This is a genomic window from Proteus sp. CD3 (assembly GCF_008808075.1).
Taxonomy (GTDB): domain Bacteria; phylum Pseudomonadota; class Gammaproteobacteria; order Enterobacterales; family Enterobacteriaceae; genus Proteus; species Proteus appendicitidis.
In genome coordinates, this window is record NZ_CP019686.1 from 3,344,947 (window position 1) to 3,395,000 (window position 50,054).

The 50,054-nt window shown below is 39.7% G+C and carries 37 protein-coding genes, 2 rRNA genes and 1 pseudogene (2 of these 40 only partly in view); 15 read left to right on the forward strand and 25 right to left on the reverse strand.

Features of this window, described 5'->3' with window-relative positions:
* From potD to BTA34_RS18550, 6 genes and pseudogenes are all read right to left on the reverse strand, one after another.
* Nucleotides 1-439 carry the beginning of a spermidine/putrescine ABC transporter substrate-binding protein PotD gene (potD, locus tag BTA34_RS14920; RefSeq protein ID WP_151436241.1) on the reverse strand. The gene continues 605 nt to the left of window position 1, outside the view, so the window shows 439 of its 1,044 coding nt (coding positions 1-439); its start codon is at nucleotides 437-439; the stop codon falls past the left edge of the window.
* Between the two features lie 113 nt (nucleotides 440-552).
* The gene (gene potC, locus BTA34_RS14925; RefSeq protein ID WP_036934543.1) at nucleotides 553-1,332 is read right to left on the reverse strand and encodes a spermidine/putrescine ABC transporter permease PotC; all 780 of its coding nucleotides are present in this window, start codon (nucleotides 1,330-1,332) and stop codon (nucleotides 553-555) included.
* Nucleotides 1,329-2,189 carry a spermidine/putrescine ABC transporter permease PotB gene (gene potB / locus BTA34_RS14930; RefSeq protein WP_151436242.1) on the reverse strand — a complete coding sequence of 287 codons (861 nt, stop codon included), beginning with the start codon at nucleotides 2,187-2,189 and terminating at the stop codon, nucleotides 1,329-1,331. The genes potC and potB overlap by 4 nt, the downstream gene beginning before the upstream one ends.
* Complete coding sequence (potA, locus tag BTA34_RS14935) at nucleotides 2,173-3,288, reverse strand: spermidine/putrescine ABC transporter ATP-binding protein PotA (RefSeq protein WP_075673056.1); 1,116 nt, start codon at nucleotides 3,286-3,288, stop codon at nucleotides 2,173-2,175. Before potA ends, potB begins: the two co-directional genes overlap by 17 nt.
* Before the next feature lie 545 nt (nucleotides 3,289-3,833).
* Nucleotides 3,834-5,120, reverse strand: a complete 1,287-nt coding sequence (locus BTA34_RS14940; RefSeq protein WP_151436243.1) for a S8 family peptidase — start codon at nucleotides 5,118-5,120, stop codon at nucleotides 3,834-3,836.
* A gap of 161 nt (nucleotides 5,121-5,281) precedes the next feature.
* A pseudogene (locus BTA34_RS18550) lies at nucleotides 5,282-5,377 on the reverse strand (hypothetical protein); the annotation flags it as partial.
* 129 nt (nucleotides 5,378-5,506) lie between these two features.
* Here BTA34_RS18550 and dusA point away from each other — a divergent pair.
* Nucleotides 5,507-6,541, forward strand: coding sequence for a tRNA dihydrouridine(20/20a) synthase DusA (dusA, locus tag BTA34_RS14950; RefSeq protein WP_151436244.1), 1,035 nt, complete (start codon nucleotides 5,507-5,509; stop codon nucleotides 6,539-6,541).
* A gap of 67 nt (nucleotides 6,542-6,608) precedes the next feature.
* Here dusA and BTA34_RS14955 read toward each other — a convergent pair whose 3' ends face one another.
* Nucleotides 6,609-7,592, reverse strand: a complete 984-nt coding sequence (locus tag BTA34_RS14955; RefSeq protein ID WP_151436245.1) for a quinone oxidoreductase — start codon at nucleotides 7,590-7,592, stop codon at nucleotides 6,609-6,611.
* Nucleotides 7,593-7,748: 156 nt separating this feature from the next.
* Here BTA34_RS14955 and dnaB point away from each other — a divergent pair, with 156 nt between their 5' ends.
* The 3 genes from dnaB to BTA34_RS14970 are packed head-to-tail and all read left to right on the forward strand — an operon-like array spanning nucleotide 7,749 to nucleotide 11,540.
* Complete coding sequence (gene dnaB, locus BTA34_RS14960; protein ID WP_023583065.1) at nucleotides 7,749-9,158, forward strand: replicative DNA helicase; 1,410 nt, start codon at nucleotides 7,749-7,751, stop codon at nucleotides 9,156-9,158.
* Between the two features lie 40 nt (nucleotides 9,159-9,198).
* Nucleotides 9,199-10,290, forward strand: coding sequence for an alanine racemase (gene alr, locus BTA34_RS14965; RefSeq protein WP_151436246.1), 1,092 nt, complete (start codon nucleotides 9,199-9,201; stop codon nucleotides 10,288-10,290).
* A 53-nt stretch (nucleotides 10,291-10,343) separates the two neighbouring features.
* A complete protein-coding gene (locus tag BTA34_RS14970) occupies nucleotides 10,344-11,540 on the forward strand; it encodes an aromatic amino acid transaminase (RefSeq protein ID WP_151436247.1) in 1,197 nt (398 codons plus the stop codon).
* Nucleotides 11,541-11,653: 113 nt separating this feature from the next.
* Here the strand turns inward: BTA34_RS14970 and BTA34_RS14975 are convergent, their stop codons facing one another.
* The 3 genes from BTA34_RS14975 to uvrA all read right to left on the reverse strand — a co-directional run bounded on the left by BTA34_RS14975 (nucleotide 11,654) and on the right by uvrA (nucleotide 17,898).
* The gene (locus BTA34_RS14975) at nucleotides 11,654-13,000 is read right to left on the reverse strand and encodes a serine dehydratase subunit alpha family protein (RefSeq protein WP_151436248.1); all 1,347 of its coding nucleotides are present in this window, start codon (nucleotides 12,998-13,000) and stop codon (nucleotides 11,654-11,656) included.
* Nucleotides 13,001-13,064: 64 nt separating this feature from the next.
* On the reverse strand, nucleotides 13,065-14,396 hold the full coding sequence (locus tag BTA34_RS14980; RefSeq protein WP_151436249.1) for an amino acid permease: 1,332 nt from the start codon (nucleotides 14,394-14,396) through the stop codon (nucleotides 13,065-13,067).
* 667 nt (nucleotides 14,397-15,063) lie between these two features.
* A complete protein-coding gene (gene uvrA / locus BTA34_RS14985; protein WP_151436250.1) occupies nucleotides 15,064-17,898 on the reverse strand; it encodes an excinuclease ABC subunit UvrA in 2,835 nt (944 codons plus the stop codon).
* A 251-nt stretch (nucleotides 17,899-18,149) separates the two neighbouring features.
* Between uvrA and ssb1 the strand changes: the two genes are divergently transcribed.
* Both ssb1 and zur read left to right on the forward strand, forming a co-directional pair.
* On the forward strand, nucleotides 18,150-18,677 hold the full coding sequence (ssb1, locus tag BTA34_RS14990; RefSeq protein WP_099076296.1) for a single-stranded DNA-binding protein SSB1: 528 nt from the start codon (nucleotides 18,150-18,152) through the stop codon (nucleotides 18,675-18,677).
* Between the two features lie 204 nt (nucleotides 18,678-18,881).
* Nucleotides 18,882-19,412, forward strand: coding sequence for a zinc uptake transcriptional repressor Zur (gene zur, locus BTA34_RS14995; protein ID WP_151436251.1), 531 nt, complete (start codon nucleotides 18,882-18,884; stop codon nucleotides 19,410-19,412).
* Nucleotides 19,413-19,458: 46 nt separating this feature from the next.
* Here the strand turns inward: zur and BTA34_RS15000 are convergent, their stop codons facing one another.
* From BTA34_RS15000 to BTA34_RS15015, 4 genes are all read right to left on the reverse strand, one after another.
* Nucleotides 19,459-19,752, reverse strand: coding sequence for a type II toxin-antitoxin system RelE family toxin (locus BTA34_RS15000; protein WP_151436252.1), 294 nt, complete (start codon nucleotides 19,750-19,752; stop codon nucleotides 19,459-19,461).
* Entirely contained in the window at nucleotides 19,742-19,996 is a 255-nt protein-coding gene (locus BTA34_RS15005; RefSeq protein ID WP_023583073.1) for a type II toxin-antitoxin system RelB/DinJ family antitoxin, read from the reverse strand. The genes BTA34_RS15000 and BTA34_RS15005 overlap by 11 nt, the downstream gene beginning before the upstream one ends.
* Before the next feature lie 154 nt (nucleotides 19,997-20,150).
* Nucleotides 20,151-20,762 carry a transcriptional repressor LexA gene (gene lexA / locus BTA34_RS15010; RefSeq protein WP_151436253.1) on the reverse strand — a complete coding sequence of 204 codons (612 nt, stop codon included), beginning with the start codon at nucleotides 20,760-20,762 and terminating at the stop codon, nucleotides 20,151-20,153.
* A 127-nt stretch (nucleotides 20,763-20,889) separates the two neighbouring features.
* Entirely contained in the window at nucleotides 20,890-21,261 is a 372-nt protein-coding gene (locus tag BTA34_RS15015) for a diacylglycerol kinase (protein ID WP_151436254.1), read from the reverse strand.
* Between the two features lie 130 nt (nucleotides 21,262-21,391).
* Here BTA34_RS15015 and plsB point away from each other — a divergent pair, with 130 nt between their 5' ends.
* Nucleotides 21,392-23,875, forward strand: a complete 2,484-nt coding sequence (gene plsB, locus BTA34_RS15020) for a glycerol-3-phosphate 1-O-acyltransferase PlsB (protein WP_151436255.1) — start codon at nucleotides 21,392-21,394, stop codon at nucleotides 23,873-23,875.
* Nucleotides 23,876-23,978: 103 nt separating this feature from the next.
* Here the strand turns inward: plsB and ubiA are convergent, their stop codons facing one another.
* From ubiA to pgi, 3 genes are all read right to left on the reverse strand, one after another.
* Nucleotides 23,979-24,833, reverse strand: coding sequence for a 4-hydroxybenzoate octaprenyltransferase (gene ubiA / locus BTA34_RS15025; protein WP_151436256.1), 855 nt, complete (start codon nucleotides 24,831-24,833; stop codon nucleotides 23,979-23,981).
* 28 nt (nucleotides 24,834-24,861) lie between these two features.
* Nucleotides 24,862-25,371: a chorismate lyase gene (ubiC, locus tag BTA34_RS15030; RefSeq protein ID WP_023583078.1), complete on the reverse strand. Its 510-nt coding sequence runs from the start codon at nucleotides 25,369-25,371 to the stop codon at nucleotides 24,862-24,864.
* A 221-nt stretch (nucleotides 25,372-25,592) separates the two neighbouring features.
* The gene (pgi, locus tag BTA34_RS15035; protein ID WP_151436257.1) at nucleotides 25,593-27,239 is read right to left on the reverse strand and encodes a glucose-6-phosphate isomerase; all 1,647 of its coding nucleotides are present in this window, start codon (nucleotides 27,237-27,239) and stop codon (nucleotides 25,593-25,595) included.
* A 265-nt stretch (nucleotides 27,240-27,504) separates the two neighbouring features.
* Between pgi and lysC the strand changes: the two genes are divergently transcribed.
* Both lysC and BTA34_RS15045 read left to right on the forward strand, forming a co-directional pair.
* Complete coding sequence (lysC, locus tag BTA34_RS15040) at nucleotides 27,505-28,884, forward strand: lysine-sensitive aspartokinase 3 (RefSeq protein ID WP_151436258.1); 1,380 nt, start codon at nucleotides 27,505-27,507, stop codon at nucleotides 28,882-28,884.
* 134 nt (nucleotides 28,885-29,018) lie between these two features.
* Nucleotides 29,019-29,834 carry a hypothetical protein gene (locus BTA34_RS15045; RefSeq protein WP_151436259.1) on the forward strand — a complete coding sequence of 272 codons (816 nt, stop codon included), beginning with the start codon at nucleotides 29,019-29,021 and terminating at the stop codon, nucleotides 29,832-29,834.
* Nucleotides 29,835-29,908: 74 nt separating this feature from the next.
* Here BTA34_RS15045 and BTA34_RS15050 read toward each other — a convergent pair whose 3' ends face one another.
* Entirely contained in the window at nucleotides 29,909-30,487 is a 579-nt protein-coding gene (locus tag BTA34_RS15050; protein WP_265576111.1) for a hypothetical protein, read from the reverse strand.
* A 133-nt stretch (nucleotides 30,488-30,620) separates the two neighbouring features.
* Nucleotides 30,621-34,298, reverse strand: a complete 3,678-nt coding sequence (gene metH / locus BTA34_RS15055; protein WP_151436261.1) for a methionine synthase — start codon at nucleotides 34,296-34,298, stop codon at nucleotides 30,621-30,623.
* A 255-nt stretch (nucleotides 34,299-34,553) separates the two neighbouring features.
* Here metH and iclR point away from each other — a divergent pair, with 255 nt between their 5' ends.
* The 3 genes from iclR to BTA34_RS15070 all read left to right on the forward strand — a co-directional run bounded on the left by iclR (nucleotide 34,554) and on the right by BTA34_RS15070 (nucleotide 38,275).
* The gene (gene iclR, locus BTA34_RS15060) at nucleotides 34,554-35,390 is read left to right on the forward strand and encodes a glyoxylate bypass operon transcriptional repressor IclR (protein WP_151436262.1); all 837 of its coding nucleotides are present in this window, start codon (nucleotides 34,554-34,556) and stop codon (nucleotides 35,388-35,390) included.
* Between the two features lie 309 nt (nucleotides 35,391-35,699).
* Nucleotides 35,700-37,556 (forward strand): phosphogluconate dehydratase, encoded by a 1,857-nt coding sequence (edd, locus tag BTA34_RS15065; RefSeq protein WP_151436263.1) that lies wholly within the window; start codon nucleotides 35,700-35,702, stop codon nucleotides 37,554-37,556.
* Nucleotides 37,557-37,633: 77 nt separating this feature from the next.
* On the forward strand, nucleotides 37,634-38,275 hold the full coding sequence (locus tag BTA34_RS15070; RefSeq protein ID WP_151436264.1) for a bifunctional 4-hydroxy-2-oxoglutarate aldolase/2-dehydro-3-deoxy-phosphogluconate aldolase: 642 nt from the start codon (nucleotides 37,634-37,636) through the stop codon (nucleotides 38,273-38,275).
* 89 nt (nucleotides 38,276-38,364) lie between these two features.
* Here the strand turns inward: BTA34_RS15070 and aceK are convergent, their stop codons facing one another.
* The 3 genes from aceK to aceB all read right to left on the reverse strand — a co-directional run bounded on the left by aceK (nucleotide 38,365) and on the right by aceB (nucleotide 43,130).
* On the reverse strand, nucleotides 38,365-40,074 hold the full coding sequence (aceK, locus tag BTA34_RS15075) for a bifunctional isocitrate dehydrogenase kinase/phosphatase (protein ID WP_416202683.1): 1,710 nt from the start codon (nucleotides 40,072-40,074) through the stop codon (nucleotides 38,365-38,367).
* Nucleotides 40,075-40,160: 86 nt separating this feature from the next.
* The gene (gene aceA / locus BTA34_RS15080; protein WP_072065199.1) at nucleotides 40,161-41,468 is read right to left on the reverse strand and encodes an isocitrate lyase; all 1,308 of its coding nucleotides are present in this window, start codon (nucleotides 41,466-41,468) and stop codon (nucleotides 40,161-40,163) included.
* A 69-nt stretch (nucleotides 41,469-41,537) separates the two neighbouring features.
* Nucleotides 41,538-43,130 carry a malate synthase A gene (aceB, locus tag BTA34_RS15085; RefSeq protein ID WP_151436266.1) on the reverse strand — a complete coding sequence of 531 codons (1,593 nt, stop codon included), beginning with the start codon at nucleotides 43,128-43,130 and terminating at the stop codon, nucleotides 41,538-41,540.
* Nucleotides 43,131-43,470: 340 nt separating this feature from the next.
* Between aceB and metA the strand changes: the two genes are divergently transcribed.
* Nucleotides 43,471-44,400 (forward strand): homoserine O-acetyltransferase MetA, encoded by a 930-nt coding sequence (gene metA / locus BTA34_RS15090; RefSeq protein WP_151436787.1) that lies wholly within the window; start codon nucleotides 43,471-43,473, stop codon nucleotides 44,398-44,400.
* Between the two features lie 56 nt (nucleotides 44,401-44,456).
* Here metA and BTA34_RS15095 read toward each other — a convergent pair whose 3' ends face one another.
* The gene (locus BTA34_RS15095; RefSeq protein WP_151436267.1) at nucleotides 44,457-45,560 is read right to left on the reverse strand and encodes a glycerol dehydrogenase; all 1,104 of its coding nucleotides are present in this window, start codon (nucleotides 45,558-45,560) and stop codon (nucleotides 44,457-44,459) included.
* A gap of 253 nt (nucleotides 45,561-45,813) precedes the next feature.
* On the opposite strand from BTA34_RS15095, the gene BTA34_RS15100 reads away from it, so the two are divergent.
* Nucleotides 45,814-46,458, forward strand: coding sequence for an epoxyqueuosine reductase QueH (locus BTA34_RS15100; RefSeq protein ID WP_151436268.1), 645 nt, complete (start codon nucleotides 45,814-45,816; stop codon nucleotides 46,456-46,458).
* A gap of 134 nt (nucleotides 46,459-46,592) precedes the next feature.
* Nucleotides 46,593-47,129 (forward strand): isopentenyl-diphosphate Delta-isomerase, encoded by a 537-nt coding sequence (idi, locus tag BTA34_RS15105; RefSeq protein ID WP_151436269.1) that lies wholly within the window; start codon nucleotides 46,593-46,595, stop codon nucleotides 47,127-47,129.
* A 116-nt stretch (nucleotides 47,130-47,245) separates the two neighbouring features.
* On the opposite strand, the gene rrf is transcribed toward idi, so the two are convergent.
* Nucleotides 47,246-47,361: ribosomal RNA gene (gene rrf, locus BTA34_RS15110) — 5S ribosomal RNA — on the reverse strand.
* A 119-nt stretch (nucleotides 47,362-47,480) separates the two neighbouring features.
* Nucleotides 47,481-50,054: ribosomal RNA gene (locus BTA34_RS15115) — 23S ribosomal RNA — on the reverse strand; it runs 329 nt beyond the window's last position.

The following is a 50,054-nucleotide window of genomic DNA, read 5'->3' on the forward strand; positions in this document are numbered from 1 at the left end:
TGCTACTCACATCAACTTCATCGCTATTAATACCAATAGCCGTCGCTCCCCAAATATAAGGGATAGAATAATCGTTTTCTGGGTCGAATGATTTATGTAATAAGCTAGGATCGAGATTACCAAAATTGGTTAATTTTGATTTATCGATTTTTTGTAGCATGCCTTCATGGCTCATTTTAGAAATAAAATAAGTAGAAGGAACCACCAAGTCATAAGCACCATCTTTGTAGGTCTTTAACTTGGTATACATGCTTTCATTGGATTCATAGGTGGAATAGATCACCTTAATCCCAGTTTCTTTCGTAAACTGTTCAAGCAGACCAGGCGGCACATACTCCGTCCAGTTGTAGAAATATAATGTCTTACCATCATCAGCCGAGGCTGTGCCGATACTTAATGCCATTACGCTGGCAGCAAGTACTGAGGACCACTTTTTCATTTATGTTTCCTTCAGTGGTTGATGCGTTAATATCAAATAGGCAGCGAGCCTACCTCCAACAGATTGGTCTTCAAGACCCCAAAAAAGTGCGAGAAACTCGCACTAATGCATGTTTACGCTTTGCCCGTTCTGTCTCTTAAGATCAACTGGCTAATTAATACTAATACTAAAGATAGACCTAAAAGGATAGTTGCAAGCGCATTCACTTCTGGCGAAACCCCGACTTTTACCATTGAGTAAATTTTCAGTGGTAAAATTTCATAGCTTGGTCCCGTTACAAAAGAGGAAACAACAACGTCATCCATGGATAACGTAAAACTTAATAACCAACCTGAAGCTACTGCTGGCATTGCCAGAGGCATAATGATTTTACGTAAAATAGTAAATTCGCCAGCTCCTAAATCTTTAGCAGCTTCCAACATTTTTACATCAAATCCACTTAATCGTGAATACACAGTCACCACAACAAAAGGCAGACAAAATGTAATATGTGAAAATAGCAGCGACCAAAATCCTAATGAAACACCGAGGATCATAAACAGGACAAGTAACGAAATCGCCATCACAATATCCGGCGACATCATCACAACAAACAGCATTCCACCCACAAATTTTTTGCCACGAAAGCGGTAGCGATAAAGCGCAACTGCCGCTAAGGAGCCAATTAATGTCGCAAATGTCGCAGAAGTGACCGCCATTGTTAATGAATGCCCAGCCGCTTGAAGCAGGCTGTCATTATTAAATAAAATAGCGTACCAATCTGTGGTAAAACCTTTCCAATTAATCCCGAAACGCGATGAGTTAAAAGAGTTAACTATCAGAATGATGATCGGGATATAAAGATACGCGTAAATAATGGACATAAATCCACCACGCAATAACCGTCCTATCATTCTATTTCTACCTTCTTATGCAGTAGCTTCACGGCTCGGTAATACACAAACAGCATGAGTCCCATCACCAATGTTAAACAAATACTAGTGGCTGCACCAAAAGGCCAGTCACGAATATTTAAGAATTGGCTCTTAATTACGTTACCAATTAATAAGTTTTTCGCGCCACCCATTAAATCAGCAACAAAGAATAAGCCCATCGCAGGTAACATCACGAGTAAACAACCCGCAATAATGCCCGGCATTGTTAATGGAATAATAATACGAATAAAGGTTTGAAATTTATTAGCACCTAAATCGCGCGCTGCTTCTAAACAAGGTTTATCTAACTTTTCAATGCTGGAATATAATGGTAATACCATGAAAGGTAATAAAATATAAACCAGCCCCAGCACTACAGCTTCGGGGGTATAAATAATTCTGAGTGGCTTATCTATAAGTCCAATCCACAACAGGAATTCGTTAAAATAACCTTTCGTACTTAGGAATATTTTTAATCCATAAATACGAATAAGCGAGTTTGTCCAAAAAGGCACAATCAATAAAAACAACATTAATGGCTGTATTTTCTTAGGCATTTTTGCAAGGAAATAAGCAAAGGGATAACCTAATAATAAACAAGCTAATGTTGCAACCACCGCCATATGAATAGAATGCAGTAACACTTCTGCATACATAGGATCAAATAAGCGATAGTAGTTATCGAGTGTAAAGACCATCTCGACAAGGTTGGCATCATCACGCGTTAAAAAACTGGTCGCAATGATCATGATATTCGGCAAGAAGACGAACACCATCAACCAACCCACAACACCGGTAATAACGATGTTTTGAAATAGTTTACGTGTTTTCTTCATCTGCCAGCACGACCTCCCAGCTTTCAACCCAAGTTACTGCAATTTTTTGGTCTAACGAGTGATCAACATCCGGATCATCTTCATTAAAGAATTCGCTGACCATGACCACCTTGCCATTTTCCATTTCAACAACAGAATCTAGCGTCATGCCTTTATAGTTACGTTCACGAACATAACCAATTAGCCCAGGAAGGTTTTCAAGATCGTGAATTTCTTCAACACGGAGATCTTCTGGTCGAAGTAATACTTTGAGTTGCTGGTTTTGTGTCACAGGTAATGTGGTATAAATATCACATTCATGACCTTCAACATCGGCACGAATACGCGTTTCATCAATACGATGGAGCACCCGCGCATCAAAGATATTAATTTCACCTATAAATTGCGCAACAAATAGATTTGTTGGCTCCTCATAAATTTCACGCGGAGTACCATCTTGCTCAATACGCCCTTCACGCATCACCACGATCCGGTCTGACATGGTCAGCGCCTCTTCTTGGTCATGAGTCACGAAAATAAAGGTGATCCCTAATTTACGTTGTAAGGCTTTTAATTCATTTTGCATCTGTTTACGTAGTTTGTAATCCAGTGCAGATAATGATTCATCAAGCAATAAGACCTTTGGTTTATTCACAACAGCACGCGCAATCGCGACACGTTGTTGTTGTCCACCAGAAAGGTGTGCAGGACGCCGTTGTGCGAAATCTTCAAGTTGCACCATACGCAAGGCTTCTTCAACGCGAATATTAATCTCATCAGCAGGCGTTTTTTGCATGCGAAGACCAAATGCGACGTTTTCAAAAACAGTCATATGTGGGAAAAGCGCGTAACTTTGAAAAACCGTATTTACAAAACGTTGTTCCGCTGGGATATCCGTAATATCTTGCCCATCAAGGATAATTTGCCCATCGTCAACGTCTTCTAAACCCGCGATTAAACGCAAAACCGTCGTCTTACCACAGCCCGAAGGACCGAGGATGGTTAAAAACTCGCCATGGTTGATAGTGAGATCGAGGCGGGAAATAATTTGTTTTCCGTCGAAACCTTTACTTAAGGATTTTAATTCGACAACTGGTATCAGAGATGTTTTCTCAGTCATTTAAGGTAATACTCTATCCCGAAGAATAATGCAGATAGAACCGCCACTGGAAAAGACTGTGTGAGCTGCCGGAGCATTATGCTCCACAGAAGCCCAAAACCAGCGACGCCGTATGTATAGTACAAGCGGAAAATGATAAACGCAGTGGCGTGAAATTGAAAGCAAAAAGGTGCATAAACAATGAAAAACTATTCATATTTAAGTTTTTCATCATAAACCATGCTCTTTAGGGTTTAAGCTAAAAACACAATAAAATCAAAATGCTATTAATTTATATAAATCGTAAAAATCGATTAAGTTTATAATTAAATAAATTTTCTCTTAGAAGTTGTCTAATCGCCTTATTTTCCTATAAAAACTTATTAGCTCGTTTATTTGCAACGCAATTTTATGGTCGTTGTTTATACAAAAAAAGTGAGCCAAATACGCTTCTTTTTATACTTTTATCTTATTATGATGATAAAAACTTTATATTTCATATAGATGAAATTTGGATAACACCTCCTAGCATTTAGAAGGTGTTAAAGGAATTAATACTATTGTGCTTAATGACGTTTTATTAATTTTTTTAAATATAAAATTGCGTTATTCACATTCGGTAAAGGACCAATTTTGTCATTTAACAGTGGGAAAGTGCCTGTTCTAATTAATAAGTCACGCATTTGTATCGGCGTCAACACACTGTTTGTACGGTCTTTATACCAAGATTGGATCACTGCAGCAGCCCCCGCAACTAAAGCACTGGCTGACGATGTTCCACTAAAATTAGCAGTATAAGTATGGTTATCATCACTTCGAAACAGGTCACCATAACCTGCGGTTGCAACATCCTCTCCCCACGCTTGTACATGAATAGGTGAACCATGCGTTGAGAAAGGTAATCGATTTAATGTATAAGGCGAACCGGCACCAACACGTATTGAGTTATTATCATGGCGCTGTCGATAACTTTCATAAGCAGGTAAATCTAGATCTACCCCTCCATTACCTGCAGCCATAATCACAATGATCCCAGCATCTGTTAATGCACGAGTCGCTTCCCAAATGTGCATTTCATAATCCGCAGGTACATAAGCTTGATGTTCACAAATTGTCTGCATTTCATATAAAACAATATCACCAGCATGTAATATGCGTTTACTCGCAATAATCGCATCAATACGCCCACAAGTTAATTCGGAGATGGCGTAAAACATATCTAATTTATAAGCGAGTCCAGTGATCCCTTTACCATCATTTTTTCCCATAATTAACCCAGCAACCGCTGTACCATGATCTGCCTGACTGGTTTTTTCATTAAATGGTAATAATGGCGTAATATTATCCGTTGATAAATCATGATGAGAAAGATTGAAATCCCATTCAATATCAGCAACTTGTATTCCTTGCCCGTATGCTTCTTGCTTCCATGCTTCACAGATCCCTAGCCCTTTAATTTTATTAATATTCACCATTTTTTCTGGCGTATTTAAGTATTGCTGATATTGAGTAAAATCAGGCGTAATGTTAGGAGGTTCAATAGGCTGTATCGGCACTGTTTGTACATATTCAATATCAGGGTGTTGTTCTAATATTTTAATTACTTCTTCTAAAGAATAATGTTTATTCTCTGGTAAATTAAGATAATAATATTTATTTAGATCATTAAAGTTTATTGAAATAGAATCAATATAACTTCTGGGCGGTAATGGATGAACAGATGATATTACCGGAACTAAAGGTATATTAGTTAAAAAGGAATGGTGCATTTCATCGGAAGTAGAAAATGACAGTTTTTTATTATCATAATTAAGATTATTTAATTTTATAAGGATCTTTCTTTTAATGTTCATATTCAATGCTCCTCTTTTTATTTTTTCGCTTTATAGCGCGAAATCTTGAGCAGTGACTATTTCCATTTTTAATAGAGATAATACAAATAGGCTATTTTATAAAAACAAATATCAAGCCTATATTCTAAAAAATAGACTTAATATTATTTGAATGATGTTTATTAACTAAACTCAATATGTAGGTGTAGTTTTCCACAACAATCGCATATAACGATATCATCAGTGATAACAACCTCTGTTTTTATCGGTTCAGGATGATATTTAAAATAATTCTAACATCAGATCCACCATGCGTTAGTCATTCTCTATGCTATAATGCGTCCTCATTTTCTACCCTCATAAAAAAACAAGGGTAGCAACGCCTAAATAGACGAAAGAATTACAGCATGTCAGAAAATACAGAACTTAATAAACCAACAGAAAATCATCATGTTATTAGCCATTCAAATATATATAATTTGAACCGTTTCTCTGTTGCGCCGATGCTCGATTGGACTGATCGCCATTGTCGTTATTTCTTTCGTCAGCTCAGTAAAAATACTCTGCTTTATACCGAAATGGTCACAACAGGTGCCATCATTCATGGTAAAGGTGACTATCTAAAATACAGTGAAGAAGAACATCCCGTCTCTTTACAGTTAGGTGGAAGTGATCCCCAAGCTTTAGCGCAATGTGCAAAATTGGCACAAGAGCGTGGCTATGATGAAATTAATTTAAATGTGGGATGCCCTTCAGATCGCGTACAAAATGGGCGCTTTGGTGCTTGTTTAATGGGAGATGCACAACTCGTTGCCGATTGTGTAAAAGCCATGCGTGATGTCGTTGATATTCCTGTTACGGTAAAAACGCGTATTGGTATTGACGAGCTGGATAGCTACGAATTTCTATGTGATTTTATTGATACCGTCAGCCGTGATAATAACTGTGATACCTTTATTATTCATGCCCGTAAAGCATGGTTATCAGGCTTAAGCCCGAAAGAAAACCGTGAAGTGCCTCCTTTAGATTATCCTCGTGTTTATCAATTAAAGCGTGATTTTTCACATCTCACGATGGCAATTAATGGGGGGATTAAATCGCTAGAAGAAGCCAAAGAGCACTTAAAATATATGGATGGTGTGATGGTGGGTCGTGAGGCTTATCAAAATCCGTCAATTTTAACGCATGTTGATCATGAACTTTTTGACAATCAGCTACCCATTACTGATGCAGTCAGTGCAGTAAAAGCAATGTATCCTTATATCGAAAAAGAACTCTCTCAGGGTACTTATTTAGGTCATGTTACGCGTCATATGTTGGGGATTTTCCAAGGTATTCCAGGTGCTAGACAATGGCGACGTCATTTAAGTGAAAACGCCCATAAACAGGGCGCTGATTTATCTGTTTTAGAAAATGCACTTAAATTTGTGACTGAAAAATAATTAAGTAATAAATATTCAAAACCTATTTAATTTATTTTAAATAGGTTTTAGGTTTTAAAAATAACAATTAAGGAATAAGTAAGCTTGATCCTTGAGATTGTCTACTTTCAAGGTAACGATGTGCCTCTTTCGCATCTGCTAAAGCAAATTTCTGATTATCTGGCACACTTACATCAATTTTACCGCTACCAATTAACGTAAATAGCGCTTCACTTGCGGCATCTAGCTCTTCACGCGTTGTGATATAACCCGAAATGGATGGGCGCGTCACATACAGAGAACCTTTTTTATTGAGAATACCTAAATCGACACCCGTTACGGCACCTGATGCATTGCCAAAACTCACCATTAAGCCACGGCGTTGCAAGCAGTCTAACGAATCTAACCACGTTGCTTTACCAACAGAATCGTAAACAACAGGCACTTTTTGATTATTAGTTAGCGCCAACACACGTTCCACAATCGACTCAGTCTGGTAATTAATCACTTCCCATGCACCTGCGGCTTTTGCTTTGGCAACTTTTTCATCGCTGCCTGCTGTACCAATCATTTTCGCACCAATGGCTTTCGCCCATTGGCTTGCAATTAAACCAACGCCGCCAGCAGCCGCGTGGAATAAAAAGGTTTCACCCGCTTGTAATTTATAGGTTTCATTGAAGAGATAATAAACCGTTAATCCTTTTAAGAAAGAGGCGGCAGCTTGTTCAAAAGAGATATTATCAGGCAGACGTGCCACTTTATTTTCTGGTACATTATGCGTATCGCTATAAGCCCCTAATGGAGATTGTGCATAAACAACTCTGTCCCCTTCTTTTAGTGAAGTCACTTTAGCGCCTGTTTTGATAATAATGCCCGCAGCTTCAGTGCCTAATCCACTTGGGAATTGGCTTACAGGATATAACCCGCTACGTACATAAGTATCAATATAGTTAATACCAATTGCCTTATTGGCAACTTGAACTTCATGATCGCCAAGAGGAGCGGGTGTAAATGTTGCAAACTCAAGAACATCTACATCGCCATGAGTTGCAAATTGAATACGATTAGCCATTACTATCTCCTTTGTAGGATGAGAGATTAAATAAACGAGCGCAAAAAAGACCTTCAGAGATAATGACAAAGGATAGCTATTTCTACAAGGCACAGATAATTGGGTTAGCGTATACTAATACGCTGACTGACACTTTTTCGATTTTATGCAGGATTTATGGCCAGAAACAAGACCACTGACAAGCTGATGTCTGATATTAAAGACCGACAAATGGAGGGATTAAAGCTACCTCCCCATTCGCTGGAAGCAGAGCAGTCCGTGTTAGGCGGTCTGATGATAGATAATGAACGTTGGGATAATGTTTCTGAACGCGTCACCGCTGAAGATTTTTATAGCCGACCTCATCGTACTATTTTCTCGCAAATGCAACGTTTGTTGGAATTAGGCAAACCTATCGATCTTATTACGCTATCCGAAGCATTAGAACAAAATGCGGAGTTAGACAGCGTAGGAGGTTTTGCTTATTTAGCTGAACTTTCAAAAAATACGCCAAGTGCGGCGAACATCAACGCTTATGCGGATATCGTCCGAGAGCGTGCGGTTGTTCGCGATATGATAAAAGTTGCCAACGAAATTGCAGATGCAGGTTTTGATCCTCAAGGACGCACCAGTGAAGATCTACTCGACTTTGCTGAATCAAGAGTGTTCCAAATTGCTGAAACAAGAGCCAATAAAGATGAAGGCCCTAAAGCAATAGACGCTATTTTAGAAGAGACGGTTGAAAAGATAGAACAGCTCTATCAAAAACCTCATGATGGTGTCACAGGGGTTTCCAGTGGTTATCAAGATCTGGATAAAAAAACCGCAGGATTACAAAAGTCAGATTTAATTATTGTTGCTGCACGTCCTTCTATGGGTAAAACCACATTTGCCATGAACTTATGTGAAAATGCGGCAATGACGGAAGAAAAACCCGTACTTATCTTCAGTTTAGAGATGCCCGGCAACCAAATTATGATGCGTATGTTGGCATCATTATCTCGTGTCGATCAGACAAGAATTCGTACAGGGCAGCTTGATGATGAGGATTGGGCGCGTATTTCAAGCACCATGGGTATTTTGCTTGAAAAACGCAATATGTATATCGATGACTCATCGGGTTTAACACCAACAGAAGTTCGCTCTCGCGCTCGTCGTATTTATCGTGAACATGGCGGTTTAAGCCTTATCATGATTGACTACTTGCAGCTAATGAGAGTACCTTCATTATCTGAAAATAGAACATTAGAAATTGCTGAAATTTCTCGTTCTTTAAAAGCGTTAGCTAAAGAATTACAAGTTCCTGTGGTTGCTTTATCACAGTTAAACCGTAGTTTGGAACAACGTGCTGATAAACGCCCTGTTAACTCCGACTTACGTGAATCAGGCTCTATTGAGCAAGATGCTGACCTTATCATGTTTATTTATCGTGATGAGGTTTACCACGAAAGTAGTGATTTAAAAGGGGTTGCAGAAATCATCATCGGTAAACAACGTAACGGCCCAATTGGTACAGTCAGGCTGACCTTTAATGGTCAATGGTCACGTTTTGATAACTATGCTGGCCCTGCTTACGATGATGAATAATCACTAACCTTGACTTAATGAAAGGAAGTATTGGAATAATATGAAAGCGGCAACCGCAGTGATAGATCGCCGCGCTCTGCGTCACAATTTTCAGCATGTGAGAGACTATGCCCCACATAGCCACCTGATAGCTGTCGTGAAAGCAAACGCTTATGGTCATGGGTTATTAGAAACAGCATATACCTTAATGGACAATGCTGATTGTTTTGGTGTTGCGCGTATTGGTGAAGCATTAACCTTACGAAGTGGGGGAATTGTAAAACCCATTCTTCTGTTAGAGGGCTTTTTTGATGTCGCTGACCTACCTATTTTAGTCGTCAATCACATTGAAACGGTTGTTCATAGCCAAGAGCAATTAGAAGCATTAGAACAGGCAAACTTAGATGAACCGGTCAAAGTATGGATGAAAATTGATACGGGGATGCACCGTTTAGGAGTGCGGCCTGAAGATGCACAAGCCTTCTATTTACGACTTTCTGCCTGCAAAAATGTACAACAACCTGTCAATATTGTAAGCCATTTTAGTCGCGCTGATGAGCCAGATGTTCCTGAAGTAACACAAAAACAAATCTCACTATTTCAAGATTTTATTCAAGATAAAGCCGGTGATAAATCTATCGCCGCTTCTGCTGGTATTTTATTTTGGCCTCAAGTCCATTATCAGTGGGTCCGCCCCGGTATTATTACTTATGGTATCTCTCCCACTGGTGATGAAAGAACAGGTAAAGATTTTGGCTTAACTCCTGCAATGACACTGAAAACAAGCCTGATTGCCGTTCGTAAACATAAAGCGGGTGAGCCTGTTGGTTATGGTGGTACATGGGTAAGTGAAAAAGACACTTATCTTGGTGTGATCGCGATTGGTTATGGCGATGGTTATCCTCGTAGCGCACCTTCAGGTACGCCTGTGTGGATCAATGGTCGAAAAGTGCCTATTGTTGGTCGAGTTTCAATGGATATGATCAGCGTCGATTTGGGGACAGAACTGGTTGATAGTGTTGGTGATGAAGCAATTTTATGGGGAGATGTATTGCCCGTAGAAGAAATTGCCAAATATAGTGGTATTAGCGCCTATGAGTTGATTACGAAATTAACCTCGCGCGTCATCATGGAATACCTAGACGAACAATAATACAGACGATATTGTATCCCTATGACACACTAAAAGTGATTGGAGAAGAAGCCGTGTTTCAACAGGTTGAAGCGTTTCCGGGAGATCCGATTCTCTCATTGATGGATGTTTATAACAAAGACCCACGTCAGGATAAAATTAATTTAAGCATTGGTCTTTATTATGACGAAGAAGGCAAGACCCCTATTTTAGGAACAGTTTCCGTTGCGCGTCAGCAACTTAATGCCATGACTCCTACCGCAACACTTTATTTACCAATGGAAGGGCTGGCACCTTATCGCAGCGAAATTCAAGATCTCCTTTTCGGTGCAGATAATCCTCTCATTGCAGAAAAGAAAATTGCCACAATCCAAACATTAGGTGGATCAGGCGCATTAAAAGTGGGTGCTGATTTTCTGCATCGTTATTTCCCAGGATCAGAAGTGTGGATAAGTGATCCAACTTGGGATAACCATGCCTCTATTTTTGCTGGCTCTGGTTTCAAGGTGAATTACTACCCTTACTTTGATCCTGAAACCAAAGGCGTAAAATTTGAAGCGCTACTCGATTGCTTTAAAAATCTGCCTGAAAAAAGCATCGTATTGATGCACCCATGTTGCCACAATCCAACAGGCTCTGATCTGACTAAAGATCAATGGGATCAAGTCACTGAAGTATTAAAAGCTCGCCAAGCAATTCCATTCTTAGATATTGCTTATCAAGGCTTTGCTGAAAATTTAGATGAAGATGCTTACGCTATTCGTACTATGGCAAAAGCAGGATTACCGATACTTATCAGTAACTCTTTTTCAAAAATATTTGGGATCTACGGTGAACGTGCTGGTGGTCTATCGATTGTTTGTGATAATGCCACTGAATGCGAAAATGTATTAGGCCAGTTAAAAGCGGGTGTACGTCGTATCTATTCAAGCCCTGCAAATTATGGTGCGCAAATTGTCAATAGAGTGCTATCAGACCAAGTTTTAACGGCACAATGGCAAAAAGAAGTCGCGCATATGCGTGATCGCATTAAAGAAATGCGCGTTACTTTAGTCGAAGCTTTAAAAATTGCCCTGCCTGAAAAGAATTTTGATCATCTATTAACTCAACGCGGTATGTTCAGCTATACCGGTTTTACACAAGCACAAGTTGATAGATTACGTGACGAATTTGGTATTTACCTTGTCGGTACTGGCCGTGTTTGTATGGCGGGTGTTAATACAGGTAATGTTCAGCGTATTGCACAAGCTTTTGCGGCTGTAAGTATTTAAGCCAATCAACACAATTTCACGATAAAAAAATACCTGCCTATTTTCATAAGCAGGTATTTCTTTTTACTGCAATACTGCATCACAACATCACTGTCGCTTTAGGTTTTCGCCTTTTATATATTGACAGCTTGCTTCTTTTCCCCAGCATTACGACGCGCTTTTTCTTCCATAATCTCAATGATTTGAATATCGGTATGTTGCATTGCACGACTCGCTAATGCACAGAGATTCGCTATTGAGCTATCGACATCGTCACTGACAATACCATCAGTACCCGTAACACTTTGATTTTGCATCGCCATTAATACGGCTTTATAAGCACTCGCTGCACTACTTGATACTTTCATTGCACAGCTATTCGATGCGCCATCACAGATAATGCCACTGATATCACCAATCATACTGTTGATAGACATACTGACTGTGTTGAAATCTTTTGTGAGTAACCATGCCATTCCTGCGGCAGCTCCCATTGAAGCGGTTGTTGCAGCACAAAGGGCAGAAAGTGGTGGGAAATGGCTATGAACATAAATTGCCATTAAGTGAGATAAAACCAATGCACGCAGTAAGGTTTCATCATCTGCTTTAATAAATTCAGCAACCACCATTACAGGTAATGTTGCGGCAATGCCCTGATTACCCGAGCCTGAATTACTCATTGCAGGCAATACCGCCCCACCCATACGAGCATCAGAGGCTGCTGATGCTCTGATCATGATTTCATTAAGTAAGTCTTTACCTAACAAACCTTTCTCTTGTTGCAGAATTAAGGTACGACCAATGGCTAATCCATAGGTGTTTTGTAACCCTTCTTCTGATAAAGCACCATTTAAACGAGCAGCATTGAGCATAAACTCAATTTCACTCACTGGCACATTAAGTGCGAAGTGATAAATATCTTCAGCACAAACATCAGTAAAAGGTTTTTCATCAGTAGATTCACAATGGTTAAGCGCTGATTTATCTTCTTCAAAAACAACGTTACCGTTACATTCACAGCGAACAACGTGTGTATGCTCTCTTGCAATACTGACGATGGCATAACCAGATTGGCTATATACTTTCGCTTCAGAGTAAAGAACATCTTCACAAGGTGCTTTTACGCCCACTGTGATTTTACCTTGAGCAACCAGTGTCTTAGCTTGAGCAACTGCATCAGTAGATGCTTTTAACAAGACCTCCAACCCAGCATCAGGATCTCCTCCTGTCGCACCTAATGCGGCTGCAATAGGTAGCCCAGCCATTCCCGTTCCCGGCACTGTTACGCCCATTCCGTTTTTCATCAAGTTTGGTGAAACCCAAGCTTCGACACGAACAACAGGTTCACCTAAAAGCGCAGTTGCTTTCGCGGCTGCCAATGCTAATGAAATTGGCTCAGTACACCCTACTGCTGGCTTAACACCTTCACGTAACTGACGAACAAACTGTGACCATAAATGAGAATTTTTGTTCTGGCTCATAATCTAACACCTTGGATTAATTTAGTTTTTAAAAACAACGCCTAACTAGAACCGAAGTTGGCGACTATGAAAATGCCAAGAACGGAGAGATAACGAGCAGTAAACCGGTAAAAATAATCAGGTAGAGCGATGCACCTTTGTATTTGTGTAACATTGGTACTTTGTACACTAAGTATGCAGGAATAAGACAACCCACCATACCGAAGATAGGGCTACAAATTGAGGTAAAACTCAGCACCGGCGCATTCAGAATGATTGCACCCCATGCTAAAAGCACAGCGAAAATCATGATGCCGTTTTGTACCCATTTTTGGTTGATTTTGTCTGCTGGGAGATAGCGTTGCAGAATATTCATAACGATCCCTTGTGTCGCTTCACGGAAACCTAAGTAGACACCAAAGAATGCAGTCATTACGGCAAAGATATTCAACATAACGCTTACAACAGTTACCCAACCACCAGGGAAGAATTTCGCCGCAATCGCTAATGCAGAGATATTTTGTTCATACGCTTTAACGGCTTCATCATGACCCATTGCTAATGTGAATGAGATTGCATAGAAGAAAACCGTACAGAACAACACACCGAACGCGATGTTCATTGCGCGTAACGCTTTGTGGCGAGCAACTTCACGGTTTTTATTACGACCACGGTAAGAGATAACCATAGGGCTTAATGTTTGGATAAACAGAATTGAAGTCAGGGTAAAAGGTAATGTAATGATTGCTTCTTTGATTAAGCGTCCAGCTGGTGGTAATGCACCCACATTATAAAGATGCCACATACCAATCATGGAGATCCCTAACGCTGCGACCACAAGCAGTTTAGTCAGTACCATAAAGCTTGATACTTTAAACAGTAATTGTTCACCACGAGAAGAGATAGCGACTAAAGCGCAAATCAAGATCAAACCATAGAATGGATTTTCTGACAGTAAACCGTCAGTAACACCAAATGTTTGTAAGTAAGAAGCACTGTCATTGGTGATTGCTGTTGAGTAAACAAACATCCAAATGACTAACATCACAAAGTAGAGTGCGCCTAATAAAATACCCCAGTTTTTACCGAGATAACCGGTGATAACGCTTGGGTAGTCTTTACACTCAGGAGATTCAGCCAACGTATTAATAAATAGACGTTGGAAAAGGTACATAGCAGGATAACCAATGATCGAGGATAGTAGGAAAACCCATAATCCCATCAGACCTACCTGCACAGGTAAAAATACAATACCTGCACCGATAGCCATACCGATACTCATGATAACCCAGCCCGCATCATTGCCGTCAAATTTAATTGCTGCACGCCATTCTTGTTCTGTCATACCTGCGCGGCGAGCGCCAGCACTAGTTGCGGGATAGCTTGTGGTCTCTGTTTTTGAGGAAGCCGTTTCCATATTAGTACTCACTTTTTATATTGTAATTGTTAATAGCAAAACGAATTTTGGGGGTAAAAAAGTCTATCTAACATTGCGATGTCGAAATAGCCTTACTTTTTGCAGGTATTATTTATTATGGGTAAATGATAGGAAATATTACGGAGAAAAAAGTTGTTATAAATCGTGATAGCCCGAAATGATTTAGAAAAAAATTCTATCGTAAGGAGAAAAGTAGGATTATCTGTTCAAAGAGCACAGTAAATAATAACCCTCCCTCTACTGTAACCTTTAGAAACAAATAAGCAATTGATTAATAATCAAAAATATCTATTGTTATACAATAATAGTCAAGTATAACAATTGAAACAAATCACCAAATAAACTGTGCTGTCCATCACGATAGTCTATGATAATCCTTTCTATTTAGCTTTGTTATCTCGTATTTGGTTAAAATACCGTTACAAAACAGCATAATTAACCATTTAATCTATTTTTTATAAAAATAGGCGACTAATAAGATTAAAAATAGATAAGGAAGTATATAGCCTCAAAAGAATACTATTTGCGATAGAATTAAATTCTATCGCACCTGATGGATTTACTTTTCTTGAAGAAAGCGCGCTACAAACAGTAAAGTGTTTATTGTTCGTAGCGCTTAGATCATAAGGGAATAAGTAGTGTTATCTTAATAACCCCGCTCTAAGATTGGTTTTAAGAATCTTGCAGTATGCGAGCCTTCAAACTCTGCAACTTGCTCTGGTGTGCCTGACACTAAAATTTGACCACCACCACTTCCGCCTTCAGGGCCAAGATCCACAATCCAGTCTGCTGTTTTGATCACATCAAGATTATGCTCAATAACAACAATGGTATTACCTTGGTCACGTAACTGATGAAGCACTTCAAGTAGCAACTCAATATCAGCAAAATGAAGCCCTGTTGTAGGCTCATCGAGAATATAAAGAGTCTGTCCCGTACCACGTTTTGATAACTCTTTTGCTAACTTAACTCGCTGTGCTTCACCACCCGATAAAGTCGTTGCTGATTGCCCCAAGCGAATATAAGAAAGACCAACATCAATCAATGTTTGTAGTTTACGAGCTAACGCAGGCACGGCATCAAAAAACTCTCTCGCCTCTTCAATGGTCATATCCAACGCTTCGTGAATATTTTTTCCTTTGTATTTTACTTCAAGGGTTTCACGGTTATAACGTTGACCTTTACATTGATCACAAGGCACATATACATCCGGTAAAAAGTGCATTTCTACTTTAATAACACCATCACCTTGGCAAGCTTCACAGCGCCCGCCTTTCACGTTAAAACTAAAGCGACCTGGTGTATAACCACGAGTACGAGATTCAGGTACACCCGCAAATAACTCACGAATAGGTGTAAAGACACCTGTATAAGTTGCAGGATTTGAACGAGGGGTACGACCAATAGGGCTTTGGTTTATATCAATGACTTTATCGAAATATTCTAGCCCTTCAACATCTAAATAAGGCGCAGGTACACTGTTTGTAGCCCCATTTAATTGGCGTTGTGCAATAGGGAATAACGTATCGTTGATCAGCGTGGATTTACCTGATCCCGAAACACCTGTAATACAAGTAAATAAACCTACGGGTAATTTTAGATTTACATTTTTTAAGTTATTGCCTTTTGCTCCAAGAATGGTCAGCATTTTTTCGCGATCAACAGGCACACGTTGCTCTGGAATTGCAATACGGCGTTCACCACTTAAGAATTTCCCCGTCAAGGAATTCGGGTTATTAATAATATCTTCAAGCGTCCCTTGGGCAACAATCTCACCACCATGAACACCCGCACCTGGGCCAATATCAATAATATGATCAGCGGCACGAATAGCGTCTTCGTCATGCTCTACAACGATCACCGTGTTACCCAAATTACGCAAGTGGATCAGCGTTTCAAGTAGGCGATCGTTGTCTCGTTGATGTAACCCAATTGAAGGTTCATCCAACACATACATAACGCCAACTAATCCCGCACCAATCTGACTCGCTAAGCGAATACGTTGTGCTTCTCCCCCTGATAAAGTTTCCGCAGAACGAGAAAGTGTGAGGTAGTTTAATCCCACATTGACCAAAAATTTTAATCGGTCACTAATCTCTTTTAAGACTTTTTCTGCGATCTTCGCTCGCTGACCACTCAATTTTAGATTTTGGAAAAAGGTCATTGCATGACCAATGCTGTAATCTGCTATTTCAGGTAATGTGGTATTTTCAACATACACATTGCGCGCTTCTCGACGTAAACGTGTACCACCACAAGAAGCACAAGAGCGGTTACTAATATATTTAGAAAGCTCTTCACGTACCGCACTAGATTCTGTCTCACGGTAACGGCGTTCCATATTATTTAATACACCTTCAAAAGGATGATGACGCACAACAACATCACCACGATCATTGGTGTATTTAAATTCGATATTTTCTTTGCCTGAACCCGTTAAAATGACTTTTTGAATGTTATCTGGTAACGAATCAAAAGGCGCTTCAACATCAAAATGATAATGCTCACCCAATGAGCGAAGCATTTGGAAATAGTAAAAGTTACGGCGATCCCATCCTTTAATTGCCCCACCAGCAAGAGAGATTTCTCTATTTTGGATCACTAATTCAGGATCAAAAAATTGCTGAACACCTAAACCATCACAAGTTGGACAAGCACCCGCCGGATTATTAAAGGAGAATAAACGAGGTTCTAGCTCGCTCATACTGTAACCACAAACAGGACAGGCAAAGTTTGCAGAAAAAACAATATCATCAGCATTGTTATCATCCATATCAGAGATAACAGCAGTACCACCAGAAAGCTCTAATGCGGTTTCAAAAGATTCTGCTAAACGTTGGGCAAGATCGTCACGCACTTTAAAACGGTCAATCACCACTTCAATGGTATGTTTTTTCTGTAATTCTAGTGTTGGTGGATCAGAGAGATCGCACACTTCGCCATCAATACGCGCACGAATATAGCCTTGGGCAGCAAGATTGTTGAGCAACTTAATATGCTCGCCTTTACGCTCTTTCACCACAGGTGCTAACAGCATTAAGCGCTTGCCCTCTGGTTGTGCCAGTACATTATCAACCATTTGGCTAACGGTTTGAGCGGCTAATGGAATATCGTGATCAGGACAACGAGGCTCCCCCACACGAGCAAATAAAAGACGCAAGTAGTCGTGAATTTCTGTAATCGTTCCCACAGTCGAACGCGGGTTATGCGACGTAGATTTCTGCTCAATCGAAATAGCGGGAGACAAGCCTTCAATATGATCAACGTCAGGTTTTTCCATTAAAGAAAGAAACTGACGAGCATAGGCAGAAAGCGATTCGACATAGCGTCGCTGCCCTTCTGCATAAAGCGTATCAAAGGCTAAAGAAGATTTACCTGAACCAGAAAGCCCCGTAATAACAATCAGTTTATCGCGAGGAATGATCAAATTGATATTTTTTAGATTATGGGTGCGAGCGCCCCGTACTTCGATTTTATCCATGAATATATCCCGGATTGAGAGAGTCGCCGAAAAAGAAAGAATCGGATAATTATGACACAAAGTTAACTGAATGGATATACAGTATATATAGTGAAATTGATTGATGATGTAACTCTGTCATTTTGAGACAAAAAATATCGACAATCTTCGCAAATGAGAAATTCATCACACGTCATATTCAAATTTTAGCGTACGTGATAAACTTATTCGCTTATGATTTCAAAAAATTTACTTTCGCAGGAGTACCGCACATGGCGAGCAGAGGCGTAAACAAAGTTATTCTTATCGGTAATTTAGGGCAGGATCCAGAAATCCGTTATATGCCAAGTGGTGGTGCAGTTGCAAACCTGACACTGGCAACATCAGAAAGCTGGCGCGATAAACAAACCGGTGAAATGAAAGAAAAAACCGAGTGGCACCGTGTGGTAATTTTCGGCAAATTAGCGGAAATTGCAGGCGAATATCTGCGTAAAGGTTCACAAGTGTATATCGAAGGTCAATTACAAACACGTAAATGGCAAGACCAAAGCGGTCAAGACAGATATAGCACTGAAGTTGTGGTCAATATCGGTGGCTCCATGCAGATGTTAGGTGGCCGTGGTGGTCAAGATGGCGCACCTTCACAAGGCGGTCAAGGCGGTTGGGGTCAACCACAACAACCACAAGCATCACAACAATTTAGCGGTGGCGCACAATCTCGCCCTGCACAACAACCCGCAGCGGCTCCAGCACCAAGCAATGAACCACCAATGGACTTTGATGACGATATTCCGTTTTAACGGTCACCTGAAACCTAGTTTCAGAAAAAATCATCTAAAACCATCTAAAAAATTAACCCAGCTTAGGCTGGGTTTTTTGTTGATGATCATGATAGATCACCATGAAAAGTTATTTTCATAAAACCCCACTTTACACAAAGGTTTACTCTTGAAAAATATGATAGGATCTGTGCCATTAATAACGTCTGAGAGCATCTGATCCCCATGAATGAAGATAAATTGCTCGCTCAGGCAGAAAAGATCTGCCAGAAACGAGGTGTTCGCCTGACTTCACAACGTCTGGCAGTATTACGTCTGATAATGCAGCAACCTTCTGCTATCAGCGCATACGACTTATTGGATTTATTACGCCAAATAGAGCCACAAGCAAAACCACCAACCGTCTATCGTGGGTTAGAGTTTTTACTTGAGCAAGGATTTATCCATAAAATTGAATCCACTAACAGTTATGTACTTTGTCATCATTTTGATGATGTCGAACATACGTCAGTAATGCTAATTTGTGACCGTTGTTTATCTGTCACGGAAAAGAACAGTCATAAAATCGAAAATTCAATTTCATTACTGGCAAAAGAGAGTGGATTTCATTTACGACATAGCGTCATCGAAATTCATGGATTGTGTTCACAGTGCCACGAAGCACAAGAGTGTACACATCCTGAAGGTTGTCATCATGATCACAGTATGGATGATAATCTTAAGCAGAAAAAAACCGGTGACTATAAGCCTCGTTAAGCTTATAAAATACAAAAAGCCAGCTAAATGCTGGCTAATACGTGTTCTACTTTTGAATTCTCATTTCAGCTAATGAATACGCTTTACTTTCTTCACTCTTACCAATAGCAATAACTAAAATAACGACTTCTGAATCAATGATTTGGTAAACCAATCGAAAACCAGATGCTCGTAATTTAATCTTATAGCAACCCGAGAGATCACCTTTTAAGCGAGCAGACTCTATATAAGGGTTTTCCTGTAATTTTTTTAATTTCTTTTTAAATTGTTCTTTAATGCTTTGATCAAGTTTCTGCCATTCTTTTAATGCACGCTTATCAAACTCAATATTAAAGATCATCAATATTTACTCTTATACGTTTACATGGTTTCTTCAAACGCTCACGTACAACAGCTAAAATATCCTCATCTTCATCTTGTTCACCAACAACGACAGAAACTTCAGAGAAAGGTAACTTTTCATTTTCAGAAACATAACGTAGAAACAATCTTATAGCATCTGAAGGAGATAGATTCATTTTTTCAAATACTTGATAAGCTTCTTTTTTTAGCTCATCGTCTACTCTAACTTGTATTGTTGTCATAAACACCTCCATAATTAAAACTCATCATATTGTAATTACATTTGTAGTGCAATGATGTTTTTTTATACAAAATAAAAAATGCAGATGATTTTGTGGTTTTACACATCATCTGCATCTTTTTAAAATAAGTTGTGTTGACTTACATTGGTACAAATTACAGCCATTCGCCGTTACGAATAACCCCAACGGCTAAACCTTCCACAGTAAAGCTTTGTTCGCGTAAATCGACGATAATAGGCGAAAACTCAGGGTTTTCTGCATGAAGCTCTATTTTATTACCGCTTTTCTTAAGGCGTTTTACTGTTACTTCATCTTCAATACGAGCCACAATGACTTGCCCGTTGTGAACATCTTGCGTTTTATGCACAGCGAGTAAATCACCATCCATAATACCGATATCTTTCATTGACATACCATTAACGCGCAATAAGAAATCTGCACTTGGTTTAAATAATGTTGGGTCAACTTGATAATGGCTTTCAATATGCTCTTGCGCTAAAAGTGGTTCGCCAGCTGCGACTCGCCCAATTAATGGCAATCCTTCTGGCTCTTCTTCCATTAGCAAACGGATACCTCTGGATGCACCAGAGACAATTTCTATCACACCTTTACGAGCAAGAGCTTTTAAGTGCTCTTCTGCCGCATTTGGTGAGCGAAACCCAAGTTGGGAAGCTATTTCAGCCCGTGTTGGTGGCATACCCGTTTGCGAAATGTGATCACGAACCAAATCGTAAACCTGCTGCTGCCTTGCAGTTAATGCTTTCATTCCGCCCCCTGTTTGTTTATACAGTCAGACTGTGAGTATATACAGGTATATGACGATTTGAAACCTTAAATGAATATAAAACACGCATCTTTGGATTATTTTTCGACAAAAATCGAATTTTTTAACTTTATGCGAAGAAATGCCCCCAAAGAATGGTTACCCAAGTAAATAATCCCAATATAATAGCGAGCAGAACGGCGGCAGAACCCATATCTTTTGCACGTCCGGATAATTCGTGGTATTCAGATCCAATTCGATCGACAACGGCTTCTATCGCACTATTTACCAGTTCCAAGATCACAACCAACACAACGGAACCAATGAGTAAAATGCGCTCTAGACCACTGACATCGATGAAAAATGAAAGGATAATTGCAACCAAGGTCACAATAGCTTCTTGTCTAAAAGCGGCTTCATTAATCCAAGCGGCACGAATGCCTTTGTATGAATAGCCACCAGCTTTAATGATTCGGGTAAGACCTTTATTTTGATTAGCCATAATAAACTCTATCGAAAACAAACGATTATTTTGCCACTTTTCTCTATTAATATTGTCACAGCACCACAGATCTACGAAAGACTTTCTGTTATGCTTTCGAAGTATTGCTAATAAGAGGCTACAACTATTTATGTCAGCTTGGCGTAAACTATATTATAACACATTGAATTTACCACTAAAATTACTGGTAAAAAGCAAACGAGTTCCGACTAACCCTATCACAGAATTAGGATTAGATACGTCGCGATCTTTTCTTTATGTTCTGCCTTATCATTCCAAGGCGGACTTACTGACTTTAAGGCAGCAATGTCTATCATTAGGATTGCCAGATCCACTGCAACCTATTGAAATAGGCGGAACAAAACTTCCTGCATACGTCTTTATTGATGACGGTCCAAGAGTATTCCGTTACTACTCGCCCGATCCTCGAAAAGATTCCGTGAAGACATTCCACGCTTATCTTGATGCACATCGTAATAACCCACATCTTGATATCGAGATGTTGCCAGTTTCTGTGATGTTTGGACGCTCTCCAGGTCGTGAAGGCCATAATGGTGTTCCACATTTACGTGTGCTTAATGGTATCCAAAAATTTATCGCTATCCTCTGGTTAGGTCGTGATAGTTTTGTTCGTTTTTCACCCACTGTATCAATGCGTGAAATGGCGAACGAACACGGCACTGACACCAGTATAGCTCGAAAACTCGCTCGCGTTGCGCGTATCCACTTTTCACGTCAGCGTTTAGCGGCAGTTGGCCCTAAATTGCCAGCACGCCAAGATCTCTTCAATAAATTGCTTTCATCGAAAGCCATTGAAAAAGCAATTGAAGATGAATCAAAAGCGAAGAAAATCTCACTGGATAAAGCGCGTAAAAATGCCACTGATATCATGGAAGAAATTGCAGCTAATTTCTCATATGAAGCGGTGCGTATGAGTGATCGCGTATTAAGTTGGACATGGAATAAGCTCTACCAAGGTATCAACGTTTATAATGCCGAACGCGTGCGCAAACTCGCGCAAGATGGGCATGAAATAGTTTATGTTCCTTGCCACCGTAGCCACATGGACTACTTGCTGCTTTCTTATGTGCTTTATCACCAAGGTTTAGTACCACCACATATTGCGGCAGGGATTAACCTTAATTTCTGGCCAGCAGGTCCGATTTTCCGCCGTTTAGGGGCTTTCTTTATCCGAAGAACCTTTAAGGGTAACAAGCTTTACTCCACTATTTTCCGCGAATATTTAGGTGAGCTATTTACACGAGGCTATTCCATTGAATATTTCGTTGAAGGTGGACGCTCTCGTACAGGTCGATTGTTAGATCCTAAAACAGGAACGCTTTCAATGACGGTACAAGCCATGTTACGCGGTGAAACACGCCCTATTTCTGTTGTTCCAATTTATATTGGGTATGAGCACGTAATGGAAGTGGCAACCTATGCCAAAGAATTACGCGGAGCAACAAAAGAGAAAGAAGGCCTTATGCAGATGGTCAGAGGATTACGTAAATTACGTAACCTTGGTCAAGGCTATGTGAACTTTGGTGAGCCGATTTCTGTTGTACAATATTTAAATCAGGCTGTGCCACAATGGCGTGATGATATTGATCCCATTGAGCCACAACGCCCAAGTTGGTTAAACCCAGCAGTAAGCACCCTCGCTGATAACATTATGGTTCATATCAATAATGCAGCATCAATTAATGCGATCAACCTTGTTTCAACAGCCTTGTTGGCATCACGCCAGCGCGCACTCACAAGAGAGCAACTGTTAGAGCAAGTAGATTGTTATCTGCAATTATTACGCAATGTGCCTTATTCGGCAGATATGATTGTGTCTGATAAAAATGCTGAAGCCTTATTAGAACACGCTTTACAATCAGATAAATTCCAAGTCGAAAAAGACAGTCTGGGTGATATTGTGGTGCTTCCTCGTGAAAGCGCGGTATTAATGACTTATTACCGTAATAACACAATCCACTTAATGGTCACTCCATCATTAATTGCCAGCATCATCTTACATCATGAAAAAATTCATCGTGATGATTTAATGAAACAAGTTGAGCTAATCTTCCCTCTTATTAAAGCAGAACTATTTATTCGTTATGAGAAAGAAGAACTCCCTGAAGTCATTAATACGTTGATTGCAGAATTGTGCCGCCAGCGCCTGATTTGTTGTGATAGTGATGGCTTACTGCGTATCAACCCAGCACGTATTCGCCCATTACAGCTTTTAGCTGCCAGTGTCAGAGAAACATTACAGCGCTATGGTATTACACTCTCTTTACTCAATTTTGCCCCTGAAATTAGCCGTGCATTATTGGAAAAAGAGAGCCGTATCTTGGCACAACGTCTTTCAGTCCTGCATGGTATCAACGCGCCTGAGTTCTTTGATAAAGCGGTGTTCTCTACTTTAGTTTCAACGCTACGTGAAGAAGGGTATCTCAATGATAATGAAGATATTCTAAAAGCAGATGCTTCTGCCCTTTACCAAGTGATTGCAAAATTAATGTCACCAGAAATTCGCTTAACCATTGAAAGCGTGGGGATCACTGAAGATAACAATTCAGCACAAACGATTGACGAAAAAAGTGAGCCAAAAGCTGATGAATAATCAGTAAATAGAGCCATGGCTGAAATAGAAAAGGGATAAGCGTATTGCTTATCCCTTTTTGTTTCTACTCAATCGTAGAGAACTATTTAGCACTTATGATCTGTTAAAAATAACTAAATAAAATGCCCGCAAATAAAACAAAACCAACATAGTTATTATTCATAAAAGCTTGGAAACACGGCGCTCTTTCACGCTCTGCAATAAGTTTCTGCTGATAAATAAACAGCGCTGTGACTAACAATAGCGACCAGTAGTAGATACCTTTCAGACTCAGCAAAATACCGATACCCACTAATAATGCCAACATCACCAGTTGTAAAATACCGATAATAATTTTGTCATAACGGCCGAATAAAATGGCGGTAGATTTAACCCCAATTTTTATATCATCATTACGATCAACCATGGCATATTGTGTATCGTAAACCACAGACCAGACAATATTAACAAGGAATAATAGCCAACACACTAATGGCAAACTTTCAGAAACGGCAGCAAATCCCATCGGGATTGACCAGCCAAAAGCCATACCTAAAATAAGCTGGGGTAAATTACTAAACCGTTTAACGAAAGGATAAAACCACGCCAGTGCAAGCCCTGCCACAGAGAGCCAAATAGTCATAGTATTAAGTGTTAAAACTAATGCAAAGGACAAGAGTACCAAAACGATAAATAGAATTTTGCTCTCTTTTTCTGTCACAGCCCCACTAGGTAATGGTCGATTTTTAGTTCGTTCAACACTGCCATCAATTTTCCGGTCAGCAAAGTCGTTTATTACACACCCAGCGGCACGCATAGAGAACACGCCAATAGTAAAGACAATCAGAATATGCCAATCAGGAAAACCTTTAGCGGCAATCCATAAAGCCCAATAAGTTGGCCAAAGTAATAATAGCGCTCCGATAGGTTTATCTATACGCATTAAACGGCTATATGCTTGCCATTTACTTTGCGTCATACTTCCCTCCAATTTTAGCTCCCCCTAATTACTTCTCATACACTGGTGATGCCGGTAGAAACATCTCGGTTAATAATAAAGGTTTATCTGAAAGCTGGAAACGAGAACGGCGTAGCCAATACCCATTTTGTTGCCCGATATGAATAAAATCACGGCTTAAAGTTGTTTCCTGAAACAGATAACGCCCAAGTGGAACGGTTCTTAGATTGACCAGTTTTCTGTCTTCGCCTGTCAATGTCTCTTCTGGTACTAACGTCCGCCCTAATAACCAAGGAATATCGTCACCACACAATACCACTTCTCTTAACCAATAACGCTGACTTTTGGGTAAACACGCTCTTTCGTCAGCGGGTTCAATAATGTCAATAAATCCTTCTTGATAAGGCATTACAGTGACTTTTTGGCAATATTGTTCAAATCGCCTTGTCATGGAGCCTAATTCCATTAACCAACTTAATGTACTTTCTTGAATACTTGCATGTTCCTCACTGGGTAGCCAATGGATAGGTGCAGGGGTAATTATTGATTTTTTGAACATTTATTCATCATCACGCTTTGATGATCCTAACTAGTGTGAGTCATGATGCATAAGGATATCATGATGTGACTAAGGGAAGTTAAAAGCTGATAACATTTCGCATAAATAATCTAAAAAAGCGTTAAAAGAAAATCAGATGGAGCACTAAACAATCAAAAAACAAAGGAGGTCATAAAAACCTCCTTTCTATCTAACCAACTACTTATATTCAGTTTATTCGATTAACGCCATGCTTTATAACGATTAATCAGATTATTTGTTGAGCTATCATGGCTGTTAACACTTTCCTTACCTTTTAATTCAGGAAGAATACGATTAGCCAGTTGTTTGCCTAATTCAACACCCCATTGGTCAAAGGTGAAGATATTGAAAATAACACCTTGTACAAAGATTTTATGTTCATACATTGCGATCAATGCACCTAATGAATAAGGCGTAATTTCTTTTAACAAAATAGAGTTAGTTGGGCGGTTACCTTCGAATACTTTGAAAGGTGCAACATATCCCATGGTTTTAGGATCTTTCCCTGCTGCGGCAAATTCCGCATCAACTTGCTCACGGGTTTTACCAAAAGCGAGGGCTTCGGTTTGTGCAAAGAAGTTAGACATCAATTTTGCATGATGATCAGATAGTGGATTATGGCTAATTGCAGGTGCAATGAAATCACAAGGGATAATTTTTGTACCTTGGTGGATCAGTTGGTAAAACGCATGTTGGCCGTTTGTACCCGGCTCGCCCCAAATGATAGGACCCGTTTGATAACTCACTTTGTTTCCATCACGATCAATATACTTACCATTCGATTCCATATTGCCTTGTTGGAAGTAAGCCGCAAAACGATGCATGTATTGATCGTATGGCAGAATCGCTTCAGTTTCTGTACCAAAAAAATTGTTATACCAAATGCCAATCAGAGCGAGGATCATTGGGATGTTATTTTCAGCATCGGTTGTTCTAAAGTGATTATCCATTGCATGAGCGCCTTCCAGCAATTGCTCAAAATTGTCATAACCAACAGATAATGCGATAGATAAACCAATTGCTGACCATAATGAATAACGACCACCAACCCAATCCCAGAATTCAAACATATTGGCAGTATCAATACCAAATTTAGCTACTTCTGTACTGTTTGTGGATAACGCCACAAAGTGTTTAGCGACAAATGCACTTTCTTTAGCAGAGGCTAAGAACCAATCTCTTGCTGAGTGTGCATTTGTCATGGTTTCTTGTGTGGTAAAGGTTTTTGATGCAATAAGGAATAGCGTCGTTTCAGGATCACATTTTTTCAGTGTTTCTGCGATATGCGTACCATCAACATTAGAAACAAAATGCATAGTAAGATGGTTTTTATATGGACGTAATGCTTCTGTCACCATATAAGGACCAAGATCAGAACCACCGATACCAATATTTACAACATCAGTAATTGCTTTGCCTGTATAACCTTTCCATTCACCACTAATAATGCGCTCACTGAATGTTTTCATTTTATTCAGTACAGCATTAACTTCAGGCATAACATCTTTGCCATCAACGATGACAGGAGTATTGCTACGATTACGTAATGCAGTATGCAATACAGCACGATCTTCAGTGCGGTTGATTTTCTCACCCGCAAACATGCTATTTATCGCACCTTTAACGTCACATTCCTTAGCCAAAGCCTGCAATTTCTCTAATGTTTCTTTCGTAATACGGTTTTTTGAAAAATCCACTAGAATTTGGTCTGAAAACGTTTTTGAAAATTGCTCAAAGCGTGATGGTTCCTGAGCAAACAGTGTTTTCATCTCGGTATTTTTGATAACCGAGAAATGGTTTTCTAATGCCTTCCAGGCTAGGGTTTGGGTTGGGTTTACATTTTTCATTCACAATACTCTCTTAAGATTACAATCCAATATTCTCAGATTGTAGCCTGACATTTAATAGTTACAGTCAATTCTTTCTCATTTGATGATATTGGTCAAAACCATTCAACAAATCTAGTACTAATTACTTACATAGGTAAAACCGATAATGTGGAGCTGATTATTAATTAAATTGATTATTCTTCACTCTGCATTGACTCTCTACTTAATAACCGATATTCCTAAGTGTGTCCAACATCTCATTTTTGCCTAAAGGAATACGACAATGACTGATAATACTGCTACGCCTTCATCTGCATCATCGCCATACACTATCGCTAAATTTGGTGGCACCAGTGTTGCTAACTTTTCAGCAATGGAAAAATGCGCAGATATTATCCTGAAACAAAAGTCAGTTCGTGTCGTGGTTCTTTCAGCATCTGCTGGCATTACTAATTTATTAATTGAGCTTGCAGCAGGTACAGAGCCTTCACAACGGGAAGCTTTACTCTCACAAGTTCGTGATATTGAGTATGCAATTATCAACCAGCTTTCTCAGCCAGAAATTATTTCTCAAGAAATAAATCGCCTGCTTGAGAATATTGAGATGCTCTCTGAAGCAGCTTCACTTGCCACATCTGATGCATTGACAGACGAATTAGTCAGTCACGGTGAATTAATGTCAACCTTGCTATTTGTTGAATTATTACGTGAAAAAGGCATACAGGCAGATTGGTTTGATGTCAGAAAAGTGATGAAAACCAATGATCTATTTTGTCATGCTGAACCCGATATGGCGCAGCTTACCGAGCTTACAAAAAGCCTGATCCAACCTCGTCTAGAAGAAACCGTTATTGTCACTCAAGGTTTTATTGGTCAAGAGCCTAAAGGGAGAACCACAACTCTCGGTCGTGGTGGTAGTGACTATACGGCTGCACTTATTGGTGAAGCACTCGAAATGTCTCGTGTGGATATTTGGACGGATGTACCTGGCATTTACAGTACCGATCCAAGAATAGTGCCAGAGGCACATCGTATTGATCAAATCGCCTTTAATGAAGCGGCTGAAATGGCCACTTTTGGCGCTAAAATATTACACCCAGCCACATTATTACCCGCTGTACGTAGTGGTATTCCTGTGTTTGTTGGCTCCAGCAAAGCACCCGAAGAAGGGGGCACTTTAGTTTGCGCTCAAACAGAAAATCCGCCGGTATTCCGTGCGATTGCATTACGTAGAAAGCAAACGTTGCTCACATTACATAGCCTAAAAATGCTTCATGCGCGTGGCTTCTTAGCTGAAATTTTCACTATTTTATCACGCCATCATATTTCCGTTGATGTGATAACAACCTCTGAAGTCAGTATTGCTTTAACCCTTGATACAACAGGTACAACAAATTCATCAGGCAGTCTCTTAACAAATGCCTTATTAACCGAGCTTTCTGCATTATGTCGTGTTGAAGTAGAAGAAGATCTGGCATTAGTTGCCGTGATTGGTAATTCACTTTCACAAATTAATGGTTTAGGCAGTAAAATTTTTGGCGCATTAGAAAATTACAATATTCGTATGATAAGCCATGGAGCAAGTACGCATAATTTATGTTTATTAGTTAATGGCAAAGATGCAGATAATATTGTGCGTAAATTGCATGATACGTTGTTTTAAATAACCATATTGAGAGAGATAACGTTTATCTCTCTCAAAATTCAACCTTTATTATTGAAATGGTGTAAGCTTTAAAGAACTTCATTGAATAACAATTAGAATTAAAATCTAACTTTATTAATGGAGTAATAAAAATGATAATTTATGGTAATATTTGTAATTTTATTAAAAATAGTGCAAAAGAAATAACATCCGCCAACGCAGATAATACTTTAAAAGAAATAAAATATCAGCTTTCCTTGGTTAAAAACTCAAATGAAATTTATACAACAGTAGAGAAAAATACAATTTCTATTGTAAAAAAATTTGAGCTAGAAAAGAACCCTGCTCATAAGGTAAAAAACAATAAGTCATTAGATCAACAATGTATTGAATCAATAATGAAAATAAATAATCTTTGCAAAAATAAAGATATTAATGTAATAAAAAAATACAATACTCTATTAAATACGCTTGAAAAAGAACAGATAAAAAAAACAAGTCAAGAAAGTGAAATAAGTAAAAAAGAAATTATTTTTAAAAACAAAGAATCTCTATTTAATAAAATAAAAGGATCCAATGAGAAATTAAAAGAAATCATTGATGCACATTACCAATGCTTTCAGGCAATAACAAAAGAAATTGAAAACATTGATGATAAAAACATCACTGAAAAAATAAATGAATATAACAAATATAAATCAGAAATTCTTGAAAAAATAAATAACCATAAAATTAATAATGAAAAAGAAATGGGTTCAACTGAACTTAGACAGTATATAAAAGAACTTCAACAATATGATAATAATCTAGATAAATTTATTGAAAGCACAAATAATATCACTCACAGATATAAAAATGAATTAGATATACTTAGCGACAAAGATTTTAAATTATCTGATGGTGAAATTTTAAAAATGGTAGATCATCATGTAGGTAAATTAAAAGAAATGAACTTACAAATTAATTAACCCTTTAATTTTAAATAAAACAAAATTAAAATTTTCTAATAGGCTTCTTTTTTAGAAGCCTATTTCTTAATAATTTAATACACCCGATAACCGTTATATTTTTTCGCAAATTGATTAAATTTACCGAAATCAATTAAGGCAACCTCTAAAGTCTTATGCGATAAATGAGACATCTTCGCAATTTTTTCGACAAAAACGCGGTTATCTTCTAGCTGTTTAGCGGTCAGTGTCGAAGCAATAATCTCACACTCTTTCGGCGTGACAATCCAACCATCATTAGTAGCAAATTTATGAATAGGGATATTCCCTTCTTTTTTACTCTCTTGAGCAAGCAACGCTTCTTCTTCTTTCATTGCCTGTTTAAATAATGCTATTTCTTCTTCAACAGGCTCTGGGGAAGTCGGAGTTTTATGATAAATATAGTCCCCGACTTCTTCGATTCGTGCAGGCGTCATTTCTGCTTTTAGCCAAATTTTATCAAATGCTTTTTCATCTAAAACAGCATCAGTATCTAAGTTTCCTGTTAGTTGCATCAGATTTAAAAAAGCATTAATTAAAACTTCACTTAATGGATAATTTCCTTTTGCTAAAGAAGGAAACGGCACCTCAGCGCCAGCAGGTGGTGTTTTCTGAAGGTACAAAGTATAGCTCATTGTAATGTCCTTTTTTCTGATACAGGTTTATAGCTTAAACATCTTTAATGGGAACGGCTAGAGGAAATAACAAGGAGATATTGCTATCCCCTCACTATTTATTACATTATTGAGATCTGAAAACAAAAATAAACTAAGACTCATACCCTAAATTAGGCGCTAACCAACGTTCAACTTCACTCACGCTCATTTCTCGACGTTTTGCATAATCTTCAACCTGATCTTTTTGAATTTGAGCAACAGCGAAATATTTACTATCAGGATGACTAAAATACCAACCCGATACTGAAGCACCAGGCCACATGGCATACGCATCGGTCAGTTTCATTCCAATACGATTTTCAACATCAAGTAATTGCCAAATTTTGGCTTTTTCTGTGTGCTCAGGGCAGGCAGGATACCCCGGTGCAGGTCGCGTTCCTTGATATTTTTCTCGAATAAGCTCGTCATTGGAGAGGTTTTCATCAGGGCTATAACCCCAAATTTGAGTTCTAACCCGCTGATGAAGATATTCAGCAAAAGCCTCTGCTAATCTATCTGACAGCGCTTTTACCATGATTTTATTGTAGTCATCATGGGCATTATCATAAGTATTCGCGAGAGTATCCTCTTCTAATCCTCCCGTAACGGCAAAAGCACCAAAATAGTCAGCAACACCACTTTCAACAGGAGCAATAAAATCAGCTAAGCAGTAATTAGGAAAATCATTTTTCTCTGTTTGCTGACGCAAATGGCAACTGTGTAATGATTCATGTTGTCGGCTTTCATCTTGATAAATCACAATATCATCACCCAGACGATTAGCGGGGAATATCCCGACAATTCCTTTAGGCGTTAATAATTTTTCACGGCTTAATTTGTCCAGCATCGCATTTGCATCGGCAAATACACGTCTTGCCTCTTCACCGACTACATCATCTTCTAAAATACGCGGATATTTCCCCGCTAAAGACCACGTCATAAAGAAAGGCGTCCAATCGATATATTCACGTAAGGTTTCAATACTTGCAGTGATCTCCTGCACGCCTAATTGGTTGGGTTTTGGTGGTGTGTAATTTTGCCAATCAATTTGTAGCGCATTTTTTCGCGCAACCTCTAAAGAAACAGGCGGTGTACGCGGTTTTTTTCTGGCGTATTGCTGACGTACTACTTCATATTCACGACGTGTTTTAGCAACAAAATCAGCTTGTTGTGTTTCAGATAATAGTGCAGCAACAACACCTACGGTTCTTGATGCATTTTGAACATAAACAGTAGGATGACTATAATTGGGTTCTATTTTTACTGCAGTATGCGCTTTGGACGTTGTTGCTCCACCAATCATTAATGGTAAAGAAAAACCGCGCCTTTCCATCTCTTTGGCAACATTCACCATCTCATCAAGTGAAGGCGTGATCAGCCCTGAAAGCCCAATAATATCGACTTTTTCATCAATCGCTGTTTGTAGGATCTTATCGCAGGGAACCATCACCCCCAGATCGATGATCTCATAGTTGTTACATTGCAAAACAACGCCGACAATATTTTTGCCAATATCGTGAACATCTCCTTTTACCGTAGCCAGTAAGATTTTACCTGCTGAGCTACCCGCTTGTTTAGATGCCTGAATATAAGGCTCCAGATAAGCAACGGCTTGTTTCATCACTCTTGCTGATTTCACCACTTGAGGCAAAAACATTTTTCCTTCACCAAACAAATCGCCAACAGTATTCATGCCATTCATCAATGGCCCTTCAATCACTTCAATAGGGCTTGATGCTTGTTGACGACAAGCTTCGGTATCTTCAACAATAAACTCCGTGATCCCCTTCACTAAAGCGTACTCTAGACGTTTCTCAACATTCCATTGTCGCCATTCTGCCAACTGATGATTTTGCTCATCACCTTTAGTGCCACGATAGCGCTCTGCCACTGCTAATAAATTATCTGTACTCTCTTCATGGCGGTTTAATATCACATCTTCGACTGCATTACGCAGTTCATCAGGTAGAGAATCGTAAATGGCAAGTTGCCCCGCATTAACAATCCCCATATCCATACCATTTTTTACTGCGTAATAAAGAAAAACAGAGTGAATGGCTTCACGAACAGGATCGTTACCTCTAAATGAGAATGAAACGTTAGATACCCCACCAGAAATTAAGGCATAAGGTAGTTGAGATTTAATATCCGCACAAACTTCAATAAAATCAACTGCATAATTATTATGCTCTGCAATACCTGTGGCGACAGCGAATATATTAGGATCAAAAATAATATCTTCTGGAGGAAAACCCGCTTGCTCGGTTAATAACTGATACGCTCGGCGACAAATTTCAATTTTGCGCTCTCTAGTATCTGCTTGCCCGACTTCATCAAATGCCATAACAACAACAGCAGCACCGTATTTACGCACCAATTTAGCGTGTTCAAGAAAAGGGATTTCTCCTTCTTTCATTGAAATGGAGTTAACAATGCCTTTGCCTTGAATACATTTTAGCCCCTCTTCAATCACTTCCCATTTAGAGGAATCAATCATCACCGGAACTTTAGCAATATCAGGCTCGCCAGCAATAAGGTTAAGAAAACGTGTCATGGCTTCGACAGCATCTAACATGCCTTCATCCATATTGATATCAATGATTTGAGCGCCATTTTCAACTTGCTGACGGGCAACATCTAACGCTTCTTGATAATTACCTTCTTTTATCAAACGCTTAAATTTAGCAGAACCTGTGACATTAGTTCGTTCACCCACATTCACAAACAGTGAATTCTCATCAATAACTAATGGTTCAAGACCGGAAAGACGACATGCTTTCTTCAAGGAAGGTAATACTCTTGGCGCAATACCTTCTACCGCTTGTGAAATGGCGAGAATATGCTCAGGTGTTGTTCCGCAACACCCACCGACAATATTAAGAAAACCGGCTTGCGCCCACTCTTTAATTTGCTCAGCCATTTCTTGGGCATCTAAATCATAGCCTCCAAAGGCGTTAGGCAAACCCGCATTAGGATGAGCACTGACATAAGTTTCAGAAATTTGTGAAAGTGTTTGAATATATTGGCGTAATTCTTTAGGGCCTAATGCGCAGTTTAAACCAAATGAGAGCGCATCCGCATGACGTAAAGAGTGGTAAAAAGCTTCTGTTGTTTGACCCGTTAGGGTTCTTCCTGAAGCATCTGTAATGGTGCCAGAGATCATCACAGGTAATTCAATATTGAGCGATTCAAACTCACATTTAATGGCAAAAATAGCCGCTTTCGCGTTTAGTGTGTCGAAAATAGTTTCGACCATAATTAAATCAACACCACCTTTAATTAATCCACGCGTTGCTTCTCGATAGGCTTCCACCAGCTTATCAAATGAAACATTACGAAAGGCAGGATCATTAACATCAGGAGAGATAGATGCCGTTCTGTTGGTTGGCCCTAAAACACCTGCAACATAACGAGGTTTATCCGGTGTTAAAGCACTCCATTTATCGGCACTGGCTTTGGCTAATTTTGCGGCTTCTTCGTTTAGCTCAAAACAGAGTGACTCCATGTGATAATCAGCCATCGCGATAGATGTCGAGTTAAAGGTGTTGGTTTCAACAATATCAGCGCCAGCTTGAAAATAAGCATCATGTATATCTGCAATGATCTGGGGTTGTGTTAAGACTAAAAGGTCATTATTTCCTTTAACATCACAATCCCAATGAGCAAAACGCTCACCACGATAATCGATTTCTGTAAGTTGATATTGCTGGATCATCGTCCCCATTGCGCCATCAAGTACTAAGATACGTTTTCCTAATGCTTCTACCAGTTGTTGTTTTATGTTTGCCACGTTGTTTCCTCTCAATTGAGAATGCTTTTGTGCTGTTTTTTCTTTATTGTTATTTCGTTGCTTTTTTATCCTACCATACCTTTTTACAAAGATTTCTAAGACGAAGATGAGAGATTTTCACTCAGTGATAAACACTCTTGATAAATATTTTTTATCACATATTTTGTTTTGAAAAATGTAGTGATCGGAGGAGTTTTATTATACGAGATAGTTCATAATAGATATTATTATGGATAGCATTTCTGGAGTGTATGCATGACAGTTTCCCCTACAAATAAAAAAGTACGTAAGACAAAAACAACTGCCACTCAAAGCACTGCACAAGGAGGTCCAGTTCAGTCATTAAGTCGTGGGCTGACATTATTGGAATATATTTCCGAATCTCCGGGGGGGATCGCTCTAACTGATCTCGCCTTCCAAGCTGGGTTACCCAATTCCACAACACACCGCCTACTCACGACACTTCAACAGCATGGTTTTGTTCGCCAAGTCGGAGATTTAGGATTATGGGTGGTAGGAACACACGCCTTTATTGTTGGCAGTAGTTTTCTACAAACCCGCAATCTTTTGGTAATGGTGCATCCTATTTTACGTCAGTTGATGGAAGACTCGGGTGAAACCGTTAATCTGGCAATTCTTGACCAAATTGAATTTGATGCGGTAATTGTCGATCAAGTGCAATGTAATGCGTTAATGAGAATGTCCGCACCTATTGGCGGCAAATTACCGATGCATGCATCGGGCGCAGGTAAAGCGTTTCTTTCTACTTTACCAGAAAATAAATTACTGCCTTTGCTCCAGAAAAAAGGCTTAATGGCTTATACACCTCACACCCGAACACTTCCCTCTTCCCTAAAAGAAAGCTTAGAGCAAGCTCGCAAACAAGGTTTTTCTTTCGATGATGAAGAGCATGCTTTGGGCTTACGCTGTATAGGTGCTTGTATTTATGATGAACACCACCAGCCTTTTGCGGCGATTTCGCTTTCTGGCCCAGTTTCTAGAATGACGGATTCTCGTATCACTGAATTGGGTGCCATGGTGATAAAAGCAGCAAAACAAATTAGCCGTGAATACGGTGGCGTAAAAAGTTAATCCCCTCTTTTTCACCTTCCTCATTGCAAATAATGAGGAAGGTATCTCCAAAATTAAACCGATTCAGCTTTTTAAAATGACAGCTTTTATGCTTTATTTTCGTTAAATATTAAAAAACTGTTATTTCTCACCCCAAAAAATTGATGCTGATCACAGATGTTGTTTATGGTGCATCAAGAGTATTGCAACTCTGCTTGTTACCCGTAACAATGTTACCGGTAACAAATACTATAGCGAGTTTAAGTATTCTCTTTTTTTAAAGCTAATAGTAACGCTCATCACCCTTGTGTGACTAAAGGAAGCATCATTATGACCCCTAAAAATCATGACCCAATTCAGAACGACGTTGTTCCCCTTAACGAAACAGTAAAACAGGTGACTGAACGCATTATTGCTCGTTCACAAACAACACGTCGTGCTTATCTGAAAAAAATTGAAGCCGCAAAAAGTCAAACAGTACATCGTGCTCAATTGGCTTGCGGTAATTTGGCTCATGGTTTCGCAGCTTGTCAGGCTGACGATAAAAATCTCCTGAAAAATATGGTTCATAATGATATTGCCATTATCACTGCTTACAATGATATGTTGTCGGCTCATCAACCGTATGAAGATTATCCTCAAAAAATTAAAAAAGCATTACATGCTGTTGGTGCCGTAGGACAAGTGGCAGGCGGTGTTCCTGCAATGTGCGATGGTGTCACTCAGGGACAAGATGGTATGGAGCTATCGCTCCTTAGTCGTGATGTTATTGCAATGTCAGCGGCAGTTGGCTTATCCCATAATATGTTTGATGGCGCGCTCTATTTAGGGATCTGCGATAAAATCGTTCCCGGATTAGCGATGGCAGCACTCTCTTTTGGTCATCTTCCTGCTATTTTTGTTCCTGCGGGTCCTATGACTAGCGGTTTACCCAATAAAGAAAAAGTCCGTATTCGCCAGCTTTATGCTGAAGGTAAAGTGGATCGTAATGCCTTGTTAGAAGCAGAAGCCGCTTCTTATCATAGTATTGGAACTTGTACCTTTTATGGCACAGCGAATTCCAACCAAATGGTGATGGAAATAATGGGGTTACATTTACCCGGATCTTCTTTTGTGCATCCTAATACGCCATTGCGTGATGCATTGACTGACGCAGCCGCGAGCCAAATTGTGCGTCTCACTGAAAACTCGGGTAACTATCTTCCTATCGGGCAATTAGTTGATGAGAAAGTGATTGTAAATGGCATTATTGCTCTGTTAACAACAGGCGGTTCCACTAACCTCACTATGCACTTAGTCGCAATGGCTCGTGCAGCAGGTATTATTATTAATTGGGATGATTTCTCTGAACTTTCGCAAGTTGTTCCACTTATTGCTCGCATTTATCCTAATGGCCCTGCTGATATTAACCAATTCCAAGCGGCTGGAGGAATTGCTCTCATTATTCGTGAATTACTGAAAAAAGGCTTAATTCATCGTGATGTAAACACGGTGGCTGGATTTGGTATTGAACGCTATACCTTAGAGCCTTGGTTAAATGACGGCAAACTTGATTGGCGTGAAGGTGCGATAAGCTCTTTAGATAAAGATGTGATTGCTGATATAAATACGCCATTCTCATCACATGGTGGTACACAAGTGATGCAAGGTAATTTAGGTAGAGCGGTAATGAAAACCTCTGCGGTACCCGATGAGAATAAAATTATCGAAGCGCCAGCTGTTGTTTTTAATAGCCAACATGATATTGCCGCTAAATTTGAAGCTGGTGAGTTAAATAAAGATTGTGTGGTCGTTGTGCGTTATCAAGGACCACAAGCCAATGGGATGCCTGAATTACACAAATTAATGCCGCCGTTAGGAGTGTTAATGGATAAAGGCTACAAAGTCGCATTAGTTACAGATGGCAGACTTTCAGGAGCCTCCGGTAAAGTTCCCGCCGCAATTCATGTTACACCAGAGGCTGCAAATGGCGGCTTATTATCCAAAGTGCGTGATGGTGATATCATTCGTGTTAATGGTAAAACAGGTGAGTTAACGTTGCTTGTTGATGAGCAAACATTAAATGCTCGCCAAGATAAAATCCCTGATTTAAGTGCCAACAATACAGGCTGTGGTCGTGAGTTATTCGTTAATTTACGCCGTCATTTATCAGGTGCTGAACAAGGTGCTTGTTGCATCGATTTTTAATGTAGACAAGTTTTGAGGCTTAACGAGGAGCAGATTAAATATATTTGCTCACCACTTTCTGATTAGGAAATACAATCATGGATCATTGGAATACAAGTGCAGAGTCTGTACTAAAATCAGGGCCTGTTGTTCCTGTTATTGTTATCAACCATATTGATGACGCAGTCCCTGTTGCAAAAGCGTTAGTCGCCGGTGGTGTCAAAGTTTTAGAAGTGACGTTACGTACAGAATGTGCAATTGAGGCTATCCGCCGTATTGCAAAAGAAGTTCCTGAAGCCATTGTGGGCGCGGGTACGGTAATTAATCCTCAACAATTAGCACAAGTTACTGAAGCTGGTGCTCAATTTGCTATTAGCCCAGGATTAACCGAAGCATTACTCAAAGCAGCCGTTGCGGGAACTATTCCTTTAATTCCAGGAATTTCAACAGTTTCTGAATTAATGCTGGGAATGAGCTACGGTTTAAATGAATTTAAATTTTTCCCCGCAGAAGCTAATGGTGGTGTAAAGGCATTAAAAGCCATTGCAGGACCATTCTCAACCATCCGTTTCTGCCCAACTGGCGGTATTTCGCCAGAAAACTACCGTAATTACCTTGCACTTGAGAGTGTGCTTTGTATTGGTGGTTCTTGGTTGGTGCCTAATGATGCAGTGAAAGCAGGTGATTTCCAACGTATTACTGAATTAGCTAAAGAAGCTGTTGCGGGTACTCAACGTTAATTATCTCAGTACAAAAATAGGTTTTATCTAATAAAGGTAGGTATCCCCTTGTACCTATCTTTATTTTTATCTTTTCCTAAGGCAATTTATTAAGTAAATCGCTTAGTTTGGGAATAGGCATAAACATCTTCAATATACCCGTCTTTAATTTTTTGCTGCTGTTGTTGCCAATATTCTGGTGATAAAAGCTCACGATGTAAGGCTTCAAAATAGTCGCAAACCCGCTTATCACTGCATAGGAAATAGCGAAATTCTTCAGGAAATACATCATTGAGTGCAACGCTATACCAAGGCTCGCTCGCTAATTCATCTTCAGGGTAACGGGCAGGAGGGATCGCACGAAAATTCATGTCTGTCATATAACTAATTTCATCATAGTCATAGAAAATCACACGATGATGACGAGTCACACCAAAGTTTTTAAACAGCATATCACCAGGAAAAATATTCGCTGCAATAAGCTCTTTCAACGCTTGCCCATAATCTTCAACGACCGCTTTAAGCTGATTGTCATCACACTGTTCCATATAGATATTAAGTGGCATCATTCGACGTTCCATATACAGATGACGGATCAATAATTTATCTCCCAGATCTTCTAGCTTATTTGGGATCTCTTGTTCAAAAATAGCCATTAATTCAGGGCTAATTCTTTTCTTATCGATCATAAAGTTTTCGAACTCTTGGGTATCTGCCATGCGTCCGACACGATCGTGTTCTTTAACTAATCGATAGCACTCTTTTACACGCTCTGCAGTGATCGTTTTTTGGGGCGCAAACTTATCTTTGATCACTTTAAAAACACGATCATAAGTGGGTAATGTAAATACCAACATCACCATACCTTTTACACCGGGAGCTTCAATAAATTGCTCTGATGAAAAATTCATAAAGGCGAGGTATTCACGATAGTATTCTGTTTTACCGTGTTTTTGACACCCTATTGACATATAAAGCTCAGCGATAGATTTGCTCGGTAATATATCTCTTAACCATGCAACTAATGCTGCTGGAAATGGGGCATAAACCATAAAATAAGAACGGGCAAAACCAAAAACGATACTCGCTTCATCTGCCGAGATAAGGCAAGTATCAATCAGTAATTGTTGCTCAACATTATGAATAGGTAATAAGAATGGAATATATTGCTCATTAATCACTATTTTACCAATCAACCAAGCCGCTTTATTACGATAAAAAAGTTCGTTTGCGATATGAAATACCGCACTCTGCAATTGTTCAGAAGAGAACTGGGCAGTAAGTACATCACAAATAGCGTGAATATCACGCTGTTTATTTTGCCACGGTAGTCGCAAAGGTAAGCGAGATAAAATGTCTTGCAGTAATGTGGGTAAATCACTTTGAATAACAAACTGCTTTGATAACGGTCGAGGTGCTTGTGTAAAGCGATAAGCTGGTTGGGATGAAAAAACAAATAGGTTTTTTTTATTCAATTCACGATGGTAAAACAGACGACAATAAACAGAATTAAAAAAGCTCTCTGCGATCTCAAATCGAGGGTAATTGGGTAATAATTGCGTATAGTTCTCTTTCACTCTTTGTAGAAAAAGACTTTCTTTATCAATATCATGTCGAATACACCTAAGTTGTTCAACCACTAATCCAACATGATTATCGTATAACCGGATGCGTTCCTTCATCGCGATTTGAACACCATGCCAATCCGCTTGCTCAAAACGATATTGCGCTCCTGACGTTATCTCAAGAAAGCGACCATATTGGGCATCAAAGCCTTGTAAAATTGTTTGAGCAATTAAATCTTCTGGCGTCATTAACAACCTCACGAAAAAGAGGAGCATCCTGCTCCTGAATTATCACCACAAAAACAGATAATGATATTTTTAAAACTTGTGGTTTGCGCAAACTAGAATTGTTGTTCTTCTGTAGAGCCTGTTAGTGCCGTCACTGAAGACATACCACCTTGAATAATCGTGGTCACTTTATCGAAATACCCTGTTCCCACCTCTTGCTGATGCGAGGAGAAGGTATAACCTTGATTAAGTGCAGCAAACTCTTTTTCTTGCACTTTCTCTACATAATGCTTCATGCCTTCACCTTTGGCGTAATCATGTGCCAGATCAAACATGTTGAACCACATGCTGTGAATGCCCGCTAAGGTAATAAACTGGAATTTATATCCCATTGCTGATAGCTCATCTTGGAAATGGGCAATCGTGCGATCATCAAGGTTCTTTTTCCAGTTAAAAGAAGGCGAGCAGTTATAAGCCAGCATTTTTCCGGGGTATTTATCGTGAATAGCTTCTGCAAACTTAGCAGCCATTTTCAGATCAGGAAGTGATGTTTCACACCACACCAGATCAGCATAAGGTGCATAAGCAAGCCCACGGCTAATTGCTTGATCAATACCCGCATGGGTACAGAAAAAACCTTCAGGTGTGCGCTCTCCGGTTAAGAATGAGCTATCATAAGGATCGCAATCTGAAGTTAAGAGATCAGCAGCATCAGCATCTGTTCTTGCAACAAGTAATGTTGGCACATCAGACACATCTGCGGCTAAACGTGCAGCAACAAGCTTTTGTACAGCCTCTTGAGTAGGAACTAATACTTTTCCTCCCATATGACCACATTTTTTCACTGCCGCTAACTGATCTTCAAAGTGAACACCTGCCGCTCCAGCTTCAATCATCGCCTTCATTAATTCAAAGGCATTTAATACTCCACCAAAACCAGCTTCCGCATCAGCCACAATAGGAAGGAAAAAATCAATATAATCTTTATGTTGAGGACCAATACCATTTGACCACTGAATTTGATCAGCTCGTCTAAACGTATTATTGATACGCTGAACAACATTAGGAACAGAATCAACTGGATATAGAGATTGATCAGGGTACATACTTGCTGCGGTGTTAGCATCAGCAGCCACTTGCCATCCTGAAAGGTAAACAGCTTCTAACCCTGCTTTTGCTTGTTGCAACGCTTGCCCACCAGTTAAAGCTCCTAATGCATTAACATAACCCTTTTTCGATTTACCATTTAATGATGACCAAAGCCTTTGAGCGCCACGTCTTGCTAAGGTATGTTCTGGGTTAACCGAACCTCTTAATTTAATGACATCTTCAGCGCTATAAGGACGGGTAATACCTTTCCAGCGAGGTTGTTCCCACTCTTTCTCTAATTGGGCGATTTGCTCTGATCTACTAATAGTCATAAAAACAGCTCCTATAAATACGGTAGTGATGATGTTTGCAGTTTATAAATACGTTTTAACGTATCTTTTTTAATTTAAAAGTTGGTAACCCGGTAAAGTCAGAAAATCGACTAATTCATCTTGGGTTGTAATCTTATCCATCAAAGAAGCCGCTTCTTTAAAACGTCCTTCTTCAAAACGAGTATCACCGACTTCTTGGCGTATCACTTCAAGCTCTTCTTTCAGCATTTTACGAAAGAGATCTTTAGTCACGACTTGCCCATCAGACAGTGTTTTTTGATGGCGGATCCATTGCCAAATAGAGGTACGCGATATTTCTGCTGTTGCTGCATCTTCCATTAATCCATAGATAGGTACGCAACCATTACCAGAAATCCACGCTTCAATATATTGCACCGCAACGCGAATATTAGCTCTCATGCCCTTTTCTGTACGTTCGCCTGTACAAGGTGCTAATAACATTTCTGCCGTTATTTTCTCATTGCGTTGTACATCGAGTTGGTTTTGTCGAGATCCTAAAATAGGATCAAAAGCAGCTAATACCGTTTCAGCAAGACCGGGGTGAGCAATCCAAGTACCATCATGGCCATTTGTTGCTTCAAATTCTTTATCATCAAATACTTTTTTCAAAATAATGCCGTTTTGCTCAGGATCTCGACTTGGGATAAATGCCGACATTCCACCCATAGCAAAAGCACCTCGTTTATGACACGTCTGGATCAGTAAACGTGAATAAGCACTTAAGAAAGGTTGAGTCATCGTGATCCCCTGTCTATCAGGTAATACACGATCTGGATAATTTTTTAATGTCTTGATATAGCTAAAAATATAATCCCAACGACCACAATTAAGCCCCACGATATGCTCTTTCATATGAAAGAGAATTTCTTCCATTTGAAAAACAGCGGGTAGGGTTTCAATTAATACGGTGGCTTTAATGGTTCCTGTGGCTAAACCAAAACGCTTTTCAGTGAAATGAAAAACATCACTCCACCATTTAGCCTCTTGCCATGTTTGCAATTTAGGAATGTAAAAATAAGGGCCACTCCCTTTTTCTAATAAGGCTTTGTGGTTATGGTAAAAATACAAAGCAAAATCAAATAATCCCCCTGCAATGGGCTTTCCTTGCCATAGCACATGCTTTTCAGGAAGGTGAAGACCTCTTACTCTTGCAATCAATACCGCAGGTGACGCTTTAAGTTGATAACATTTACCTTGTTCATTGGTATAAGAAATCGTGCCTTTGACGGCATCACGCAAATTGATCTGACCATCAATCACTTTGTCCCATGTAGGCGCTAAAGAGTCTTCAAAGTCCGCCATAAAGACTTTCACATTCGCATTTAGTGCATTGATAACCATTTTGCGATCGACAGGTCCGGTTATTTCCACACGACGGTCTTGAAGATCTTTAGGTATGGGATTAACTTTCCACTCAGATTTTATAATGGAATCTGATTCCGAAATAAAATTAGGAAGTTCACCATTATCAACTCTATGTTTCCAGCTATCTCTTTCAGCTAATAAAGCATGGCGTCTATCTGAGAAATGATTTACCAAATCAGTTAAAAACAACTTAACATCATGATTTAATATATCTTTTTCCTGTTCACCAAAAGATTGCGTAAAATCTAATTCTTCTGTAGTTAACGATTGTGACATTCTGCATTCCCCTAAAATCTTTTACACACCTGATTAAGATTAATGCAGTTTTTACAAAAATCAAAAATGAATTCCATTTTTATTTAAATAATTTTTAACAATGTGATTACATCGGTGTTTTTTTATTGTACAAAAATCAGAATTTCAAAATAATTCGAGGGATCTGGAAGAGATCGATAATAGACAGAGAAAAAGGAAGATTAATATTTGATGATTGTGCCTATATAGCTTTTTCTTATATGAATATTCTTCATACACAACATGAAGACCTCGACATTGAAAAGGTTATTAGCTAAATTCAGGCTTCTAGATGTCTAGATGTTTTTTAGAGGTTATTGAAATGCCAATTAGAGTACCCGATGAGCTACCCGCAGTCCGTTGTTTACAAAAAGAGAATGTCTTTGTTATGACATCCAGTAGAGCGAGTATTCAAGATATTCGCCCTTTAAAAGTGCTTATCCTTAATTTAATGCCCAAAAAAATAGAAACAGAAAATCAATTTCTACGATTGCTTTCTAATAGCCCTCTTCAAATTGATATTCAATTATTGCGTATTGACTCTCGTGTTCCTAAAAATACCCCGGTAGAGCATCTCGATACTTTCTATTGTGATTTTGACCAAATTAAAGAACAAAATTTTGATGGGCTTATTGTCACGGGTGCGCCATTAGGGCTAGTTGAATTTGAAGATGTGGCTTATTGGGATGAAATAAAAGAAGTCATTACGTGGGCTAAAGAGCATGTGACTTCTACACTCTTTATTTGTTGGGCGGCTCAAGCTGGATTGAATATCTTATACGGCCTGCCTAAATACACGCTAGAACAAAAAATTTCAGGCGTATATAGTCATAACACTTGCTCACCATTTTCACTGTTAACACGCGGGTTTGATGAGACTTTCTTTGCTCCGCATTCTCGTTATGCCGGTTTCCCTATCGACTTTATTCAAAATAATACTGATTTAGAGATCCTTGCGACGTCAGAAGAAGCTGGCGCTTATTTATTTGCGTCAAAGGATAAAAGGGTTGTTTTTGCAACTGGGCACCCAGAATACGATCCCAATACACTAGCAGATGAATATCATCGTGATGTTAAAGCGGGGTTAGATCCTCAATTACCCGAAAACTATTTTCCTAATAATGATCCGAGTAAAAAACCTATCGCTTCTTGGCGTAGTCATGGACATTTATTGTTTGCAAATTGGTTGAACTACTATGTTTATCAGATAACACCGTTCGATCTTGCCCAAATGAACCCAACATTAGATTAAAGAAAAACCCCAAAATCAATTTGGGGTTTTAAGATAATCATTTACTAAACTAAGAATTATTTATAACGATGAGCTAATGCGTTAGCTGCGATCATTGCATTATAAACATCTTCTTCAGTCACTCTCATTGGCATATTACCCATAGTGTCGCCTTCAGCACAGGCGATTTTAGCAACAGTGCGCCATTCACTTTCAATAAATTCTTTCATGCCCATATCTTCAAGTGTCAGTGGTAATTCTGCCGCTTTAATAATACGGATCACTTCATCAATTTCTTTTTGTGGTGCATTTTCTAACACTAATTGAGTTAATAAACCGAATACCACTTTTTCACCATGTTGGACTCGGTGTAAAGACTCAACAGCAGACATACCATTATTTACTGCGTGAGCAGCCGCTAAACCACCGGCTTCAGCACCAACACCACTAAGGTAAATTGTCGCTTCAATAGTTTGCTCTAATGCAGGGGTAGTAATTTTATGGCGAATAGCATCCATTGCTTTATCAATGTTTTCACTTAACATTTCAAAACAAAGTTGTGCTAAACCAAGACCTGTACGTGATGGACGTTGATTGACTAAATTTAAGCCGTCTGCTTGATAGCAAGCTCGTGCTTCAAAATAAGTTGCTAGAGCATCACCAACACCTGCTGAGAAAAAGCGTTGTGGAGCGGATGCAATAATAGCGGTATCGGCAATAACAACATCTGGGTTTTGTGGTAAGAATAAATATTTATCAAACTCACCATTTTCTTTATATAACACAGACAATGCAGTACAAGGTGCATCAGTTGAAGCGATAGTTGGGAATAAAATAACAGGAATGTGCTGATAATAAGCAACGGCTTTAGACACGTCTAATGTCTTACCACCCCCAATACCAATAATAACATTCGCTTTATTTTCAATCGCAATTTTACCAAGGCGATTAACTTCTGCTTCAGTACATTCGTAATTAAATTTTTCAACCAGTGAAACAATGCCATTTTCTTTTAAAGAAGGAACTGCTTCTTTAGTTACTTTGTCTAAAAAAAACTCATCACTAATAATAAATGCGTTATCACCAAAATCTTTCACATATTTACCGACAGAAGACAGTAATTGGCTACCAATAAAGAATTTTTTTGGCGAGGTTACAGAGCGAGGTAATATAGATGACATAACTAAATTCCTTTATTTAGATTTTACTACAAAAACAGTAGCAGAATTAGTATTTCATCTTACCTCTCATCATAATATGAATCTAGTAAACTCTCTGATAGTCATTACCTAAATCATTCTAATTTATTATTTTTAATTTATATAAAACAAATAGTTATTTTTAAATAATTTTAAAAAAGCAGATTATCCACGTATTTATCACTATAATAAAAGCATCATTTTACAACTAAAATAATGTTATTTAGGATCATCTATGACTCTTATTCGAGAAAAGCTCACATTGCCTGCAAATCAAAATAAGCTTTTACTACATTCTTGCTGTGCTCCTTGTTCTGGTGAAGTCATGGAAGCATTACAAGCTTCAGGTATTGATTACACTATTTTTTTCTATAATCCCAATATCCATCCTCAAAAAGAGTATTTAATTCGTAAGGAAGAGAATATTCGTTTCGCTAAAAAACATAATATTCCTTTTGTTGATGCTGATTACGATACTGATAATTGGTTTGAAAGAGCAAAAGGTATGGAGAAAGAACCCGAACGAGGTATTCGATGCACAATGTGTTTTGATATGCGTTTTGAAAGAACCGCTCTTTATGCAGCTGAGAATGGCTTTTCCATTATTTCAAGTTCACTTGGGATTTCCCGATGGAAAGACATGAAACAAATAAACGGTTGTGGAGAAAGGGCTGTAGCGCCTTATCCTAATATGATTTATTGGGATTATAATTGGCGTAAAAAAGGTGGCTCTGCCAGAATGATCGAAATAAGTAAACGTGAACAATTCTACCAACAAGAGTATTGTGGATGTATTTATTCATTAAGAGATACAAATAAGCATCGCAAATCACAAGGTAGAGAACTTATTAAGATTGGTGTTCAATATTATACCCCTTAGATCTTTCTTTCCTTTTATTTTATGGCATCACAGTGTGATGCCATAAAAAGAACAACACAATAAATCGTTATTTGATATACAGTCATGTTATATTCGCGCTATAACAATGTATTATTTTATTAAGGTGATTTCTTGTGGAAGACGCTGTTATTCTCGTAGATAAAAATGATAATGAGCTGGGAACAATGCCAAAGCTTGAAGCTCATATTGTAGGCGCCTTACATCGAGCCTTTTCAATATTTATTTTTAATTCAAAACAGCAATTACTCATTCAACAACGTGCAATTTCTAAATATCACTCTGGTGGTTTATGGGCAAATACATGTTGTAGCCACCCGCTTCCAAACGAGTTACTTTCAGATGCTATTCATCGTCGTTTAAATGAAGAATTAGGCATGAAATGTGATATGCAACCTATTGGAACTATTCTGTATAACGAAAAAGTGACAGATGATCTGATAGAGCATGAATTTGATCACCTATTTCTTGGATTTAGTAACGAATTACCACATAGCAATCCAGATGAAGTGATGAATTATCGTTGGATTTCTTTAGATACACTCTATCAAGATACCGAAGAAAACCCACAAAATTACAGTGCTTGGTTTCGTTATATATTAAATCGAATGGGGATTGAGCAATTTTCTCGTTGGAGCCAAGGCATTATTTAACAATTATCTTATTAATAACCTAAATATAAAATAACTTGCTCATTCTTTTGATCTTTTAAAAACCCCCAAACGCAAAAAAGCCAACCCATTGGGTTGGCTTTCTCGTCTTATTTAATGCCTGGCAGTTCCCTACTCTCACATGGGGAGACCCCACACTACCATCGGCGCTACAACGTTTCACTTCTGAGTTCGGCATGGATTCAGGTGGGTCCGCTGCGCTATGGCCGCCAAGCAAATTCGGTTTTATTACCCGTTACTGTCGTTTCTTTCTCAGTAACCAGCAATATTCAATCTTAAACAAGCCTACTTCATCTACTCTTCGTCTCTCAGACAAAACACCTTCGGTGTTGTCAGGTTAAGCCTCACGGTTCATTAGTACTGGTTAGCTCAACGTATCGCTACGCTTACACACCCAGCCTATCAACGTCTTAGTCTTAAACGTTCCTTTAGGTCACTCAAGGTGACAGGGAAGACTCATCTCGAGGCAAGTTTCCCGCTTAGATGCTTTCAGCGGTTATCTCTTCCGCACTTAGCTACCGGGCAATGCCATTGGCATGACAACCCGAACACCAGTGGTGCGTTCACTCCGGTCCTCTCGTACTAGGAGCAACCCCTCTCAATCTTCCAACGCCCACGGCAGATAGGGACCGAACTGTCTCACGACGTTCTAAACCCAGCTCGCGTACCACTTTAAATGGCGAACAGCCATACCCTTGGGACCTACTTCAGCCCCAGGATGTGATGAGCCGACATCGAGGTGCCAAACACCGCCGTCGATATGAACTCTTGGGCGGTATCAGCCTGTTATCCCCGGAGTACCTTTTATCCGTTGAGCGATGGCCCTTCCATTCAGAACCACCGGATCACTAAGACCTACTTTCGTACCTGCTCGAGCCGTCACTCTCACAGTCAAGCTGGCTTATGCCTTTGCACTAACCGCATGATGTCCGACCATGCTTAGCCAACCTTCGTGCTCCTCCGTTACTCTTTAGGAGGAGACCGCCCCAGTCAAACTACCCACCAGACACGGTCCCCGATCCAGATTATGGACCTAGGTTAGAACATCAAACGTTAAAGGGTGGTATTTCAAGGTTGACTCCATGCAGACTGGCGTCCACACTTCATAGTCTCCCACCTATCCTACACATCAAGGCTCAATGTTCAGTGTCAAGCTATAGTAAAGGTTCACGGGGTCTTTCCGTCTTGCCGCGGGTACACTGCATCTTCACAGCGAGTTCAATTTCACTGAGTCTCGGGTGGAGACAGCCTGGCCATCATTACGCCATTCGTGCAGGTCGGAACTTACCCGACAAGGAATTTCGCTACCTTAGGACCGTTATAGTTACGGCCGCCGTTTACTGGGGCTTCGATCAAGAGCTTCTCCCTAAGGATAACCCCATCAATTAACCTTCCAGCACCGGGCAGGCGTCACACCGTATACGTCCACTTTCGTGTTTGCACAGTGCTGTGTTTTTAATAAACAGTTGCAGCCAGCTGGTATCTTCGACTGGCTTCGGCTCTGTCCGCAAGGGACTTCACTTACCGCCAGCGTGCCTTCTCCCGAAGTTACGGCACCATTTTGCCTAGTTCCTTCACCCGAGTTCTCTCAAGCGCCTGAGTATTCTCTACCTGACCACCTGTGTCGGTTTGGGGTACGATTGTTGGTAACCTGAAGCTTAGAGGCTTTTCCTGGAAGCAGGGCATCAATTGCTTCACCACCTTAGTGGCTCGTCATCACACCTCAGCATTAAGTGACCGGATTTGCCTAATCACTCTGCCTACATGCTTGAACCGGGACGACCGTCGCCCGGACAACCTAGCCTTCTCCGTTCCCCCATCGCAGTTACCACCAGTACGGGAATATTAACCCGTTTCCCATCGACTACGCTTTTCAGCCTCGCCTTAGGGGTCGACTCACCCTGCCCCGATTAACGTTGGACAGGAACCCTTGGTCTTCCGGCGTGCGGGTTTTTCACCCGCATTATCGTTACTTATGTCAGCATTCGCACTTCTGATACCTCCAGCATACCTCACAGTACACCTTCGCAGGCTTACAGAACGCTCCCCTACCCAACAACACATAGTGTCGCTGCCGCAGCTTCGGTGCATGGTTTAGCCCCGTTACATCTTCCGCGCGGGCCGACTCGACCAGTGAGCTATTACGCTTTCTTTAAATGATGGCTGCTTCTAAGCCAACATCCTGGCTGTCTGAGCCTTCCCACTTCGTTTCCCACTTAACCATGACTTTGGGACCTTAGCTGGCGGTCTGGGTTGTTTCCCTCTTCACGACGGACGTTAGCACCCGCCGTGTGTCTCCCGTGATAACATTCTTCGGTATTCGCAGTTTGCATCGAGTTGGTAAGTCGGGATGACCCCCTAGTCGAAACAGTGCTCTACCCCCGAAGATGAGTTCACGAGGCGCTACCTAAATAGCTTTCGGGGAGAACCAGCTATCTCCCGGTTTGATTGGCCTTTCACCCCCATCCACAAGTCATCCGCTAATTTTTCAACATTAGTCGGTTCGGTCCTCCAGTTAGTGTTACCCAACCTTCAACCTGCCCATGGATAGATCACCGGGTTTCGGGTCTATACCCTGCAACTCATTCGCCCAGTTAAGACTCGGTTTCCCTACGGCTCCCCTATACGGTTAACCTTGCTACAGAATATAAGTCGCTGACCCATTATACAAAAGGTACGCAGTCACCTCACGAAGAGGCTCCTACTGCTTGTACGTACACGGTTTCAGGTTCTTTTTCACTCCCCTCGCCGGGGTTCTTTTCGCCTTTCCCTCACGGTACTGGTTCACTATCGGTCAATCAGGAGTATTTAGCCTTGGAGGATGGTCCCCCCATATTCAGACAGGATAACACGTGTCCCGCCCTACTCGTCGAGTTCACAACAACAGCATCTTCAGATACGGGGCTA

What these genes read in the sequence shown, in the direction of transcription:
- potC (WP_036934543.1), bottom strand. Translation starts at nt 1,332, where the DNA reads ATGATAGGACGGTTATTGCGTGGTGGATTTATGTCCATTATTTACGCG.
- potB (WP_151436242.1), bottom strand. Translation starts at nt 2,189, where the DNA reads ATGAAGAAAACACGTAAACTATTTCAAAACATCGTTATTACCGGTGTT.
- potA (WP_075673056.1), bottom strand. Translation starts at nt 3,288, where the DNA reads ATGACTGAGAAAACATCTCTGATACCAGTTGTCGAATTAAAATCCTTA.
- BTA34_RS14940 (WP_151436243.1), bottom strand. Translation starts at nt 5,120, where the DNA reads ATGAACATTAAAAGAAAGATCCTTATAAAATTAAATAATCTTAATTAT.
- dusA (WP_151436244.1), top strand. Translation starts at nt 5,507, where the DNA reads ATGTCAGAAAATACAGAACTTAATAAACCAACAGAAAATCATCATGTT.
- BTA34_RS14955 (WP_151436245.1), bottom strand. Translation starts at nt 7,592, where the DNA reads ATGGCTAATCGTATTCAATTTGCAACTCATGGCGATGTAGATGTTCTT.
- dnaB (WP_023583065.1), top strand. Translation starts at nt 7,749, where the DNA reads ATGGCCAGAAACAAGACCACTGACAAGCTGATGTCTGATATTAAAGAC.
- alr (WP_151436246.1), top strand. Translation starts at nt 9,199, where the DNA reads ATGAAAGCGGCAACCGCAGTGATAGATCGCCGCGCTCTGCGTCACAAT.
- BTA34_RS14975 (WP_151436248.1), bottom strand. Translation starts at nt 13,000, where the DNA reads ATGAGCCAGAACAAAAATTCTCATTTATGGTCACAGTTTGTTCGTCAG.
- BTA34_RS14980 (WP_151436249.1), bottom strand. Translation starts at nt 14,396, where the DNA reads ATGGAAACGGCTTCCTCAAAAACAGAGACCACAAGCTATCCCGCAACT.
- uvrA (WP_151436250.1), bottom strand. Translation starts at nt 17,898, where the DNA reads ATGGATAAAATCGAAGTACGGGGCGCTCGCACCCATAATCTAAAAAAT.
- ssb1 (WP_099076296.1), top strand. Translation starts at nt 18,150, where the DNA reads ATGGCGAGCAGAGGCGTAAACAAAGTTATTCTTATCGGTAATTTAGGG.
- zur (WP_151436251.1), top strand. Translation starts at nt 18,882, where the DNA reads ATGAATGAAGATAAATTGCTCGCTCAGGCAGAAAAGATCTGCCAGAAA.
- BTA34_RS15000 (WP_151436252.1), bottom strand. Translation starts at nt 19,752, where the DNA reads ATGATCTTTAATATTGAGTTTGATAAGCGTGCATTAAAAGAATGGCAG.
- BTA34_RS15005 (WP_023583073.1), bottom strand. Translation starts at nt 19,996, where the DNA reads ATGACAACAATACAAGTTAGAGTAGACGATGAGCTAAAAAAAGAAGCT.
- lexA (WP_151436253.1), bottom strand. Translation starts at nt 20,762, where the DNA reads ATGAAAGCATTAACTGCAAGGCAGCAGCAGGTTTACGATTTGGTTCGT.
- BTA34_RS15015 (WP_151436254.1), bottom strand. Translation starts at nt 21,261, where the DNA reads ATGGCTAATCAAAATAAAGGTCTTACCCGAATCATTAAAGCTGGTGGC.
- plsB (WP_151436255.1), top strand. Translation starts at nt 21,392, where the DNA reads ATGTCAGCTTGGCGTAAACTATATTATAACACATTGAATTTACCACTA.
- ubiA (WP_151436256.1), bottom strand. Translation starts at nt 24,833, where the DNA reads ATGACGCAAAGTAAATGGCAAGCATATAGCCGTTTAATGCGTATAGAT.
- ubiC (WP_023583078.1), bottom strand. Translation starts at nt 25,371, where the DNA reads ATGTTCAAAAAATCAATAATTACCCCTGCACCTATCCATTGGCTACCC.
- pgi (WP_151436257.1), bottom strand. Translation starts at nt 27,239, where the DNA reads ATGAAAAATGTAAACCCAACCCAAACCCTAGCCTGGAAGGCATTAGAA.
- lysC (WP_151436258.1), top strand. Translation starts at nt 27,505, where the DNA reads ATGACTGATAATACTGCTACGCCTTCATCTGCATCATCGCCATACACT.
- BTA34_RS15045 (WP_151436259.1), top strand. Translation starts at nt 29,019, where the DNA reads ATGATAATTTATGGTAATATTTGTAATTTTATTAAAAATAGTGCAAAA.
- BTA34_RS15050 (WP_265576111.1), bottom strand. Translation starts at nt 30,487, where the DNA reads ATGAGCTATACTTTGTACCTTCAGAAAACACCACCTGCTGGCGCTGAG.
- iclR (WP_151436262.1), top strand. Translation starts at nt 34,554, where the DNA reads ATGACAGTTTCCCCTACAAATAAAAAAGTACGTAAGACAAAAACAACT.
- edd (WP_151436263.1), top strand. Translation starts at nt 35,700, where the DNA reads ATGACCCCTAAAAATCATGACCCAATTCAGAACGACGTTGTTCCCCTT.
- BTA34_RS15070 (WP_151436264.1), top strand. Translation starts at nt 37,634, where the DNA reads ATGGATCATTGGAATACAAGTGCAGAGTCTGTACTAAAATCAGGGCCT.
- aceA (WP_072065199.1), bottom strand. Translation starts at nt 41,468, where the DNA reads ATGACTATTAGTAGATCAGAGCAAATCGCCCAATTAGAGAAAGAGTGG.
- aceB (WP_151436266.1), bottom strand. Translation starts at nt 43,130, where the DNA reads ATGTCACAATCGTTAACTACAGAAGAATTAGATTTTACGCAATCTTTT.
- metA (WP_151436787.1), top strand. Translation starts at nt 43,471, where the DNA reads ATGCCAATTAGAGTACCCGATGAGCTACCCGCAGTCCGTTGTTTACAA.
- BTA34_RS15095 (WP_151436267.1), bottom strand. Translation starts at nt 45,560, where the DNA reads ATGTCATCTATATTACCTCGCTCTGTAACCTCGCCAAAAAAATTCTTT.
- BTA34_RS15100 (WP_151436268.1), top strand. Translation starts at nt 45,814, where the DNA reads ATGACTCTTATTCGAGAAAAGCTCACATTGCCTGCAAATCAAAATAAG.